The sequence below is a fragment of the Brevibacterium ihuae genome, from assembly GCF_900184225.1.
Lineage (GTDB): Bacteria > Actinomycetota > Actinomycetes > Actinomycetales > Brevibacteriaceae > Brevibacterium > Brevibacterium ihuae.
Genome location: NZ_FXWZ01000002.1, coordinates 230,687 through 288,357 on the forward strand (window position 1 = coordinate 230,687; position 57,671 = coordinate 288,357).

At 71.4% G+C, this 57,671-nt stretch carries 51 protein-coding genes and 4 tRNA genes (2 of these 55 running past the window's edge); 49 read left to right on the forward strand and 6 right to left on the reverse strand.

The window, feature by feature from the left end; genetic code table 11:
- The 8 genes from dnaJ to C1A17_RS01040 all read left to right on the forward strand — a co-directional run.
- Window positions 1-879, forward strand: partial view of a molecular chaperone DnaJ gene (gene dnaJ / locus C1A17_RS01005; RefSeq protein ID WP_101649891.1) — the 3' portion only. It extends 237 nt beyond the left edge of the window; 879 of the gene's 1,116 nt are visible here — the last part of the coding sequence; its start codon lies beyond the left edge, outside the window; its stop codon occupies window positions 877-879.
- Window positions 876-1,655 (forward strand): 16S rRNA (uracil(1498)-N(3))-methyltransferase, encoded by a 780-nt coding sequence (locus C1A17_RS01010; protein WP_101649895.1) that lies wholly within the window; start codon window positions 876-878, stop codon window positions 1,653-1,655. The genes dnaJ and C1A17_RS01010 overlap by 4 nt, the downstream gene beginning before the upstream one ends.
- 10 nt (window positions 1,656-1,665) lie before the next feature.
- On the forward strand, window positions 1,666-2,706 hold the full coding sequence (locus tag C1A17_RS01015) for a PhoH family protein (protein ID WP_245873362.1): 1,041 nt from the start codon (window positions 1,666-1,668) through the stop codon (window positions 2,704-2,706).
- Window positions 2,703-3,185, forward strand: a complete 483-nt coding sequence (gene ybeY / locus C1A17_RS01020) for an rRNA maturation RNase YbeY (protein WP_101649897.1) — start codon at window positions 2,703-2,705, stop codon at window positions 3,183-3,185. Before C1A17_RS01015 ends, ybeY begins: the two co-directional genes overlap by 4 nt.
- Window positions 3,186-3,188: 3 nt before the next feature.
- Window positions 3,189-4,448: a hemolysin family protein gene (locus C1A17_RS01025; RefSeq protein WP_101649899.1), complete on the forward strand. Its 1,260-nt coding sequence runs from the start codon at window positions 3,189-3,191 to the stop codon at window positions 4,446-4,448.
- Window positions 4,445-5,386 carry a GTPase Era gene (gene era / locus C1A17_RS01030; protein ID WP_101649901.1) on the forward strand — a complete coding sequence of 314 codons (942 nt, stop codon included), beginning with the start codon at window positions 4,445-4,447 and terminating at the stop codon, window positions 5,384-5,386. The genes C1A17_RS01025 and era overlap by 4 nt, the downstream gene beginning before the upstream one ends.
- A gap of 104 nt (window positions 5,387-5,490) precedes the next feature.
- The gene (gene zapE, locus C1A17_RS01035) at window positions 5,491-6,513 is read left to right on the forward strand and encodes a cell division protein ZapE (protein ID WP_101649902.1); all 1,023 of its coding nucleotides are present in this window, start codon (window positions 5,491-5,493) and stop codon (window positions 6,511-6,513) included.
- A gap of 3 nt (window positions 6,514-6,516) precedes the next feature.
- The gene (locus C1A17_RS01040) at window positions 6,517-7,425 is read left to right on the forward strand and encodes a PPK2 family polyphosphate kinase (RefSeq protein ID WP_101649904.1); all 909 of its coding nucleotides are present in this window, start codon (window positions 6,517-6,519) and stop codon (window positions 7,423-7,425) included.
- Between the two features lie 5 nt (window positions 7,426-7,430).
- Here the strand turns inward: C1A17_RS01040 and C1A17_RS01045 are convergent, their stop codons facing one another.
- Entirely contained in the window at window positions 7,431-7,901 is a 471-nt protein-coding gene (locus C1A17_RS01045; RefSeq protein WP_245873364.1) for a TIGR02611 family protein, read from the reverse strand.
- A gap of 229 nt (window positions 7,902-8,130) precedes the next feature.
- Here C1A17_RS01045 and C1A17_RS01050 point away from each other — a divergent pair.
- The 4 genes from C1A17_RS01050 (at window position 8,131) to C1A17_RS01065 (ending at window position 8,530) form a co-directional block, all read left to right on the forward strand.
- A tRNA-Gly gene (locus C1A17_RS01050) sits at window positions 8,131-8,203 on the forward strand.
- A gap of 24 nt (window positions 8,204-8,227) precedes the next feature.
- A tRNA-Cys gene (locus C1A17_RS01055) sits at window positions 8,228-8,298 on the forward strand.
- 29 nt (window positions 8,299-8,327) lie between these two features.
- Window positions 8,328-8,399, forward strand: a tRNA-Val gene (locus C1A17_RS01060).
- 59 nt (window positions 8,400-8,458) lie between these two features.
- Window positions 8,459-8,530 (forward strand) — tRNA-Val (locus C1A17_RS01065).
- A gap of 480 nt (window positions 8,531-9,010) precedes the next feature.
- Here C1A17_RS01065 and C1A17_RS01070 read toward each other — a convergent pair.
- Window positions 9,011-10,264 (reverse strand): IS256 family transposase, encoded by a 1,254-nt coding sequence (locus C1A17_RS01070; protein ID WP_101649906.1) that lies wholly within the window; start codon window positions 10,262-10,264, stop codon window positions 9,011-9,013.
- A gap of 1,041 nt (window positions 10,265-11,305) precedes the next feature.
- Here C1A17_RS01070 and C1A17_RS01080 point away from each other — a divergent pair.
- From C1A17_RS01080 to C1A17_RS01145, 14 genes are all read left to right on the forward strand, one after another.
- A complete protein-coding gene (locus C1A17_RS01080; protein ID WP_101649908.1) occupies window positions 11,306-12,478 on the forward strand; it encodes a hypothetical protein in 1,173 nt (390 codons plus the stop codon).
- Window positions 12,479-12,767: 289 nt separating this feature from the next.
- Entirely contained in the window at window positions 12,768-14,717 is a 1,950-nt protein-coding gene (thrS, locus tag C1A17_RS01085) for a threonine--tRNA ligase (RefSeq protein WP_425427270.1), read from the forward strand.
- Between the two features lies 1 nt (window position 14,718).
- Window positions 14,719-15,282: an HIT family protein gene (locus tag C1A17_RS01090; protein ID WP_101649912.1), complete on the forward strand. Its 564-nt coding sequence runs from the start codon at window positions 14,719-14,721 to the stop codon at window positions 15,280-15,282.
- Window positions 15,279-17,345 (forward strand): S9 family peptidase, encoded by a 2,067-nt coding sequence (locus C1A17_RS01095; protein ID WP_101649914.1) that lies wholly within the window; start codon window positions 15,279-15,281, stop codon window positions 17,343-17,345. Before C1A17_RS01090 ends, C1A17_RS01095 begins: the two co-directional genes overlap by 4 nt.
- Before the next feature lie 4 nt (window positions 17,346-17,349).
- Window positions 17,350-17,967: a phosphatidylinositol phosphate synthase gene (gene pgsA / locus C1A17_RS01100; RefSeq protein ID WP_101651457.1), complete on the forward strand. Its 618-nt coding sequence runs from the start codon at window positions 17,350-17,352 to the stop codon at window positions 17,965-17,967.
- The gene (locus C1A17_RS01105) at window positions 17,964-18,473 is read left to right on the forward strand and encodes an NUDIX hydrolase (RefSeq protein ID WP_101649916.1); all 510 of its coding nucleotides are present in this window, start codon (window positions 17,964-17,966) and stop codon (window positions 18,471-18,473) included. The genes pgsA and C1A17_RS01105 overlap by 4 nt, the downstream gene beginning before the upstream one ends.
- Window positions 18,474-18,509: 36 nt before the next feature.
- The gene (locus C1A17_RS01110) at window positions 18,510-19,265 is read left to right on the forward strand and encodes a YebC/PmpR family DNA-binding transcriptional regulator (protein WP_101649919.1); all 756 of its coding nucleotides are present in this window, start codon (window positions 18,510-18,512) and stop codon (window positions 19,263-19,265) included.
- The gene (gene ruvC, locus C1A17_RS01115) at window positions 19,265-19,864 is read left to right on the forward strand and encodes a crossover junction endodeoxyribonuclease RuvC (RefSeq protein ID WP_101649921.1); all 600 of its coding nucleotides are present in this window, start codon (window positions 19,265-19,267) and stop codon (window positions 19,862-19,864) included. The genes C1A17_RS01110 and ruvC overlap by 1 nt, the downstream gene beginning before the upstream one ends.
- Before the next feature lie 109 nt (window positions 19,865-19,973).
- Window positions 19,974-20,573 carry a Holliday junction branch migration protein RuvA gene (ruvA, locus tag C1A17_RS01120; protein WP_101649922.1) on the forward strand — a complete coding sequence of 200 codons (600 nt, stop codon included), beginning with the start codon at window positions 19,974-19,976 and terminating at the stop codon, window positions 20,571-20,573.
- Window positions 20,570-21,643 (forward strand): Holliday junction branch migration DNA helicase RuvB, encoded by a 1,074-nt coding sequence (ruvB, locus tag C1A17_RS01125; RefSeq protein ID WP_101649924.1) that lies wholly within the window; start codon window positions 20,570-20,572, stop codon window positions 21,641-21,643. Before ruvA ends, ruvB begins: the two co-directional genes overlap by 4 nt.
- A gap of 170 nt (window positions 21,644-21,813) precedes the next feature.
- Complete coding sequence (gene yajC / locus C1A17_RS01130; protein ID WP_245873366.1) at window positions 21,814-22,329, forward strand: preprotein translocase subunit YajC; 516 nt, start codon at window positions 21,814-21,816, stop codon at window positions 22,327-22,329.
- Window positions 22,330-22,381: 52 nt separating this feature from the next.
- Window positions 22,382-24,505 carry a protein translocase subunit SecD gene (gene secD / locus C1A17_RS01135; protein ID WP_245873368.1) on the forward strand — a complete coding sequence of 708 codons (2,124 nt, stop codon included), beginning with the start codon at window positions 22,382-22,384 and terminating at the stop codon, window positions 24,503-24,505.
- Complete coding sequence (secF, locus tag C1A17_RS01140) at window positions 24,505-25,560, forward strand: protein translocase subunit SecF (RefSeq protein WP_101651461.1); 1,056 nt, start codon at window positions 24,505-24,507, stop codon at window positions 25,558-25,560. Before secD ends, secF begins: the two co-directional genes overlap by 1 nt.
- Window positions 25,561-25,676: 116 nt before the next feature.
- Complete coding sequence (locus C1A17_RS01145) at window positions 25,677-27,926, forward strand: RelA/SpoT family protein (RefSeq protein WP_101651463.1); 2,250 nt, start codon at window positions 25,677-25,679, stop codon at window positions 27,924-27,926.
- Here the strand turns inward: C1A17_RS01145 and C1A17_RS01150 are convergent.
- Together C1A17_RS01150 and C1A17_RS01155 are read right to left on the reverse strand one after the other, a co-directional pair.
- The gene (locus C1A17_RS01150; protein WP_101649928.1) at window positions 27,913-28,494 is read right to left on the reverse strand and encodes a hypothetical protein; all 582 of its coding nucleotides are present in this window, start codon (window positions 28,492-28,494) and stop codon (window positions 27,913-27,915) included. The genes C1A17_RS01145 and C1A17_RS01150 overlap by 14 nt on opposite strands.
- Window positions 28,495-28,618: 124 nt before the next feature.
- A complete protein-coding gene (locus C1A17_RS01155; RefSeq protein WP_101649930.1) occupies window positions 28,619-30,019 on the reverse strand; it encodes a DUF349 domain-containing protein in 1,401 nt (466 codons plus the stop codon).
- A gap of 113 nt (window positions 30,020-30,132) precedes the next feature.
- Here C1A17_RS01155 and C1A17_RS01160 point away from each other — a divergent pair, with 113 nt between their 5' ends.
- Entirely contained in the window at window positions 30,133-30,804 is a 672-nt protein-coding gene (locus tag C1A17_RS01160) for an MBL fold metallo-hydrolase (protein WP_101649932.1), read from the forward strand.
- A gap of 16 nt (window positions 30,805-30,820) precedes the next feature.
- On the forward strand, window positions 30,821-32,170 hold the full coding sequence (hisS, locus tag C1A17_RS01165; protein ID WP_101649934.1) for a histidine--tRNA ligase: 1,350 nt from the start codon (window positions 30,821-30,823) through the stop codon (window positions 32,168-32,170).
- Here hisS and C1A17_RS01170 read toward each other — a convergent pair.
- Window positions 32,154-32,621 carry a metalloregulator ArsR/SmtB family transcription factor gene (locus C1A17_RS01170; RefSeq protein ID WP_101649936.1) on the reverse strand — a complete coding sequence of 156 codons (468 nt, stop codon included), beginning with the start codon at window positions 32,619-32,621 and terminating at the stop codon, window positions 32,154-32,156. The genes hisS and C1A17_RS01170 overlap by 17 nt on opposite strands.
- A 149-nt stretch (window positions 32,622-32,770) precedes the next feature.
- Here C1A17_RS01170 and aspS point away from each other — a divergent pair, with 149 nt between their 5' ends.
- From aspS to nusB, 14 genes are all read left to right on the forward strand, one after another.
- Entirely contained in the window at window positions 32,771-34,549 is a 1,779-nt protein-coding gene (aspS, locus tag C1A17_RS01175) for an aspartate--tRNA ligase (RefSeq protein WP_101649938.1), read from the forward strand.
- The gene (locus C1A17_RS01180; RefSeq protein ID WP_101649940.1) at window positions 34,546-35,928 is read left to right on the forward strand and encodes a replication-associated recombination protein A; all 1,383 of its coding nucleotides are present in this window, start codon (window positions 34,546-34,548) and stop codon (window positions 35,926-35,928) included. The genes aspS and C1A17_RS01180 overlap by 4 nt, the downstream gene beginning before the upstream one ends.
- A 61-nt stretch (window positions 35,929-35,989) precedes the next feature.
- Window positions 35,990-37,405, forward strand: a complete 1,416-nt coding sequence (locus C1A17_RS01185; RefSeq protein ID WP_101649942.1) for a dihydrolipoyl dehydrogenase family protein — start codon at window positions 35,990-35,992, stop codon at window positions 37,403-37,405.
- A gap of 203 nt (window positions 37,406-37,608) precedes the next feature.
- Window positions 37,609-38,235 carry a 30S ribosomal protein S4 gene (rpsD, locus tag C1A17_RS01190; protein ID WP_101649944.1) on the forward strand — a complete coding sequence of 209 codons (627 nt, stop codon included), beginning with the start codon at window positions 37,609-37,611 and terminating at the stop codon, window positions 38,233-38,235.
- Between the two features lie 157 nt (window positions 38,236-38,392).
- Window positions 38,393-41,050, forward strand: a complete 2,658-nt coding sequence (alaS, locus tag C1A17_RS01195; protein WP_101649946.1) for an alanine--tRNA ligase — start codon at window positions 38,393-38,395, stop codon at window positions 41,048-41,050.
- Window positions 41,047-41,535, forward strand: a complete 489-nt coding sequence (gene ruvX, locus C1A17_RS01200) for a Holliday junction resolvase RuvX (protein ID WP_101651465.1) — start codon at window positions 41,047-41,049, stop codon at window positions 41,533-41,535. Before alaS ends, ruvX begins: the two co-directional genes overlap by 4 nt.
- Complete coding sequence (gene mltG / locus C1A17_RS01205; RefSeq protein ID WP_101649948.1) at window positions 41,528-42,655, forward strand: endolytic transglycosylase MltG; 1,128 nt, start codon at window positions 41,528-41,530, stop codon at window positions 42,653-42,655. The genes ruvX and mltG overlap by 8 nt, the downstream gene beginning before the upstream one ends.
- Window positions 42,645-43,541 carry a shikimate dehydrogenase family protein gene (locus tag C1A17_RS01210; protein ID WP_219618230.1) on the forward strand — a complete coding sequence of 299 codons (897 nt, stop codon included), beginning with the start codon at window positions 42,645-42,647 and terminating at the stop codon, window positions 43,539-43,541. The genes mltG and C1A17_RS01210 overlap by 11 nt, the downstream gene beginning before the upstream one ends.
- Window positions 43,542-43,569: 28 nt before the next feature.
- Window positions 43,570-44,340: a prepilin peptidase gene (locus tag C1A17_RS01215; RefSeq protein ID WP_180953179.1), complete on the forward strand. Its 771-nt coding sequence runs from the start codon at window positions 43,570-43,572 to the stop codon at window positions 44,338-44,340.
- 10 nt (window positions 44,341-44,350) lie between these two features.
- Entirely contained in the window at window positions 44,351-45,544 is a 1,194-nt protein-coding gene (aroC, locus tag C1A17_RS01220; RefSeq protein WP_101649952.1) for a chorismate synthase, read from the forward strand.
- Entirely contained in the window at window positions 45,541-46,206 is a 666-nt protein-coding gene (locus C1A17_RS01225; protein WP_101649954.1) for a shikimate kinase, read from the forward strand. The genes aroC and C1A17_RS01225 overlap by 4 nt, the downstream gene beginning before the upstream one ends.
- Window positions 46,203-47,309 (forward strand): 3-dehydroquinate synthase, encoded by a 1,107-nt coding sequence (gene aroB, locus C1A17_RS01230; protein WP_101649956.1) that lies wholly within the window; start codon window positions 46,203-46,205, stop codon window positions 47,307-47,309. The genes C1A17_RS01225 and aroB overlap by 4 nt, the downstream gene beginning before the upstream one ends.
- Window positions 47,310-47,383: 74 nt before the next feature.
- Window positions 47,384-47,947, forward strand: a complete 564-nt coding sequence (efp, locus tag C1A17_RS01235; RefSeq protein WP_101649958.1) for an elongation factor P — start codon at window positions 47,384-47,386, stop codon at window positions 47,945-47,947.
- The gene (gene nusB, locus C1A17_RS01240; RefSeq protein ID WP_101649960.1) at window positions 47,944-48,351 is read left to right on the forward strand and encodes a transcription antitermination factor NusB; all 408 of its coding nucleotides are present in this window, start codon (window positions 47,944-47,946) and stop codon (window positions 48,349-48,351) included. Before efp ends, nusB begins: the two co-directional genes overlap by 4 nt.
- On the opposite strand, the gene C1A17_RS01245 is transcribed toward nusB, so the two are convergent.
- Complete coding sequence (locus tag C1A17_RS01245) at window positions 48,332-49,342, reverse strand: alpha/beta fold hydrolase (protein ID WP_180953180.1); 1,011 nt, start codon at window positions 49,340-49,342, stop codon at window positions 48,332-48,334. The two genes, nusB and C1A17_RS01245, sit on opposite strands and share 20 nt — an antisense overlap.
- A gap of 155 nt (window positions 49,343-49,497) precedes the next feature.
- Here C1A17_RS01245 and pyrR point away from each other — a divergent pair, with 155 nt between their 5' ends.
- The 7 genes in view from pyrR to pyrF are tightly spaced (at most 12 nt apart) and all read left to right on the forward strand, a layout consistent with a single transcriptional unit that may run on beyond the window.
- Entirely contained in the window at window positions 49,498-50,049 is a 552-nt protein-coding gene (gene pyrR / locus C1A17_RS01250) for a bifunctional pyr operon transcriptional regulator/uracil phosphoribosyltransferase PyrR (RefSeq protein WP_101649963.1), read from the forward strand.
- The gene (locus tag C1A17_RS01255) at window positions 50,049-51,029 is read left to right on the forward strand and encodes an aspartate carbamoyltransferase catalytic subunit (RefSeq protein ID WP_101649964.1); all 981 of its coding nucleotides are present in this window, start codon (window positions 50,049-50,051) and stop codon (window positions 51,027-51,029) included. The genes pyrR and C1A17_RS01255 overlap by 1 nt, the downstream gene beginning before the upstream one ends.
- On the forward strand, window positions 51,026-52,333 hold the full coding sequence (locus C1A17_RS01260) for a dihydroorotase (RefSeq protein ID WP_101649965.1): 1,308 nt from the start codon (window positions 51,026-51,028) through the stop codon (window positions 52,331-52,333). Before C1A17_RS01255 ends, C1A17_RS01260 begins: the two co-directional genes overlap by 4 nt.
- Window positions 52,321-52,818, forward strand: a complete 498-nt coding sequence (locus tag C1A17_RS01265) for a PH-like domain-containing protein (protein WP_101649967.1) — start codon at window positions 52,321-52,323, stop codon at window positions 52,816-52,818. Before C1A17_RS01260 ends, C1A17_RS01265 begins: the two co-directional genes overlap by 13 nt.
- The gene (carA, locus tag C1A17_RS01270) at window positions 52,815-53,969 is read left to right on the forward strand and encodes a glutamine-hydrolyzing carbamoyl-phosphate synthase small subunit (RefSeq protein ID WP_101649969.1); all 1,155 of its coding nucleotides are present in this window, start codon (window positions 52,815-52,817) and stop codon (window positions 53,967-53,969) included. The genes C1A17_RS01265 and carA overlap by 4 nt, the downstream gene beginning before the upstream one ends.
- Window positions 53,970-53,981: 12 nt before the next feature.
- Window positions 53,982-57,254 carry a carbamoyl-phosphate synthase large subunit gene (carB, locus tag C1A17_RS01275; protein ID WP_101649971.1) on the forward strand — a complete coding sequence of 1,091 codons (3,273 nt, stop codon included), beginning with the start codon at window positions 53,982-53,984 and terminating at the stop codon, window positions 57,252-57,254.
- A protein-coding gene (gene pyrF / locus C1A17_RS01280; RefSeq protein WP_101649973.1) for an orotidine-5'-phosphate decarboxylase crosses the window boundary here: on the forward strand, window positions 57,251-57,671 show its beginning. Its footprint extends 428 nt past the window's final position; 421 of the gene's 849 nt are visible here — the first part of the coding sequence; it begins with the start codon at window positions 57,251-57,253; its stop codon lies off the right edge, out of view. Before carB ends, pyrF begins: the two co-directional genes overlap by 4 nt.

A 57,671-nucleotide genomic window follows, 5' to 3' on the forward strand; every position in this document is an offset into this window, starting at 1 on the left:
TTCTCCGACCTGTTCGAGACCTTCTTCGGCGGAGGCATGGGCGGCGGCCGTCCGCAGCCGGCCTCCCGCCGCCGCCGCGGCAAGGACGCGCTCATCGAGGTCGAGATCGACCTCGAGACCGCCGTGTTCGGCGGCACCGAGACCATCGAGATCGTCACCGCCGAGGCCTGCGGGACCTGCGACGGTGAGGGCGCCCGGCCGGGCACCTCGGCGGAGACCTGCTCCCTGTGCCACGGCACCGGCAGCATCCAGCAGATGACCCGCACCCTGCTCGGGCAGATGGTGACGAACCAGACCTGCAACAACTGCGGCGGCTACGGCACCCGCATCACCGACCCGTGCACGAACTGCGGCGGCGACGGCCGCGTGCGCGCCGAGCGCTCGCTGCCCGTCCGGGTCCCCGCCGGGGTGTCCGACGGCGTGCGCATCAAGCTCGCCGGCCAGGGTGAGGTGGGTCCCGGCGGCGGTCCGGCCGGCGACCTCTACCTCGAGATCTCCGTCGCCGACCACCCGGTGTTCACCCGCGACGGCGACCACCTCCGCTGCACCCTCACCGTGCCGATGACCGCGGCCGCGCTCGGCTCCGCGGTCCGGCTCGAGACCTTCGACGGCACGCAGACGATCGAGATCGAGGCCGGGCTGCAGTCCGGCACGGTCAAGCGGCTCGCCGGGCTCGGCGCCACCCGCCTGCGGCACGGTTCGCGCGGGGACCTCCTCGTCACCGTCGTCGTCCAGACGCCGGCCAAGCTCGACTCCCGACAGCGCGAGCTGCTCGAGCAGCTCGCCGAGGCCCGCGACGAGGTCGAGCCCGAAGCGCTCGTCGGAGAGCCCTCGAAGAGCCGCTTCAGCAGGATCCGCGAACGGTTCGCCGGCCGGTGACGCTGCCCGTCTACCTCGCGGCGGATCTCGCCGGGGCCGCCCCGGGAGCGCGGCTCGACTGCGGTCCCGAGGTCGCCGGGCACGCGGTGCGGGTGCGCCGGATGCGGGTGGGGGAGTCCCTCCAGCTCGTCGACGGCCGCGGCCTGCGGATCACCGGCACCCTCGTCGAGGCCGCGCCGGATGCCCTCACGCTCGAGGTCGCCGCGGTCGCGCGCGAACCCGAGCCGGATCCCGCTCTCATCCTCATCCAGGCGCTCGCCAAGCAGGACCGCGACCTCCAGGCGATCGAGGCCGCGACCGAGGTCGGCGTCGACGGCGTGGTCCCCTGGGCCGCGCAGCGCTCGATCGCCGACTGGCCGGCGAAGAAGCACGCGAAGATGGCCCAGAAGTGGGAGAACACGCTCCGCGCGGCGACCCTGCAGGCACGCCGCAGCCGCGTGCCCGCACTCGAGGAGCTGCGGCGCGGCACCAGCCTCGTCGAGGCGATTCTGCCCGGCGACCACGTGCTCGTCCTCCACGAGGAGGCCGAGGCGCACCTGCCCACCGGACTCGCACAGGCGCCCCGGGACGCCCGGCGGATCGTCCTCGTCGTCGGACCCGAGGGCGGGATCGCTCCGGAGGAGATCGCCGCCTGCACCGCGACGGGAGCGGTGCCGGTGCGCCTCGGCGACACCGTGCTCCGCGCCTCCTCGGCCGGGCCCGTGGGACTGGCGCTGTGCCAGACCCTGCTCGGCCGCTGGGCCGACCCGCCCGCCGCCCCGGACCCGAACGGATAGACTGACGCCGGTGCACACCGCAGCGAAAGGACACCCTCTGAACGTCGACACCCAGCCCTCCCGGGTCCGCCTGTCCGTCCCGGACGGCATCGATCTCGTCTCCCTCTTCGGCCCGGCCGAGGCCAATCTGCGCACGCTCGAGGAGCTCGCGCCGGACGCCTCCATCCACTGCCGCGAGCGCGACCTCACCGTCGAGGGCCCGGCGGCGACCGTCGATGCGCTCGTCGCGACCGTCGGCGAGCTCAAGAAGCTCGTGGCGGCCGGCCACCGGATCGACCCGGAGACCGTCGAGCGGGTGCACCGGATGGAGGTGCCCGGCGCCTCGGCCGCCGACGTGCTCGGGGAGAACATCCTCTCCTCCCGCGGCCGCACCGTGAGGCCCAAGACCTTCGGCCAGCACCAGTACGTGTCGGCGATCCGGAACCACACGGTGACCTTCGGCATCGGACCGGCGGGCACCGGGAAGACCTATCTCGCGATGGCGATGGCGGTCAACGCGCTCCAGCACAAGGACGTGTCGCGGATCATCCTCACCCGGCCCGCGGTCGAGGCCGGTGAGAAGCTCGGCTTCCTCCCGGGCACGCTCAACGAGAAGATCGACCCCTATGTGCGACCGCTCTACGACGCGCTCCACGACATGATCGAACCCGACCGGATCCGGCTCCTCCTCGATTCCGGGACGATCGAGGTCGCGCCGCTGGCGTACATGCGCGGCCGCACCCTCAACGACGCCTTCGTCATCCTCGACGAGGCGCAGAACACGACGCCCGAGCAGATGAAGATGTTCCTCACCCGGCTCGGATTCAACTCGCGCATGGTCGTCACCGGGGATGCGACGCAGATCGACCTCCCGGGCGGCACCCGGAGCGGGCTCAAGGTCGTCCGCGACATCCTCTCCGGCGTCGACGACATCGAGTTCTGCGAGCTCACGAGCAAGGACGTCGTGCGCCACAGCCTCGTGTCCGCGATCGTCGACGCCTACGACCTGTGGGCCGCGGCGGAGGAGTCGGCGCCGGTCCGGAGCCACGGGCGGAAGGGCGGCCGGTCGTGAGCGTCGAGATCGGCAACGAGACCGAGCACGCGGTCGAGCTCATCGAGGTCGAGGCGCTCACCGCGCACGTCCTCGAGCAGATGGGCATCCATCCGGGCGCCGAGGTCTACATCCGCTTCGCCTCGGAGGTGGCGATGAGCGAGCTCCACGTCGAGTGGATGGACCTGGCCGGCCCGACCGATGTCATGTCCTTCCCGATGGACGAGCTGCGCCCGGGGGACACCGACGCCGAGGGGGTGCTCGGGGACATCGTCATCTGCCCGTCCGTCGCGGCCGAGCAGGCGCAGCGGGCCGGCCACACCCTCCACGACGAGATCCTCCTCCTCACCGTCCACGGCCTGCTCCATCTCATGGGGTACGACCACGCCGATCCCGAGCAGAAGGAGGAGATGTTCGGCCTCCAGCGACACCTCCTCCTCACCTGGTTCGCCGACCGGGAGCCGGGGCGCACCTCCGTCCCCGAACCCACGGAGGACTGACCGATGATCCTCACCTTCTTCCTCCTCGCGCTCGTCTGTCTCGCGGCGGCGGCCGTGCTCGCCGCCGCGGACGCCGGACTGTCCGCCGTCTCCCACCACCAGGTCGCCGACGCCGCCGAGGACGGGCGCCGCGGCGCCGGCCAGGTCATGCGGATCCTCGCGGACCTGCCGACCCACATCAACGTCCTCACCTTCGTGCGGCAGGTCTTCGAGGCGATGGCGACGGTGTTCGTCGCGATGGCCTACAACGTCGTCTTCGACGCGAGCTGGCAGATGGTGCTGTGCACCGTGCTCACCGCCTCGATCGCGGTGTTCGTCATCGCCGGCATCTCACCGCGCACCATCGGCCGGCGCCGTTCGCTGTCGGTCTCGCTCGCCCTCGGTTGGCTCATCAGCGGACTGCGCACCGCGCTCGGCCCGTTCGCCCGGGTCCTCGTGTGGATGGGCAACATGCTCACCCCGGCGAAGGTCTACCGCGACGGTCCGCTCGTGTCGGAGGAGCAGCTGCGCGACATCGTCGATCGCGCCGACGTCATCGAGGACGACGAGCGGGACATGATCAGGAGCGTGTTCGACCTCGGCGACACCCGCACCTACCGCGTCATGGTCCCGCGCACCGACCTCGTCACCGTCGATGCCGCGACCCCGCTGACGAAGGCGATGACGCTGTTCCTGCGCTCGGGGTTCTCCCGGGTGCCGGTCATCGACGAGGACGTCGACGACATCATCGGCGTGCTCTACCTCAAGGACGTCGCCCGCCGCCTCCACGCCCACCCGGAGCAGCGGGACCTGTCCGTCCGCGAACTCGCACGGCCGGTGGCGTTCGTGCCCGACACCAAGGCCGTCGACGACCTGCTGCGGCAGATGCAGCGCGAGAGCACCCACGTCGCCGTCGTCATCGACGAGTACGGCGGGACGGCCGGGCTCATCACCATCGAGGACATCGTCGAGGAGATCGTCGGCGAGATCGACGACGAGCACGATGTGTCCGACGAGGACATCGTCGAGACCGCTCCCGGGGAGTACCGCGTGAGCACCCGCACCCAGATCGAGGATCTCGCTGAGCACTTCGACGTGCGGATCGAGGAGGAGGAGGTCACCACCGTGGGCGGCCTCCTCACCAAGGAGATCGGGCGGGTGCCCATCGAGGGCTCGGCCGCCGTCATCGCCGGCCTCCACATCCGGGCGCTGCCCGGCCAGGGGCGCCGCCACCGCATCACCCACGTCGCCGTCACGCAGGAGAAGGAGGCGGTCGCCCCGTGACCTCGCTCATCGATCCGAACGTCCCGGAGGGGCACCGCGCCGGATTCGCGTGCTTCGTCGGCCGGCCGAACACCGGGAAGTCGACCCTGACCAACGCGCTCGTCGGCGCCAAGGTCGCCATCACCTCGGCGAAGCCGCAGACGACCCGCCACACGATCCGCGGGATCGTCCACCGGGAGGACCACCAGCTCGTCCTCGTCGACACCCCCGGGCTCCACCGTCCGCGCACCCTGCTCGGCGCCCGGCTCAACGACCTCGTGATCTCCACCCTGGCGGAGGTCGACGTCATCGGGTTCTGCCTGCCGGCGAACGAGAAGATCGGCCCCGGCGACCGCTACATCGCCGAGCAGCTCCAGCACGTCGCCCGCCGCACCCCGGTCGTCGCCCTCGTCACCAAGGTCGACACCGTCGAGCGGGAACAGGTCGCCCGCGCGCTCATGGCGGTCGGCGAGCTCGGCGAGTTCGCCGACATCGTGCCGGTGTCCGCGCGCGACGACTTCCAGGTCGACACCGTCGACACCGTCCTCGCCGGGCACCTGCCGCTGTCCCCGCGGCTGTACCCCGACGGGGAGCTCACCGACGAGCCCGAGTCGGTCATGGTCGCCGAGCTCGTCCGGGAGGCGCTCCTCGAGGGCGTGCGCGACGAGCTGCCCCACTCGCTCGCCGTCCAGGTCGAGGAGATGGGTCCGCGCGAGGGCCGCGACGAGGACCACCCGCTGTGGGACGTCCACGTCAACATCTATGTCGAGCGCCCGAGCCAGAAGGCCATCGTCATCGGCAAGCGCGGTGCCCGGCTCAAGGAGATCGGCAGCCGCGCCCGCCAGGGCATCCAGGCCCTGCTCGGCACCCCGATCTACCTCGACCTCCATGTCAAGGTCGCGAAGGACTGGCAGCGCGACCCCAAGCAGCTCGGGCGCCTCGGCTTCGACTTCTCCTGAGCGCGGCCGGGATTCGGTGCCGGGCGGGCCGGATCAGTACCGTTCGACCGAGCACGCGGCCCGGACCCGTCCATCACCGACCCGCCTGGGTAGACTGGCACATTGTGAATGCATCGCAGATCGTCGCGCTGACGGACCGGAACCCGCGGGTCGCCCCGGATGAGCTCATCTCCGGGCTGGTCCCGCCGCCGCACTTCGAGTCCGTGTCCTTCGACAGCTACCGTCCCGATCCCGCCCAGCCGTCCCAGGCCGAGGCCCGGGACACGCTGCGGGATTTCGTCACCGCCAAGCCCAAGCAGGGGATGCTCGCCAGGCTGTTCGGCGGCGGGGCGAAGCAGGAGGGCGCGAAGGGCGTCTACCTCGACGGCGGATACGGCGTGGGCAAGACCCACCTCCTCGCCTCGGCCTGGCACGCGCACGAGAAGCCCGCGACGTTCGGCACCTTCGTCGAGTACACGAGCCTCATCGGCGCCCTCGGATTCCAGAAGGCGCGTGAGCAGCTCTCGCAGATGAAGCTCGTGTGCATCGACGAGTTCGAGCTCGACGATCCGGGCGACACGGTGATGATGTCGCGCCTCATGCGCGAGCTCACCGATGCCGGCGTCAAGATCGTCGCCACCTCGAACACGCTGCCCGGCGCTCTCGGCCAGGGGCGCTTCGCCGCCCAGGACTTCCTGCGCGAGATCCAGGCGCTGGCCGACCAGTTCTCCGTCCAGCGGATCGACGGCGACGACTACCGCCACCGGGGTGCGCCCACCCCTCCCGAGGCGCTCTCGGCCGCCGAGCTCGACTCGGTCGCCGGATCCGCCGAGGGGGTCGTCGCCCGCGACGACTTCGGCGCCCTGCTCGATCACCTCTCCACCGTGCATCCCTCGCGCTACGGACGCATGCTCGGCGACATCGACGCGGTCCTCTGGGACGACGTCGAGACCATCGAGAACGAGGGAGTCGCACTGCGCTTCGTCGCGCTCGTCGACCGGATGTACGACCGGAGCGTCGACATCCACAACTCCGGAGCGCGCCTCGACGCCGTCTTCACCGACGACATGCTCGCCGGCGGCTACAAGAAGAAGTACATGCGCTGCCTGTCGCGCCTCACGGCTCTCGCCGGCGACGAGGAGCGCTGACCGATGAAGATCATTCCCGCCGAGGTCCCGCCGCTCGCTGACAACGTCGACCAGGCCGCGCCCGGCGAGGTCGCCGATCTGCTCCGGTTCGCCCCGGGCAATCGGTTCGCCGCCGTCGACCCGTCCGCGACCCCCGGGTTCAGCGGAGGGAAGGCCGACGGGAAGATCGCCCAGGCCTTCGATTCCGCGGTTCTCGCCGACCTGCAGGAGCGGCTCTTCGCCAATGCGGCGGTCAACGGTCTGCACAACGCGGTGCTCCTCGTCATCCAGGGTCGGGACAGCGCCGGCAAGGGCGGGCTCGTCAAGCATGTCGTCAGCGCTCTCAGCCCGCACGGCGTCGAGGTCGCCGCGTTCGGCGTCCCCACGGCCGAAGAGGCCGCCCATCACTTCCTCTGGCGCGTCTACAAGCGGCTGCCGCGGTGGGGCAACATCGCGGTGTTCGACCGCTCCCACTACGAGGACATCCTCGCGACCCGGATGCACGACCTCGCGCCGGAATCGGTGTGGAAGGACCGCTATGACGTCATCAACGAGTTCGAGGAGGGGCTGCACGAGAGCGGGATCCGCATCGTCAAGATCATGCTGACGATCTCGCCCGAGGAGCAGGCGGAGCGGCTGCGCGATCGGCTCGTGCGGATCGACAAGCAGTGGAAGCACTCGGCCTCCGACCTCGACGACCGCGCGCTGTGGGACGAGTACACGACGGCTTTCCAGGATGTGCTCGACCGGACCTCACGGGCCGGAGCGCCGTGGTTCGTCGTGCCCGCCGATCGCAAGTGGTACTCGCGCTGGGCGGTCACCCGGATCCTCATCCACGAGCTCGAGCAGCTCGACCTGGAATGGCCGCGCGGGAACTTCGACCCGGCCGCCGAGCTCGCCCGTCTCGAGGCCGGCGGGCCGCAGGGGTCCTGACCGCGTCACTCGAAGCCGAGCCAGCCGGGGACGAACTGATCGGGCACCCAGTCGGGGAGGCCGATGAGGCGCAGCACGCCCCAGACGACCATGAGGACGAAGGCGCAGGTCGCCCCGGCGACGAGGACCCGCACGATCCAGTGGCTGCGCCCGAGCCATTGGGTCCAGCGGTGGAGGAGCGCCCGACCCCACAGCAGCAGATCGCGCGCCCACGTGAACTCCGAGGCGATGATCGCGACGCCGAGGAACACGATGAGCCACCCCGGGCCCGGCAGGGGCACGAGGAGGAGCCCGCCGGCGATGACGATGCCTCCGACCGTCCCCACGCACCACTTGTAGACGAACGATGCCTGCGGATTGCGGTGGATCGCAGCTCTCCAGCGGAGGAAGCGCAGACGCACCTGCCGGAGCCACGACGGCCCGTGCTTGTGGGACTTCGACAGCCATCCCGGTGGTCGTGTCTGCTGGGTGCTCACGGCACCGATTCTAGGGAGCCAGAGTGGGAGGAACCTGAACCGGGGACCGCTCCCGAGGCGCCGCATCAGCGGTCGTGCGCCCCACGTTCCCGCCTGTTCCTGCTGGTGAGGCGTCTCGGTCTGCAGTGAGTGTGAGGAGGGTCACGGCGAAGGGCCCGCCGTGGGATTTGGCATCGGGGGAGTGAGCGTATAGAGTGGTTTTTCGTTGCCGGGAAGCCCCGGTGGACATGCGGACGTGGCTCAGCTGGTAGAGCATCACCTTGCCAAGGTGAGGGTCGCGGGTTCGAATCCCGTCGTCCGCTCGGAGACAGGCCTGGCCGTCTCACGGTGGAGTGGCCGAGAGGCGAGGCAGCGGCCTGCAAAGCCGTATACGGGGGTTCGAATCCCCTCTCCACCTCAGGTTCGGTCCGAAGTGCTTCGGACAGAGCGCGATTGGCGCAGCGGTAGCGCGCTTCCTTCACACGGAAGAGGTCACTGGTTCGATCCCAGTATCGCGCACGGCAGGCCCTCACGGGTCTCCAGTGCACAGCCCTTCGGCATCTTGTCGGAGCGGATGAGCGCGATTGGCGCAGCGGTAGCGCGCTTCCCTGACACGGAAGAGGTCACTGGTTCGATCCCAGTATCGCGCACAGCAGGACGAGTGCCGGGTGGACATCCACCCGGCACTCGCCGCATTCACCCCTCAATTTACGAAGGTTCCTGAGAGCGATTCCGCGATTCTTCGCAATGTCGATGGGTGCCGGGAGGCCTCAGAACCCTCCGAACGAACAGGTGCCGAGCTGCCGTGGCGCGGGGTCCCCGTGGCGTCCCGCATCCGCTGCCGAGGTGCTCTTCCCGTTGCTGTGACGCCCGCAGGCGAGGTGACCGCCTGTTCCGGCATCCCTCGGCTGAGGTGGCCGCTCGCTCTCGGCACCGCCATTGCCGCGGTGCCCTCTCGCCTCACCGCTGAGGTGCCCTTCTCGCCACGGCGTGCCTGTGACCGGGGCTGTCGCTGGCGCTGGGGCCCGCGATGCTCCGATCCGGCATATCGATCACGCGAGACCGCATCGTGACGGGGGCGGGTCAAGTCCCTTGGAGTGGTGTAGCGGTTGGATCCTTCGTTAGGGGTCTCAGGCGCTGAGTTCGAGTGGGATGTCGGTGTCGGTGCTCACCTCGTCTCCGGTGTTCTCGACGGCCGTGAGTCGGCAACGGGCCAGGACCTCGAGCCCGAGGTAGCGGCGCCCTTCGGCCCATTCATCGGTCTGCTCAGCCAGCACCGCCCCGACCAGCCGCACGATCGCGGACCGATTAGGGAAGATCCCCACGGCGTCGGTCCGGCGACGGATCTCACGGTTGAGCCTCTCGGCAGGGTTGTTCGACCAGATCTGGGCCCAGACATCCTTCGGGAACGTGGTAAAGGCCAGGATGTCCGCCCGCGCCACGTCGAGATGCTCGCCGACCTGCGGCAGCTTCTCAGTCACGTAGTCCAAGAGCCGATCGAACTGGGCATCCACGGCCGCGGCGTCGGGCTGGTCGTACACGCTGTGCATCATCGCCTTCACCGCCGGCCACATGGACTTCGGGGTGATGCCCATCAGGTTCGCCGCGTAGTGAGTCCGGCAGCGCTGCCACACCGCGCCGGGCAGATTCGCAGCGATCGCGTCCTTCAACCCGGCGTGGGCGTCGGACGTGACCAGACGGACCCCAGCCAGCCCACGGGCGACGAGGTCAGCGAAGAACTCGTTCCACGCCGCCCCTGTCTCACTGGTGGCCACCCGCAGTCCGAGGACCTCTCGGTGACCATCACCGTTGACGCCAGTGGCCAGCAGGGCGACGGCGTTGACCACCCGTCCGTTCTCGCGGACCTTCATCGTCAGCGCGTCGGCGGCGACGAACGTGAACGGGCCGGACTCATCGAGGGGCCGGTGGCGGAAAGCCTCGACCTGCTCATCGAGATCCGCTGCCATCCGGGAGACCTGGGACTTCGACAACGCGTTGATGCCCAGGGTCTTGACGAGCTTGTCCATCCGTCTCGTGGAGACTCCGGCGAGGTAGCAGTCCGCGATGACCGTGATCAGAGCCGACTCTGCACGCTTGCGGCGCTCGAGCAGCCATTCCGGGAAGTACGTGCCTTGTCGCAGCTTCGGGATGGCCACGTCGAGCGTCCCGACCCGGGTGTCGAGCTCCCGGTGGCGGTAGCCGTTACGCCTGGCCGTCCGGTCCGGGGAGGACTTGCCCCACTCGGCACCAACAACGGCATCGGCGTCCGCGGACAGCAGGGTATTGATCATGGTCTGCAGCAGGGTACGCATCATGTCCGGGGAGGCTTCGGACAGGGCTTCACCCAGCAGGCCGGCAGGGTCGATAATGTGAGGAGCGGTCATCGTTGTGACTCCGTTCGAGGATTCTTGGAAGGTTGACTCGAAGGATCACACGGTGGCCGCGTCCACATCAGGAGCGATGTGCCCGGGCCTCCGTGCGTTACACCACTCTATGGGGCACTACCCGGGGGCGACAGATTTCAGGAATGCTTCGGGGTTGTGCGCGGCGTGCAATGACGTGAAGGAGAACCCGGGGTGGACGCACGAGGCGGACCCCGGCCGGCTCATCGTCACGACCCCGACCGGTGCGCGCTATGAGGCGGCCACGCCGCCGTCGATCGGACGAGCGTACTGGCAACCAGCACACTCGCCTCCCAGCCGTGGTGCACCCCCACCACAGGGCGCACCGGCGGCTTCCGACCAGGGCGATCTGCTGCCCGATGGGGCGGGCGGCAGCGCCCGTGCCCCAGTTGTGCGGCTCATCCGACTGCGGCCGCCGGTCGCCGGACCGGGAGCCGGGTACCGGCGGGGGAGTGCGCAGGAGAAATGGTTCCGTGCGTACCTCAGCGCCCACCGTGCCGGATGAACGGGCCTGAACCTCGAGGAGACGGTGTGCTTTCCGCGGGTCGGCTCGTGGCCGACGGTCGACTACGACCCGCGAGCTCGACCCGGGCCAGGGGCTCAAGGGTACCCACACCCACCGCGAGATCACCGACGAGCAGATCGTCGAAGAGCTGGAACTGATGTTCCACGACCACGATGTCCTGACCGCACAGCTGGAGCGCGCCGGTTTCGAGCTCACCGCTGTGGGTGGCGACTGGCGCCGGACGCCCTTCGACGGCACCCAGCCGATCACGGTTCTCGAGGCGCGCGCAGCAGCACCCCACGGCTGTGAGCACGGACAGCGCACAGAGTGTGGAGATGGCACGCTCCGGCGCCGACGACCGGTCACCTGCCGGTTCGGAACGGTCGCGTGCCGATTCGGAATGCATGTTGTTCTCGAATTGGAACGGACGGTGGCACGGATTCCCCGGGACTGCCGCTAACCTGGATCTGTCACGACCACGAATCATCCCTGCGAGCGCAGAAAGTGCAGGCGCAACGATGTCCTCTCCCCAGAACCCGTACGGATCCGATCCGAACAACCCGTACGGCAACCAGTACGATCCGCAGAATCCCGGCCAGTACGGGTCCGACCAGAGCTACCAGGCGCCGCAGTACGGCTCCCAGCCCGGCGGCTACGGCGACCAGCAGGCCGACCCCTACGGCGGGCAGACCGGCGGGTACGGCGATCAGTACGGAAGCCAGCCGGAGTACCAGGCGGCCGGCGCCTACGATCAGCAGGGATATGACCAGCAGGGATACGGCAGCGGTCCGCAGGGATACGGTTCGAACGATCAGTTCTCCCCGGCCTACGGGGGCAGCGATCCCTACAACTCGGGCTACGGCTATGGCGGCGGCGATTCGAAGTCGAAGAACATCTGGGGCATCCTCGCCCTCGTCGCCGGCATCATCGCGCTGCTGACCTCGTTCGGCGCCATCATCCCCGTCGCCGGCATCTTCATCGGCATCGTCGGGCTCGTCATCGGCATCCTCGCCGTGATCTTCGGCTTCGTCGGGATGGGCGCGGCCAAGAAGGGCACCGCGACGAATCGCGGGCTGAGCCTCACCGGCCTCATCCTCGGCGCGATCGCGATCCTGCTGTCCATCGTGCTCGCGATCGTCAGCACGGTCTGGCTCGTCGATCAGGTCGGGCAGACGAGCAGCGCCATCACCACCCCGACCAGCGCGCCGTCGAATCCCGGTGGAGACCCGACCCAGGAGCCGAGCGAGCCGGTCGAGGAGACCACGGCGCCCGGCTCGGAGGAGAGCGCCGAGGCGCCCCCGGCCGCCTCGGGCGACGGCGTGACGCTCACCGACGGAGTGACGATGGCCGTCTCGGTCGGCCCCGACCAGGTCGAGGACTTCGCCGCACCGAACACCGGCGGCGAGATCGCCCGCGTCGAGTTCACCATCGACAACACCTCGGGCACCGACTTCGACCCCGGGTTCCCCATGGTCGAGTGCACCTACTCGGGAGGCACCTGCGAGGACGTGTTCAACGGCGCGGAGTACGACGGCGGACTCTCCTTCGACGTCGTCCCCGCCGGGGAGTCGAAGACCTTCGTCATGGGCTTCGAGGTCCCCGAGGCGGACATCGACTCGCTCGAGCTCGAGGTCACCATCGCCAACTCGGACCAGGGCTACGACAGCCCGTACACCTTCACCCGCGGCTGATCCGCGCTGCGACCGACGGGGTCGTCCGCTCCCTCCCCGGGACGGGCGGCCCTGTCGGCGTCCCCGGCCCCGCCGCGCGCACGGCGATGTCCGGGGTACGGGATAGACTGCTCTACGCGTTCGCATGACGCCCCACCCAGCGGGCCGCACCGTCCGGCGGACTGTACCGTCCGGCGGGCCGCACATCGCCGGAACACCCACCGACAGACCACCCACCGCCAGAACAAGGAGCTCCACCGTGGCCGACACCATTCATCTCGACGGATCCGCCATCCCGTTCGAGGAGGGGATGACCGGGACCACGGTGTACGGCGACCGGGCGGAGGTCGTCGCGATCCGGCTCAACGGCGAACCGGCCGATCTCCAGCGGACGCTCGCGCCCGGTGACTCCGTCGAGGCGATCACCCTCGCCGACCAGGACGGCCTCGACATCCTGCGGCACTCGACCGCCCACGTCGTGGCGCAGGCGGTCCAGGAGCTCTTCCCCGGCACTCGGCTGGGCATCGGACCGTACATCACCGACGGCTTCTACTACGACTTCCGGGCGGCCGAGCCCTTCACCCCCGAGGACCTCAAGGCGATCGAGAAGAAGGCCCAGCGCATCGTCAAGGAGGGGCAGACGTTCCACCGCGCGGTCGTCACCGACGACGAGGCGCGCGCCCGCCTGGCGGACGAGCCCTACAAGCTCGAGCTCGTCGCCGACAAGGGCCGCGCCGCGCACGACGACGAGGCCTCCGTCGAGGTCGGCGCGGGCGATCTCACGATCTACGAGAACCGGAACCGCAAGGACGAGGTCGTGTGGGAGGACCTGTGCCGCGGGCCCCACCTGCCGAGCACCAAGCTCATCGGCAACGGCTTCGCGGTGACGAAGTCCTCGGCCGCGTACTGGCGCGGCGACCAGGCCAACGACACCCTGCAGCGCGTCTACGGCACCGCGTGGGCGACGAAGGACGACCTCAAGGCGTACCAGCAGCGCATCGCCGAGGCGGAGAAGCGCGACCACCGCAGGCTCGGCATCGAGCTCGACCTCTACTCCTTCCCCGACGAGATCGGCTCCGGACTGCCGGTGTTCCACCCCAAGGGCGGCATCATCAAGCGCGAGATGGAGGACTACGTCCGGCGGCGGCACGTCGAGGAGGGCTTCGAGTACGTCGGCACCCCGCACATCTCCAAGGAGGAGCTCTTCCGCACCTCGGGCCATCTCCCGTACTACGCGGACACGATGTTCCCGCCGATGACCGTCGACGAGGTCGTCGGCGACGACGGCGCCGTCGTCAAACCGGGCATGCCGTACTACCTCAAGGCGATGAACTGCCCGATGCACAACCTCATCTTCCGCGCCCGCGGTCGCTCGTACCGCGAGCTGCCCATGCGGCTGTTCGAGTTCGGTCACGTGTACCGCTACGAGAAGTCCGGAGTCATCCACGGCCTCACCCGGGTGCGCGGCTTCGCGCAGGACGACTCGCACTCCTACGTCACCGAGGAGCAGGCGCCCGACGAGATCCGGCATCTCCTCGACTTCATCCTCGGCCTGCTCCGCGACTTCGGCCTCGACGACTTCTACCTCGAGCTCTCCACGCGCGACCCGGAGAGCGACAAATTCATCGGGTCGGACGAGCAGTGGGCGAAGGCCACCGCAGTGCTCGAGGAGGTGTGCTCCGGGACCGGTCTCGAACTCGTCCCCGATCCCGGCGGCGCGGCATACTACGGACCCAAGGTGTCGGTGCAGGCGCGGGATGCGATCGGCCGCACCTGGCAGATGTCGACGATCCAGTACGACTTCAACCAGCCCGAGCGCTTCGGCCTCGAGTACCAGGCCGCCGACGGCACCCGCAAGCAGCCGGTGATGATCCACGCCGCGAAGTTCGGTTCGATCGAGCGCTTCATGGGCGTCCTCGTCGAGCACTACGCCGGGGCGTTCCCGGTGTGGCTGGCCCCCGTCCAGGTCGTCTGCGTCCCCGTCGCCGAACCCTTCGTGCCCTATCTCAAGGAGTTCGCCGACCGGCTGCGCGCCGCCGGGGTGCGGGTCGAGGTCGACGACTCCGACGACCGGATGCCGAAGAAGATCCGCACCGCGACGAAGGAGAAGGTCCCCTTCATCCTCATCGCCGGGGGAGAGGACCAGGCGGCCGGTTCGGTGTCGTTCCGGTTCCGCGACGGCAGCCAGGAGAACGGCGTACCGCTCGATGCGGCTCTCGAGAAGATCACCTCCGCGATCGCATCGAAGGCGCAGGTGTGAGATGAGCGAGCGCCCCGAGATCCCCGAACCCGAGGCGGCCGGCGGCTTCCCCGGGGAGCCGGACGGGCTCCAGCGCCTGTGGACCCCGCACCGCATGGTCTACATCGGCGGGCAGGACAAGCCGGCCGACGGGAGCGAGCAGGCGTGCCCGTTCTGCGCCGCACCGGAGAAGTCCGACGCGGACGGCCTCGTCGTCGCCCGCGGCACCACCGTGTACGCCGTGCTCAACCTCTACCCGTACAACCCCGGTCACCTGCTCGTGTGCCCGTACCGCCACGTCGCCGACTACACCGATCTCACCCCCGAGGAGACGACCGAGCTCGCGGAGTTCACCCAGCGCGCGATGCGGGTCATCCGCTCGGTGTCCGCACCGGCCGGATTCAACATCGGGATGAACCAGGGCCAGCTCGCGGGAGCCGGCATCGCCGCCCACCTCCACCAGCACCTCGTGCCCCGCTGGATGGGCGACGCGAACTTCCTCCCCATCGTCGCGCACACCAAGGCGCTGCCCCAGGTGCACTCCCAGGTGCAGGAGCTCTACGCGGAGGCGTGGAACACCGTATGAGACCTTCCGACATCTCCCTCCTCCACTCCGTGTCCGGACCCGTCGTCGACCCGGCCGCTCCGGAGACCGTGCTCGTCTCGATCGGCCGCCCCGATCCCGACTCCGACAGCACGCTCGCCCAGCTCGCCGCCGTCCGCATCGACGGTCCCGACGCGGACGACGCACCGCCCGTGCGGGTCACCCACGGCTGGCACGATGCGCAGCTGCAGATCGCCGGCGGGGTCCGCGGCCTCCTGCGCTCCGCGCACGGCGAACCCGCACAGCTCCATCTCGCCTCTCCCGGCGCCGAGCTGCGCCCCGTGACGGACGCACCGCTCGGGGTCACCGCGTTCGCGCTGTGCCCCGACGGGGCGGAGGCCGCCTGGGTGGCGCGGGTGCCCGAACCCGGACGCTACGGCTCCGATCCGGTCACCGACCCCGAGGCCGAGGCGCCGCGCCGGATCACCGGTGCCGGTCACCTCGCCAACGGCGTCGGGTACATCCTCGACCGGCCCGCCCGGCTGTTCCGCGCCGCCGTCCCCGCGCCCTCGCCGCTCGAGGGCGGCATCGCCGGGATCATCGGCTCCGGCGCGGTCGTCGAGTCCGCAGCGCTGCCGTGGCCCGGATCCGACGTCAGCGATCCGCAGTACTCGCCCTCGGGCGCGATCCTCAGCTTCGTCGCCGATCGGTCCGGACCGGCACCGCACACGGTCGACACCCGCTCGACCGTCTGGATCGTCGACGCGGACTCCGCCGTTGCGCTCGACCTCGGCGAGGTCGCGGTGAGCCGGCACCGCTGGCTCGACGACGACACCCTGGTCTTCACCGCCTCCAGCCGGGAGGGCGGACCGGTCGACTTCGTCGCCCGCACCACCGGCCTCTACCGCCATGAGCGGAGCACCGGCACCACCGAGCGGCTCACCGACGAGGAATCGGTCGAGCTCGCCGCCGATGTCGCACCCGTCCTCTCCGGCGACTCCGTCCTCGCCGTGACCGTGTCCGACGGCGCCCAGCGCATCGTGCGGATCCCGGTCGGGTCCCGGACCGCACCGCTCACCGCGGAGGAGGTCGCGCCGCTCACCCCGGCCGACCACGTCGTCGGCGGACTCGCCGAGCTCCCGGGCGGGGGGCTCGTCTACACCGCCGGGACCCAGCACAGCACGGGCGAGGTGTTCACCGTCGACCGGCCCGGAGCCGCGCCGCGGCAGCGCACCGCGCTGTCCCGCCTCGCGGACCCGGTCGTGCCGCAGCCGCTCACCGCGGACGGCCCCGGCGGCGAGGTGCACGGCTGGGTCGCGATCCCGCGCGGGGACGGGCCGTTCCCCGTGATCCTCAACATCCACGGCGGGCCCTTCGCGCAGTACACCCATGAGCTGTTCGACGAGACCCAGGTGCTCACCGAGGCCGGCTATGCCGTCGTGTACTCCAATCCGCGCGGCTCCGCCGGCCGGGGCCGGGCCTGGGGCCGCGCCGTCCAGGGCGATCTGGCCGACCCCGCCGCCGCCGACGTGCTCGCGGTCCTCGAGGCCGCACTCGCGGCCCATCCGCAGCTCGATCCCGCGCGGCTGGGGATCCAGGGCGGCTCCTACGGCGGCTACCTCACCGCGATGATCATCGGCTCCGACTCCCGGTTCGCGGGTGCGATCGTCGAGCGCGGCTACCTCGTCCCGCAGAGCTTCATCGGCACCTCGGACATCGGGCGCTACTTCTCCGAGGGGTACACCGGCACCGACCCGGAGCAGATCGCCCGGCAGTCGCCGCTCACCCGTGTGGGCTCGGTCGACACCCCGACGCTCGTCATGCACTCCGAGCTCGACTTCCGCTGCCCGCTCGAACAGGCCCTGCAGTACTTCGCGGCGCTCCAGCGCGCCGGCGTCGACAGCGAGCTGCTGATCTTCCCCGGGGAGAACCACGAGCTGTCCCGCTCCGGCCGCCCGGTCCACCGCGTGCAGCGGTTCGACGCGGTCCTCGACTGGTGGGAGCGGGTCTTCTCCGGGAGCGCCGGATCCGCTCCGCGGCGCGGGGTCGGCGGGCATGTCCGCGAAGCCGGCGGGCATGTCCGCGCGACCGGCGGGCTGGTCTGAGCGCATGCTCAACAGCATCGCCAGACGAGCGTTCACCGCGCTCTTCACCCCGGTCGCGCGGCTGCTGCTGCGCCTCGGGCTCAGTCCGGACGCGGTGACGATCATCGGCACGCTGGGCGTGTGCGCCGGCGCGCTCGTCGGGTACCCGGCAGGACACCTGTTCTGGGGCACGGTCGTCATCACCTTCTTCGTGTTCGGCGACATGCTCGACGGCATCATGGCCCGGCTCGCGGACCGCCGGTCGACCTGGGGCGCATTCCTCGACTCGACCCTCGACCGGTTCGCCGACTCCGCCGTGTTCGTCGGCATCGCCCTGTGGTACTTCCTCGGTGCGGACGACCCGCTCACCGCGCTGCTGGCGCTCGGCGTGCTCGTCACCGGCTCGATCGTGTCCTACGTCCGGGCCAAGGCCGAAGGACTCGGAGTGACCGCCGCCGGCGGCATCGCAGAACGGGCCGACCGGCTGCTCGTCACCCTCGTCGTCACCGGCCTCGTCGGCCTCGGCCTGCCCGACGTCGTCCTCACCGTCGCGCTCGCGATCCTCATGCTCCTGTGCTCGATCACCATCGGCCAGCGGATCGTCGCCGTCCATCGCCAGCTCGCCCCGGAGGAGGGCCGATGAGGGGAGTGCGGAGGGCCTCGCGCGTGGTCCTGCTCAACGGCGCCGGAGAGGTGTTCCTGCTCCACGCCCGCGACCTCCATGACGACTCCCGCCGCTGGTGGCTCACGTGCGGCGGGGGAGCGGAGATGGGGGAGACCCCGGAGCAGACTGCGGCGCGCGAGCTCGCCGAGGAGACCGGTCTCGTGTGCGAACCCGGCGAGCTCCTCGGCCCCCTCGCCACCCGGCGGGCGGTCATGGAGTTCTCCGAGCGCACGCTCCATCAGGACGAGGTGTTCTACGGTCTCCAGTGCGAGGACGAGATCGACCTCGCCGACGCGGTGTGGACCGAGGTGGAGAAGGCGTCGATCGTCGGAGCCCGCTGGTGGACCCGGGACGAGCTCCGGGCGACGAGCGCGACCGTGCACCCGCCGCGGCTCATCGAGCTCATGGATCTCGTGCTCGCGGGCACCGCGCCTGACACGCCGCTCGACCTCGACCGCGGCCCCGACGCTAGAATGATCCCCTGACCCCATCCCGCTCGACGAATCAACGGAGGCACATCCGTGGCAGGACACTCCAAATGGGCCACGACGAAGCACAAGAAGGCGGCCATCGACGCCAAGCGCGGCAAGCTGTTCGCGAAGCTCGTCAAGAACATCGAGGTCGCGGCCCGCAACGGCGGACCCGACCCCGAGGGCAACCCGACGCTGTACGACGCGATCCAGAAGGCCAAGAAGTCCTCCGTCCCCGGTGACAACATCGATCGGGCGGTCAAGCGCGGCGGCGGCCTCGACGGCGGCGGTGTCGACTACCAGACGATCATGTACGAGGGCTACGGCGCCGGCGGCGTCGCCCTCCTCATCGAGTGCCTCACCGACAACCGCAACCGTGCGGCCTCCGAGGTGCGCGTCGCCGTCACCCGCAACGGCGGCTCGATGGCCGACCCGGGATCGGTGGCCTACAACTTCAACCGCAAGGGCGTCGTCACGGTGCCCGCCGCGGGGACGGACGAGGACGCGATCCTCGAAGCGACCCTCGACGCCGGTGCGGAGGAGGTCAAGGACCAGGGCGAGACGTTCGACATCATCAGCGAGGCGACCGACCTCGTCGCGGTGCGCACCGCGCTCCAGGAGGCCGGCATCGACTACGACAGCGCCGATGCCGCGTTCGTCCCCACCGTCGAGGTGCCCCTCGACGCGGATACCGCGCGCAAGGTGTTCTCGCTCATCGACGTCCTCGACGACCTCGATGACGTGCAGAACGTCTACACCAACGCCGATGTCTCCGACGAGGTCCTCGCAGCCCTCGACGCGGGCTGATGCGCATCCTCGGCGTCGACCCCGGGCTCACCCGGTGCGGGCTCGGGGTCATCGACTCCGGACCGGCCCGCACTGCGCGCCTCGTGGCGGTCGACGTCGTGCGCACCCCGGCCGACGACTCCGTGGACGTCCGTCTCGGCACCCTCGCCGAGGCGTTCGACGGCTGGCTCGACACGCACCGGCCCGACGTCGTGAGCATCGAGCGGGTGTTCGCGCGCAACGACGTGTCGACGATCATCGGCACCGCGCAGGTGTCCGGACTCACCATGGGGCTCGCCGCCCGCCGCGGCATCCCCGTCGCGATGCACACCCCGTCCGAGGTGAAGGCCGCGATCACCGGCAGCGGACGGGCCGACAAGAAGCAGATGACCCGCATGGTCACGCGGATCCTCCGGCTCGACGAGCCGCCGAGGCCCGCGGACGCCGCCGACGCCCTCGCGCTTGCGATCTGCCACCTGTGGCGCGGGGCGACCGCCGCCACCTCGACCCCCGGTCCGACGAAGGACCTCCTCGCCCGCCGCGCCGCGACCCGGCAGGGCGCCGGCCTCACCCGCGCACAGGAGCAGTGGGCGGCGGCGCTGCGGAGCACCCGGCGCTGAAGCGGCGGTCCCCGGCGGGCGGACGCGCCGAGCGGAGCGGGCCTGCCGGGTCGGAGCACGGTCCACCGGATAGACTCGTATTCGTACATCCGTTCCCACAGGAGTCCGCGTGATCACCCTTCTCTCCGGCCGCGTCCACTCCGTGCGCGCCGACAGCCTCACCGTCGTCACCGCCGGCATCGGGCGCCGCGTCCACGTCACCCCGCAGACTGCCGCCGACGTCCGCCACGGACAGGAGGTCGACCTCCACGCGGTGCTCGTCGTGCGCGAGGACTCGCTCACGCTGTACGGCTTCGCCGTCGAGGACGAGCGCGATCTCTTCGAGACCCTGCAGACGATCTCCGGGATCGGGCCGCGCCTCGCCCTCGCGGTACTCAGCGTGCTCAGCCCGGACGAGCTCCGCGCGGCGATCGCCGCCGGTGATCAGGCCCCGCTGACGAAGGTCCCGGGGGTCGGCAAGAAGGTCGCCGCCCGTCTCATGCTCGAGCTCGCCGGGAAGATCGACACGAGCGTCGCCGCGCCCGCACCGGGCCGCGCCTCGGCCGCCCCGCCGGCGGTCGCCGCGCAGGTGGTCGACGCCCTCGTCGGCCTCGGCTGGCGCCCGGCCCAGGCCGAGTCCGCGGTCGAGGACACCGCCGCCGGGCTCGACGACCCGACCGTCTCAGAACTCCTCAAGGCCGCGCTCCGCGCGCTCGGAGCACGCGCATGAGCGACCGCAGCTACGAGGTGGACTTCGGCGCGGACGAGCCGACCGGGGCCGAGCTCGAGCGGCTGACCCGGGCCGGGGCCGGCGAGGTCGAGCGCGCCGCGGAGGCCGCGCTCCGCCCCAAGGGCATGGCGGACTTCATCGGGCAGCCGCAGGTGCGCGAGCAGCTCTCCCTCGTCCTCGATGCCGCCGCCGCGCGCGGGCGTGCCCCCGACCACGTCCTGCTGTCCGGTCCGCCAGGGCTCGGCAAGACGACGCTGGCGATGATCATCGCCCACGAGATGCGCTCCCAGATCCGCATCACCTCCGGTCCGGCGGTGCAGCACGCCGGCGATCTCGCCGCCATCCTGTCCTCGCTCGAGGAAGGCGAGGTGCTCTTCATCGACGAGATCCACCGGATGGCCCGCGCGGCCGAGGAGATGCTCTACGTCGCGATGGAGGACTTCCGCGTCGACGTCATCGTCGGCAAGGGTCCCGGGGCGACCGCGATCCCGCTCGACCTCCCGCCCTTCACCCTCGTCGGCGCCACGACCCGCTCGGGACTCCTGCCGGCGCCCCTGCGCGATCGCTTCGGCTTCACCGGGCACCTCGACTTCTACACCGCCGCGGACCTGCAGACCGTGCTCGTCCGCTCCGCCGGCATGCTCGGCATGGAGTCCACCGAATCCGGACTCGCGGAGATCGCCTCGCGTTCCCGCGGCACGCCCCGCATCGCCAACCGGCTGCTGCGCCGGGTCCGGGACTGGGCGCAGGTGCGCGGCACCGGGGTCGTCGACCGGGAGGCCGCGCGCGCGGCGCTCGAGGTCTACGAGGTCGACGACCGCGGTCTCGACCGCCTCGACCGCGCGGTCCTCACCATCCTGTGCACCCGGTTCGCCGGCGGGCCGGTGGGCCTGAGCACGCTCGCGGTGTCCGTCGCGGAGGAGCCGGAGACCGTCGAGGAGGTCGCTGAGCCGTTCCTCGTGCGCGAGGGCCTGATCTCGCGCACACCGCGCGGACGCATCGTCACCGCCGAGGGGTGGCGGCACCTCGGGCTCGAGCCCGGCGACCCCGCGCTCGACCTCGGCGTCTGAACCCGACAGCACCGCCGGAAGGGGACCGCGACGGCCGCCCCGTCCGGCGGCCCGGCGATTGGGACTGAGACAGCCGCCCCAGTACACTGGAGCACTGGTCCGCACACTGCGGGCTCTCGCGCGGATCGCGTGCGAGCCCACACACCCTCAGCGAAAGGCTGGTCCTCTCCGTGGACATCCTCCTTCTCGTCGCGCTCGGCGCGCTGCTGATCTTCTTCATGTTCAACTCGCGCAAGAAGCAGCAGGCCCGGATGCAGCAGATCTCCGACAACCTCGTCCCCGGCGTCGAGGTGATGACGACCTTCGGCGTCTTCGGCACCGTCGTCGCCGTCGACAGCGAGAAGATGGAGGTCACTCTCGAGAGCGGGCCCGGAACCGTGATCCGCGTCCACCGGCAGGCGATCGGTCAGATCCAGACCCCCGTCGAGGCCGCCGACGCGCCCCCGGCCGTCGACGCCGAGCCCGGTGAACCGGGTGCTGCGAGTGATCCGGTGGTCGACACCACGGAGCCTGCGAGCTCCGACGCTGCGGTCGAGGAGACCGCCGAGGAGGCCGAGCGCCGTCGCATCACCGACGCCGAGCTCGACGCGATCAACGAGGCGCGCCGCCGGGAGCAGGCCGCCGGAGCGGGTTCGACTGCGGACGACGTCGACCCCGACGACACCCCGGGCGAGTCCCGCCGCTGATCACGCAAGGCCCCACCACTGACGAACGGAAAGCCGATCTGTGTCCGCACCTGTGAATAAGCCCCGTCCGGGACTGCGCTTCACCTGGCTGGGAATCCTCACAGCAGGTCTCATCGCGCTCATCGTCGGCGGTTCGATCTGGTCGAACGCCTCGTGGAATCCCAACCTCGCACTCGACCTCGAGGGCGGCACCTCGATCATCCTCGAGCCCCAGGTCGAGGACGCGGACGTGACGACCGAGCAGCTCGAGCAGGCGGTCTCGATCATCCGCCAGCGCGTCGACGCGACCGGCGTCTCCGAGGCCGAGATCACCACCCAGGGCGACCGCAACATCGTCGTCAACCTCCCGGGCAACCCGGACGAGGAGACCCGCGATCTCGTGCGCTCCTCCGCGCAGCTCGCCTTCCGCCGCGTCGCCGTCGTCGCGGCCCCCGAACCGCAGACCGAGGAGGCCCCCGCCGAGGAGGAGGACCCGGCCGGTCCCGAGCTCACCGACGAGGAGCAGCAGCGCCTCGACGAGCTGCTCGGCGGCGGAGGGGACGCCGCGCCCGAGGACCAGCCCGCCGGCGGCGGCGAGGTGACCGGCCCGGCCCCCGCGACCGCCGAGGACCGCGGAGTCGCCGACGAACCCGCCCACGCCGGGGGAGCGGTGCCCGGCCCCGCCGGCTCGAACGAGGACGCCCCCGCCGAGGATGCACCGGCGGAGGAGGCTCCCGCAGAGGGTGCCGCCGAGACCTTCCCGCGCTTCGATCCGCTCACGGACACGACGTGGATGAACGAGGAGATCCTCGCCCGGTTCGCCGAGCTCGACTGCACCGATCCCGCCAACCGCACCGGCGGCGACAGCGGCGCCGCCGACGAGCCGATCGTGTCCTGCGCCCAGGACGGCTCGGCGAAGTTCGTCCTCGGCCCCGTCGAGCTCGATGGCTCCCACGTCACCGATGCGAGCTTCGGCTACGAGGTCTCCTCGGCCGGCACGCAGACGAACAACCTCGCTGTCACCCTCGAGTTCGACGACTACGGCACCGAGGTGTTCGGCCAGATCACCGGAGCGATCACCGGCCAGCAGCCGCCGTACAACCAGTTCGCGATCGTCCTCGACGGCCTCGTGCTGTCGGCACCCGAATCCCGCACCCCGGTCCTCGACGGCCGGGCGCAGATCACCGGCACCTTCTCCCAGGAGGAGGCGGAGACGCTCGCCAACCAGCTCAAGAACGGCGCGCTGCCGATCAGCTTCCAGGTGCAGAGCGAGCAGCAGATCTCGCCGACGCTCGGCGCCGATTACCTCGCCAAGGGCGTGCTCGCCGGCGTCATCGGTCTGCTCCTCGTCGTCGTGTACTCGCTGTTCCAGTACCGCGCACTCGGCCTCGTCACCGTCTCCAGCCTCGTCGTGGCGGGAGTGCTGACGTACCTCCTGCTCCTCCTCGTGTCGTGGCGCTACGGGTACCGGCTGTCGCTCGCAGGCGTCGCCGGCATCATCGTCGGCATCGGCATGACGGCGGACTCCTTCATCGTGTACTTCGAGCGCGTGCGCGACGAGATCCGCTCCGGCCGTCGGCTGCTGTCGGCGGTGGAGATCGGCTGGGACCGCGCGAAGCGCACGATCTACGCCTCGAAGGCCGTGAATATGCTCGCCGCGGTCATCCTCTACATCCTCGCCGTCGGCAACGTCCGCGGCTTCGCCTTCACCCTCGGCCTCACCGTCATCGTCGACATCCTCGTCGTCGTCCTCTTCACCCACCCGATGCTCCAGGTGCTCGCCCGCACCCGGTTCTTCGGAGAGGGGCACCGGATGTCCGGCATGGACCCCCGCCAGCTCGGCGTGTCCCAGGCCGCCTACCGCGGCGCGATGGGGCTCGACCTCGAGAAGGCACGGGCGAAGTCGACGAAGCGCGGCTCCGGCCGCGAGGCCGAGCGTCGCCAGGCGGCCGCCGAGAGGAAGCGCGCCGGCACCGCCGGCCGCAGCCTCGCCGAGCGCAAGTCGGGGAGGACCCTGGCCGGACGCTCGGGCGGCACCGCGCTGCTCGACTCCGACGCGCCGGAGTCGACCGACGCAGCCGTTGACGAGACCTCGGCCAGCGCCGAGGACACGGGGCTCTCGCTCGCCGAGCGCAAGGCACGCGCCCGCCGGCAGGGCGCCGGGGATGCCGATCCGGACGGAGAAGGGAACCGATGATGAAGAAGTTCTTCGCCTGGGGCAACGACCTTCACAGCGGTCGCACCTCGATCCCGTTCGTCGGGCGGACGAAGCTCTGGCTGACGATCGCCGGCGCCCTCGTCATCGCCTCGATGATCGTGCCGCTGGTGGGCGGCTTCAACTTCGGCATCGCCTTCACCGGCGGCTCGGAGTTCCACGTGGCCAACACGAGCGAGACGGACGAGAGCGTCGGCACCGAGGCGATCACCGCGGTCGTGCCCGGCGCGGAGCCGAACGTCGTCCCGACCTCCGACACCGCTCTGCGGATCACGACGAACCAGCTCTCCGACGCGGAGATGCAGGAGGTGCGCGAAGCGCTCGTGTCCGCCTACGGCGTGGACAACGAGGACGTCACCTCGACGTTCGTGGGCCCCACGTGGGGCCAGGACGTCACCGAGAAGATGCTCCGCGCGCTCGTGATCTTCGTCGCCATCGCGATGGTCGTCATGGCCCTGTACTTCCGCACGTGGAAGATGTCGCTCGCGGCGATCGTCGGCCTCTTCGTCGTGATGATCGTCACCATGGGGATCTATGCGACGCTCGGCTTCGAGGTCACCCCCGAGGCGATGATCGGATTCCTCACCGTGCTGAGCTTCGCGCTCTACGACACCGTGGTGGTGTTCGACAAGATCCGGGAGAACACCGAGGACTTCGAGTCGAACCGGCGCATGAAGTTCTCCGAGCTCGTCAACCTCGGCATCAACCAGACGACCGTGCGATCGATCAACACCTCGGTGATCTCCGTCCTGCCGATCGGCGCGATCCTCTTCATCGGCGTCGCGCTGCTCGGCGCGGGAACCCTCACCGACATCTCGCTCTCGCTGTTCGTCGGCACGATCGTCGCCGCGCTGTCGACCCTGTTCGTCGCCTCCCCGTTCTACGCGTGGCTCCGCAGCCGCGAGGAGGCGGTCCGCGAGCAGGAGGAGCTCGTCGAGGAGACCCGCGAGCGCCTCGGTCTGCCCGACCGCGCCCCGGTGCTCTTCGAGGACCTCGACGAGGCCAGGTCGGAGCGCGCGGCGACCGCTGGGTCCTGAGCCCCCGGAGTACCAGTACCATGGGGTGAGCAGCGGGCACGAGGAGAGGGGCTGCGGTGGCACAGTCGATCGATGACTCCGCCGGATCGGCGCGACGATCGCGCGGATTCTCGCGCCTGGCCTGGTGGACCGCCCGGAGTCAGCAGACCCCGCAGCATCCCAAGGCGCTCGCACCCCTGCTCCAGGCCGTCGCGCACAACCACCCCAAGGCCGACGTCGACATCGTGCTGCGCGCCTACCGGGTGGCGGAGAAGGCCCACGAGGGCCAGATGCGCAAGAGCGGCGTCCCGTACATCACCCACCCCGTGGCCGTCGCGACGATCCTCGCGGAGATCGGCCTGACCCCGACCACGCTCGCGGCCGCCCTCCTCCACGACACCGTCGAGGACACCGACTACGGGCTCGAGCAGCTGCGCGCCGACTTCGGCGACGAGATCGCGGTCATGGTCGACGGGGTGACCAAGCTCGACAAGATCGAGTACGGACAGGCCGCGCAGTCGGAGACCGTGCGCAAGATGATCGTCGCGATGTCGCGCGACATCCGGGTCCTCGTCATCAAGCTCGCCGACCGCCTCCACAACGCCCGCACGTGGAAGCACGTGCCGGCGGCGTCGAGCCGGAAGAAGGCGACCGAGACCCTCGAGATCTTCGCCCCGCTCGCCCACCGGCTCGGCATGAACACCATCAAGTGGGAGCTCGAGGACCTGTCGTTCCAGGTGCTCTACCCCAAGGTGTACTCCGAGATCGTCCGGCTCGTCGCCGAGCGGGCCCCCGAGCGCGAGAAGTACCTCGGCATCGTCTCCCGCGAGCTCGGGTCCGAGCTGCGCGAGTCGCACATCGACTTCACGATCTCCGGCCGGCCCAAGCACTACTACTCGATCTATCAGAAGATGGTGGTCCGCGGCCACGACTTCGCCGAGATCTACGATCTCGTGGGCGTCCGGGTGCTCGTCGAGACGGTGCGCGAGTGCTACACCGTGCTCGGCCTCGTCCATGCGCGGTGGTCCCCGGTGGCCGGGCGCTTCAAGGACTACATCGCGATGCCGAAGTTCAACATGTACCAGAGCCTCCACACCACGGTGATCGGACCCTACGGCAAGCCGGTGGAGATCCAGATCCGGACCCGCGAGATGGACCGGCGCGCCGAGTTCGGCGTCGCCGCCCACTGGAAGTACAAGGACCGCCGGCGCGTCGACCCCGTGACGCTCACCGGCTCCGTGGACCGCACCGCGAAGGTCGGCGACTCCGGCGAGGTCGACCAGGTCGCGTGGCTGCGCCAGCTCCTCGACTGGCAGCGCGAGACGAGCGATCCCGACGAGTTCCTCGACAACCTCCGCTTCGAGGTGAATTCGAAGGAGGTCTACGTCTTCACTCCCAAGGGGGACATCGTGTCGCTCCCGGCGGAGTCGACGCCGGTCGACTTCGCCTACGCGGTCCATACCGAGGTCGGCCACAAGACGATGGGAGCGCGCGTCAACGGACGGCTCATCGCGCTCGACACCGCACTGTCCAACGGCGACGTCGTCGAGGTCTTCACCTCGAAGGACGAGAACGCCGGGCCGAGCCGCGACTGGCTCGCCTTCGTCAAGAGCCCGCGCGCCCGGAACAAGATCCGGCAGTGGTTCTCCAAGGAGCGCCGCGAAGAGGCCATCGAGTCCGGCCGCGACCAGCTCGCCCGTGCGATGCGCCGGCACCGGCTGAGCGCGGAGAAGCTCATGAGCCAGGAAGCGCTCGTCGTCGTCGCCAACGAGCAGCGGCTCGGCGACGTGGCCGGGCTCTATGCCGCGATCGGCAACGGCACGATGTCAGCCGCACACGTCGTCGACCTGCTCGCCAAGGAGGTCGCGGGCGAGGAGACCGAGGAGTACCGCGCGCCGACGAATCCCCGGGGCCGGTCGAGCGGCCACCACTCCTCGACGACGGGCGTGCTCGTCAAGGGCGCCGACGACATCCTCGTCAAGCTCGCCCGCTGCTGCACCCCCGTGCCCGGCGACGACATCGTCGGCTTCGTCACCCGGGGGGCCGGGGTGTCGGTGCACCGGGCGGACTGCTCGAACGTCGCGAGCCTCACCCGCGAGCCGGACCGGATCGTCGAGGTCGAATGGTCCGGGCACTCCTCGGGGGTGTACCTCGTGCAGATCCAGGTCGAGGCGCTCGACCGGGCCGGCCTGCTGTCCGACATCACCAAGGTCCTCACCGACAACCACGTCAACATCCTCTCCGCCTCGGTCGCCACCTCGAAGGCCCGCGTCGCGCAGTCGCGGTTCGTGTTCGAGATGGGCGACGCGAACCACCTCGACACCGTGCTCGCCGCCGCCCGGCGCGTCGACGGGGTGTTCGACGTCTACCGCATCACCGGCGGCTGAGACCCGCGCCGCCCGGCGGTCCGAACGCGCGGGCGGCGATCCGCCGCACCGCCCGCAGGTGCGGTCTGCGGTACTGCAGCCCGAGGTAGGCGAGGAAGTCCCGGCGCTCCGCCGCGGACACCTGCGCCGCGGTGCGGCGCAGCCGGGCGACCGCCGCGTCCTCGTCCTGCGCGTCCTCCCGGGCGAGGAGCACGAGGTCGTAGAGCGTCCGGTTCGGCGCGGTCACCGGGATGCCCGCGACGCGGGCGAGATCATCGCCGGTCACCCACCGCTCATAGGTGATCCACGGGTCGTCCGCGCGCCGCACCCGGCGACGGCTGCGGGTCGTGTACTCGAGCGTCGTCGGGCCGGTGCCCACGCCCCACCAGACCCAGTGGGCCGAGTGGTGGGACAGCACGAGGCCGCGCGGACCGGGCCGGTCGAGCGCCCGCGCGCGGAGCTCTGCGTCGACCCGGGTCCCGACCGGCACCCAGCAGGCGTCGGTGAGGCGGAACACGAGGCCGTCGAGGGTGAGGTCCATGAGCTCGGCGTAGTCGAGGGGCTCGCCGACCCGGAGCAGATCGTCCATTCCGCCATCCTCATCGGGCGGCCGGCCCGGGGCAACGGTCGGCCGCGCGCTGTGGACGACACGGCGACGCCCGCTCCGTCCGGGTGTGGACGGAGCGGGCGTCAGGAGCCGTGCGCGCCGGGTGTCAGCCGAGCTGCTCCGCGGTCCGCGACACCTGGTCGTACCAGGCGCGCCGGGCCTCGAGCGCGGTGCGGGCCTCGGCGATGCGCTTCTCGTCGCCGCTCGCCTCGGCCCGGGCGAGGTCGTCCTCGAGACCGGCGATCGCGGCCTCGAGCTGGGCGAGCATGCCCGAGGTGCGGTTCCGGGTCTCCGGATCGGTGCGCTTCCACTCGGCGTCCTCGGCGGCGGCGAGGGCCCGCTCGACCTCGCGCAGGCCGCCCTCCATCCGCGACACGTCGGCCCGCGGGACCTTCCCCGCGTCCTCCCACGCCTCCTGGATGGTGCGCAGCTCGCGCTTCGCGGCCGCCGGGTCGGTGATCGGCAGGAGCGCTCGCGCTCGGGCGAGGAGCTCCTCCTTGACGACGAGGTTCTCGCCGTAGGCGGCGTCGATCGCCTCGTTCTCCTTCTCCCGGGCGGCGAAGAACACGTCCTGCGCCCCGCGGAACCGGGCCCACAGCGCGTCGTCGTCCTTGCGGCCGGCGCGCGGAGCGGCCTTCCATCGGTCCATGAGCGCGCGGTACTGCTGGGCGGTGCCGCGCCAGTCGGTCGAGTGCGACAGCGCCTCGGCCTCCTCGACGAGCTTCGCCTTGATCCGCTTGCCTTCCGCATTGCGCTTGTCGAGATCGGAGAAGAACTCGCGGCGATGCCGGTCGAAGGTGTTGCGGGCCTTCGAGAAGCGACCCCACAGCTCCTGGTCCTGCGCCCGCGGCAGCCGCGGGGAGTTCGCCTGGATCGACTTCCACTCGTCGAAGAGCGCGGCCATCCGGGCCCCGGAGCTCTTCCACTGCACGCGGGCCGGATCCGTGCCCGCGATCGACTCCGCCTCCTCGACCACCGCGGTGCGGCGGGCCAGCCCCTCGGCGCGCGCGGACTCCCGCTCCTTCGCCTGGGCGGCGGCGGTGCGGGCGGCGGACTCCTGGATCCCCTCGAGCCGAGCGGCGAGCGCGGCGAGGTCGCCGACCACCGCGGCCTCGGCGAGGGCGGCCTGCTGATTCCTCGCCGAGGCGCGGATCGAATCCCCGGAGGCGCCCGCCGCGAGCCGCTCCTCGAGGAGCGCGGCGGCGTCGACGAGATCGAGGTACTTGTGCGCGTAGTACTCGAGCGCCTGCGCCTCGCTCGCGTCGGGGTACTGTCCGACGGCCCGCTCGCCGTCCGCGGTGCGGACGTAGACGGTGGTGTCCCCGCCGACGCGACCGTGCTCGACCGCCGCGGCGACGGCCGCCGTCCGATCGGCCTGGGGTGCTGCCGCCGCCGGGGTCCGCGGGGCCGCCGGGCGGCGGCCGGCGAGGGCGGACGGGCTCGGCGCCGGGCGCGGGCCGGGACGGGGTGCAGGTGCGGGCGGGTGCTGGGCGGAGCCGTCGGTCATCTCGGTACCTTGTCTTCGCGTCGGTCGAATCACGGGTGATCACTCGACGATGGGCAGAACACCCCCAGCATATCCACGCTGGGCCCGGGGAGGGGCGCGTTAGACTGGCATCCATGGAGATCACCGCCGTGAGCGCCGAGCTGCTCGACGTCAACTGCTATGCCGTGGCCGCTGACGGCGACGCCGGTCCGCGCGAATGCATCCTCGTCGATGCAGGGTTCGACTGCGCCCCCGACCTGGCGCGCGTGCTCGCGGAGTTCGAGTGGACGCCGGTCGCCGTGCTCCTCACCCACGGCCATCCGGATCACATCCTCGGGCTGCCCGGCCTGCTCGCGGCGTTCCCCGGGATCGAGGTCCTCATCGGGGAGCCGGACCACTACCGGCTCGTCGATCCCGCCTCGACGGTGTCGGCGCAGCTCGCCGCCGTCGTCGCCCCGCTCGTCGGCAGGTGGACCGCTCCCGAGGCGCGCACCGTGACCGGCACGGAGCCGTTCACCCGCGCCGGGCTCACCATCACCCCGGACCCCGCCCCCGGCCACACCGAGGGCTCGACCCTGTGGCGGGTCACGGACCCCGGGGGAGAGGGGGACGCCGCCGAGGTGCTGTTCACCGGGGACGTCCTGTTCGCCGGATCGATCGGCCGGACGGACCTCGCCGGGGGCGACCCGCAGGCGATGGAGCGCACCCTGGCGCACATCTCCGGACTCCCCGACACCCCGGTGCTGCCCGGTCACGGCCCCGTGACCCGGCTGTCGCACGAGCTGCGCACCAATCCGTACCTGTAGAAGGAGACCCCCGCACATGGCCCAGGCCGCACGACTCTCGGGATTCCCGGAATGGCTGCCCGCCGACCGGATCGTCGAGGAGCGCGTCATCGACCTGCTCAAGCACACCTTCGAGCTCAACGGCTTCGCCGCGATCCACACCCGCGCGGTCGAGCCGATCACCGCGCTCGCCAAGGACGGCGAGATCGACAAGGAGGTGTTCGCCGTCTCGCGCCTCCACGCCGAGCCCGGCGATGCGAAGACCCCGCTCGGGCTCCACTTCGACCTCACCGTGCCCTTCGCCCGGTACGTCGTGGAGAACGCCGGCCATCTGCCGTTCCCGTTCAAGCGCTATCAGATCCAGCCGGTGTGGCGCGGGGAGCGCCCCCAGGACGGGCGCTACCGCGAGTTCCTCCAGGCCGACATCGACATCGTCGCCGAGGACACCCTCGCCGAGCACTTCGAGGTCGAGGTGCCGCTCGTCATGGCCCAGGCGTTCGGGGAGCTCGCGGAGCTCGGCGTGCCCGGCGTGCGCATCCTCGCGAACAACCGCAAGCTCATCGAGGGCTTCATCCGCGGGATCGGGCTCACCGACATCACCGCGGTGCTCCGATGCATCGACAAGCTCGACAAGATCGGCCCGGCCAAGGTGGCCGCGCTCCTCGCCGAGCAGGCCGGGGCGGACGAGGGCCAGCAGCGCCGGCTCCTCGAGTTCGCCGCGATCGAGAGCACGACGAGCGCCTTCGCCGACGAGGTCACCGCGCTCGGCGTGAGCGATCCGCTCCTCGACGAGGGACTCGAATCGCTCGCCCGGCTGCTCGACGCCGCCCACCGCCGACAGCCCGGTACCGTCGTCGCCCAGCTCAAGATCGTGCGCGGCCTCGACTACTACACCGGCTCGGTCTACGAGACGCAGCTCATCGGCCACGAGGCGCTCGGCTCCGTGGCGTCCGGCGGACGCTACGACTCGCTCGCGACGAACGGGAAGCGGACCTTCCCCGGCGTCGGGATGTCGCTCGGCGTGTCCCGCCTGATGTCCCGACTCGTCGGGCGCGACCGGATGGTCGAGGCGACCCGGGGCGTGCCGACCGCGGTGCTCGTCGCCGTCACCGAGGAGGAGGGCCGGGAGGCCGCCGTCGACATCGCCTCGCGGCTCCGGTCCCGGGGCATCCCGGTCGACGTGGCGCCTGCGGCGAGCCGCTTCGGCAAGCAGATCCGGTTCGCCGAGCGCCGGGGGATCCCCTACGTGTGGTTCCTCGACGGGGAGACCGGGCACGAGGTCAAGGACATCCGCTCGGGGGAGCAGGTGAGCGCCGATCCGGCGCTGTGGACCCCGCCGGCCGAGGACCTCTGGCCGACCGTGCGCACCGTCACCGCCGGGCGCTGAGCGGACCGGCCGGGCGCGGCTCCGGATCGGGCGCGAGCGAGCCGTCCGGGGCGATGTGGTCGAAGATCTCGCTCACCATCGTCACCACGTGCGGGTCGTCGACGACGTAGACGATCCGGCGGCCCTCGCGGCGCGAGGACACGAGTCCCGCGAGCCGGAGCTTCGCGAGATGCTGCGACACCGCCTGGACGCTCGCACCGGAGGCGTCGGCGAGCCCGGTGACGTCCGACTCGCGCTGCACGAGGAACCACATGATGAGCAGGCGGGTCGAGGAGGACAGCATGCGGAAGGTCTCGGCGGCGACGTCGATCTGCGCGCTCGTCGGCGGCTCGTGCCCGCCGGCGGTGCCCCCCGGTGCATCGCGCGGGGCCTGCTNCGCCTGCTCATCATGTGGTTCCTCGTGCAGCGCGAGTCGGCGGCTCGTGCCCGCCGGCGGTGCCCGCCGGTGCATCGTGCGGGGCCTGCTCCGACCCGGTGCCCCGGTGCCCGATCGCCATCTGTCCTCCTCCTGTCGGCCCGTCCGCGTCGTCCGGGCGGGACGCCTCAGCGTCTATCATGGGTCTCTGGCGCACACCCATTCAATCCTAAGGAGCTACCGCAGTGCTGAGAACCCACGAGGCGGGCACGCTGAGTGCCTCGGACGTCGATTCCACCGTCACCCTCACCGGCTGGGTCGACCGGCGCCGGGATCACGGAGGCGTCGCCTTCATCGATCTGCGCGACGCCTCGGGCATCGTGCAGGTGGTCGTGCGCGAACAGGACGCGGATCTGCTCCGCAACGAGACCGTGATCAGGGCGACCGGCACGGTCTCCGCACGGCCGGAGGGCAACGCCAACCCCAACCTGCCGACCGGTGAGATCGAGATCGTCGACACCGAGGTCGAGGTGCTCGCCGCGGCTGCGGCGCTCCCGTTCCAGGTGTCCGACCACGCCGAGGACTCCGGACACGTGGGGGAGGAGACGCGCCTGCGGTACCGCTACCTCGACCTGCGCCGGTCGGGTCCCGCCGCCGCGCTCCGACTCCGCTCCGCGGCCAACCGCGCCGCCCGGGCGGTGCTCGACGAGCACCGCTTCCTCGAGGTCGAGACGCCCACGCTCACCCGCTCCACCCCGGAGGGCGCGCGCGACTTCGTCGTGCCGGCCCGCCTGCGCCCGGGCAGCTGGTACGCCCTCCCGCAGTCCCCGCAGCTCTTCAAGCAGCTCCTCCAGGTCGCCGGCCTCGAGCGCTACTACCAGATCGCGCGGTGCTACCGCGATGAGGACTTCCGGGCCGACCGGCAGCCGGAGTTCACCCAGCTCGACATCGAGGCCTCGTTCGTCGAGCAGGACGACGTCATCGCGCTCGCCGAGGAGATCCTCGGCGCGCTGTGGAAGCTCATCGGCCACGAGATCACCACCCCGATCCCGCGGATCACCTACCACGAGGCGATGGCGCGCTACGGCACCGACAAGCCCGACCTCCGCTTCGCACTCGAGCTCACCGAGCTCACCGAGTTCTTCGCCGACACCCCGTTCCGCGTGTTCCAGGCCCCCTACGTCGGCGCCGTGGTGTACCCCGGCGGCGGCTCGCTGCCGCGCCGCCAGCTCGACGGCTGGCAGGACTGGGCCAAGCAGCGCGGGGCCAAGGGCCTCGCCTACGTGCTCATCCAGGAGGACGGCACGCTCACCGGCCCGGTCGCCAAGAACATCTCCGAGGAGGAGAAGGCAGGGCTCGCCGCGGCCGTCGGCGCGAACCCCGGCGACGCGGTGTTCTTCGCCGCCGACACCCCCGGTGCGGCGCGCGCGCTGCTCGGCGCGGCGCGGCGCGAGATCGCAGCGCGCACCGGCCTCATCGACGCGGACGCCTGGTCGTTCGTGTGGGTCGTCGACGCACCGCTCTTCGAGTCCGCCGACGACGCAGAGGCGGCCGGCGACGTCGCGGTGGGCTCCGGCAGCTGGACCGCCGTGCACCACGCGTTCACCGCGCCCAAGCTGGAGTTCATGGACACCTTCGACACCGATCCCGGGTCCGCCCTCGCCTACGCCTACGACATCGTGTGCAACGGCAACGAGATCGGCGGCGGATCGATCCGCATCCACCGCCCGGACGTGCAGGCGCGCGTCTTCGACGTCATGGGCATCGGCGCGGAGGAGGCCCGAGAGAAGTTCGGCTTCCTGCTCGACGCGTTCAGCTTCGGCGCCCCGCCCCACGGCGGCATCGCCTTCGGCTGGGACCGGATCGTCAGCCTGCTCGCCGGGGCCGACTCCATCCGCGAGGTCATCGCCTTCCCCAAGTCCGGGGGCGGCTACGACCCGCTCACCGACGCCCCGGCGCCGATCACCCCCGAGCAGCGCGCAGAGGCGGGCGTCGACTTCGACCCCGAGGCCGAGGACGGATGACCGACCTCTTCAGCCAGGCGGGCGTCCCGGACTCCTCCGGGGCGCCCGCCTCGTCGGTCCTCGATCCGCTCGCGGTGCGCATGCGGCCGCGCACGATCGAGGAGATCGTCGGGCAGGACCACCTGACGTTCCCCGGCTCGCCGCTCCGGCAGCTCGTCGGCGCCCGCGCCGGCGACAAGGCCGGGGCGAGCTCACTGCTCCTCTGGGGTCCTCCCGGGGTCGGCAAGACGACGATCGCCCACGTCGTCTCCCACTCCTCGGACCGGCGGTTCGTCGAGCTCTCGGCGATCACCGCCGGGGTCAAGGACGTGCGCCGCGTCATCGAGCAGGCCCGGAACGACCGCGACCTCCACGGCCGCACGACGGTCCTCTTCCTCGACGAGATCCATCGCTTCTCCAAGGCCCAGCAGGACGCGCTGCTCCCCGCGGTGGAGAACCGGCTCGTCGTCCTCATCGCCGCGACGACGGAGAACCCGTCGTTCTCCGTCATCGCCCCGCTCGTCTCGCGCTCCCTCGTCCTCACCCTGCGCCCGCTCACCGACGAGGGGATCGGCGTGCTCGTCGACCGGGCGCTCGACCACGAGCGCGGACTCGCCGGCACGTACCGGGTCGACCCCGCGGCGCGCCGGGCGATCATCGCGCTCGCCTCCGGCGACGGCCGCCGCTCGCTCACCGTGCTCGAGGCCGCCGCCGCGATCGCCGGCGCCACCGCTCGGGAGGACGACGAGGAGTCCGTCCCGCTCATCACCGCCGATCACGTCGGCGACGCCGCGGATCGCGCCCTCGTCCGCTATGACCGGGCCGGCGACCAGCACTACGACGTGATCTCCGCCTTCATCAAGTCGATCCGCGGCTCCGATCCCGACGCCGCCCTCCACTACCTCGCCCGGATGATCGCCGCGGGGGAGGACCCGCGCTTCATCAGCCGCCGGGTGGTGATCGCCGCCGCCGAGGACATCGGCATGGCCGATCCGCAGGCGCTGCCGATCGCGGTGGCCGCGCAGACCGCCGTCGAGCGGATCGGGATGCCCGAGGGGCGGATCCCGCTCGCGGAGGCCGTCGTCTATCTCGCCTGCGCGCCGAAGTCGAACGCCGCCTACCTCGGGATCGACCGGGCGCTCGCCGACATCCGGGCCGGGAAGGCCGGCGAGGTCCCCCTCCATCTGCGCGATGCGCACTACCCCGGGGCCGAGGCGCTCGGCCACGGCGCGGGATACCGCTACGCCCACGACTACCCGCACGGCGTCGCCCCGCAGGAGTACCTGCCGGAATCGCTCGCCGGAACGCGCTACTACGAGCCGACGACGAACGGCGCCGAGTCGCGGATGGGCGAACGGCTCACCGCGCTGCGGCGGATCCTCGGCCGCCCCGAGGACTGACGCCCGCGGGACCGGTGCCCGGCGTTTGGCCGCACCCGTGCCGCGGTGAGGGTGTGGAGACATGGATTCCGCACAGCAGACCTCCGCACCCACCACCGACTCCCGGACCCTCGAGGTCGACGTCCTCGTCATCGGCTGGGGCAAGGGCGGCAAGACCCTCGCCCGGAGCCTCGGGAGCAGCGGCACCCGGGTCGCGCTCGTCGAGCAGTCGGAGTCGATGATCGGCGGCACGTGCATCAACGTCGCCTGCGTTCCGACGAAGACGCTCATCCACCAGGCGGCCATGAGGCCCGAGGACGCCGCGCCCGCCGACTGGTTCACCACCTCCGTCGAGGCCCGCGATGCGCTCATCGGGAAGCTCAACGCGCGGAACCGCGAACTCGTCGAGGAGGCCCCCGACGCGGTGATCGTCATGGGGACGGCCGCGTTCGTCGATCCGCACACCGTCGAGGTGACGCAGGGGGAGGACCGGATGCGCATCGTCGCGGGGACGATCGTCGTCAACACCGGCACCGTGCCGGCCTCCCCGCCGATCCCCGGCGCCGACTCTGCCCGGGTGTACGACTCGACGACACTCCAGCACGCCGATCCCTTCCCCGAGCGGCTGGTCATCGTCGGCGGCGGGTACATCGGGCTCGAGTTCGCCGGGATGTTCGCCGGATTCGGCGCCGAGGTCACCGTCGTCGACCCGGGGGAGAGGATCCTGCCCCGGGAGGACGAGGACGTCGCGGCCGGCGTCGCCGAGCACCTCGGGTCCGCCGGCGTGACCTTCCGCCTCGGGTCGGGCGTGAGCGCGATCGAGGAGACCGCCGACGGGGTCGACGTGCGCACCGAGGACGGCGGGACCGTCGCCGCCGACGCCGTCCTGCTCGCCGTGGGACGCAGCGCCACGACCGCGGACCTCGGACTCGACCGGGCCGGCATCGAGGTCGACGACCGCGGCTTCATCCGCGTCGACGACACCCTGCGCAGCGTGTCGGCCGACCATGTCTTCGCCGTCGGCGACATCAACGGCGGGCCGCAGTTCACCTACGTCTCCCTCGACGACAACCGGATCGTCGCCGATCAGCTCAGCGGGTCCGGCGAACGGCGCCGCAGCGACCGGGTCGCGGTGCCGAACACGATGTTCCTCACCCCGCCGCTGTCGCGGGTCGGCATCAACGAGCAGCAGGCGCGCGAGGAGGGCCGGCGCGTCCTCGTCGCTGCGAAGCCCGTCGCCGCGATCGCGGCGATGCCGCGCCCCAAGATCCTCGGCAACCCGACCGGGATGATCAAGGTCGTCGACGACCCGGACACCCGCGAGCTGCTCGGTGCGACGGTGTGGTGCGTCGACTCCCAGGAGGTCATCAACCTCCTCGCGCTCGCGATGCGGGCCGGGGTCACCGTCGACGCCCTGCGCGACGGGATCTGGACGCATCCGTCGAGCACCGAGGCGCTCAACGAGGTGCTCGGGGAGCTCGCGCCGCTCGCGGACTGACCGGATTGGACGGCGCCCCGGCACCGCACTAGAATGGTCGATTGCTGTGCCTGCACCCAGAAGGCGGTCGGCACCGGAGCGCTCGCTCCGGTCGCCCTCTTTCCCAGCCCGGGAAACAGCCGTTCCGGACCCGGTCGAGCACCGCCCGCACCCGCGGCGGATCCGCCCGGAGCACACACTGCGAACCGAAAGGTCACCCATCCATGTCCGCACCCGCACGTGATCGCCGCCAGGTCCGCCTGTCGCGCGCCCTCGGCCTGCCCCTGACCCCGAAGGCCGAGAAGTACTTCGAGCGCCGCCCCTACCCGCCCGGCGAGCACGGCCGTGCCCGCCGTCGGAACGACAGCGACTACTCGGTCCGCCTCAAGGAGAAGCAGCGCCTGCGCGCCCAGTACGGCATCCGCGAGGCCCAGATGCTCAAGACCTACAAGGAGGCCAAGCGCCTCCCGGGTCTGACCGGTGAGAACATCGTCGAGCTCCTCGAGATGCGCCTCGACGCCCTCGTGCTCCGCGCCGGCTTCGCGCGCACCATCGCGCAGGCCCGCCAGTTCGTCGTGCACCGTCACATCTGCGTCGACGGCCAGCGCGTCGACCGTCCGTCTTTCCGCGTCAAGGAGGGCCAGATGGTCCACGTCCACGAGAAGTCCGCTCAGATGGATCCCTTCCAGGTGTCCGCCGCCGGTGCCCACCGCGATGTCCTGCCGGCCGTCCCGGGCTACCTCAAGGTCGATCTCGAGTCGCTCCAGGCCACCCTGCTCCGTCGCCCCAAGCGCGACGAGGTCCCCGTGACCTGCGACGTGCAGCTCGTGGTCGAGCACTACTCGCGCTGATCGCGCACACCGCCCAGGCGACTGCCCGGCCCCCTGCGGGGAGCCGGGCAGTCGCCATTCAGGCGGTGTCCTTTCCACTAGACTTGCCCAGGATGTGCACCGCCCGCCCGGCGCGGGCCCCGACCCCCTGCGGACACCGCGGGACGAAAGGCCAGGAATGAAGACAGCAGAGATCCGACGGCGCTGGCTCGCCTACTTCGAGGGCAAGGACCACGCGGTGGTGCCCTCGGCGTCGGTCATCAGCTCGGACCCGTCGATCCTGTTCAACATCGCGGGCATGGTCCAGTTCATCCCCTACCTCACCGGCCGCGAACCCGCCCCGTGGAAGCGTGCGACGAGCGTGCAGAAGTGCGTGCGCACCCAGGACATCGAGGAGGTCGGCCAGACCACCCGCCACGGCACGTTCTTCCAGATGAACGGCAACTTCTCCTTCGGCGACTACTTCAAGGAGGGGGCCATCCGGTTCGCGTGGGAGTTGCTCACCGCACCCGAGGACGCCGGCGGCCTCGGCTTCGACCCCGATCGCCTGTGGGCGACGGTGCACCGCGACGACGCGGAGACCATCGACCTGTGGCTCGCGAACACCTCGATCCCCGCCGAGCGGATCCAGACCCGCGGCAGCGAGGACAACTTCTGGCACACCGGGCAGCCGGGACCGGGCGGCTACTGCTCGGAGATCTACTACGACCGCGGCCCGGCCTACGGCGCCGAGGGCGGACCGGTCGCCGACGAGGACCGCTACATCGAGATCTGGAACCTCGTGTTCATGGAGTTCGCGCTGTCCGCCGTCCGGTCGAAGGTCGACTTCGACATCGCCGGCGACCTCCCGGCGAAGAACATCGACACCGGCATGGGACTCGAGCGCGTCGCCTTCCTCAAGCAGGGCGTCGAGAACATGTACGAGATCGACGAGGTCTTCCCCGTCATCGCCGCCGCGAGCGCCCTCGCCGGCAAGGAGTACGGCGCCGACCACGCCGACGACGTCCGGATGCGCGTCGTCGCCGACCACGTGCGCTCCGCCCTCGTCATCATCGGCGACGGGGTGCGCCCCGGCAACGAGGGGCGCGGATACATCCTGCGCCGCCTGCTCCGCCGCGCGGTGCGCGCGATGCACCTGCTCGGCGTGAGCGAGCCGGTGCTGCCGCACCTGCTCCCGGTGTCCAAGGACGTCATGGCCGAGTCGTACCCGGAGCTCGACACCGACTTCGACCGGATCTCGCGCATCGCCTACGCCGAGGAGACCGCCTTCCGCCGCACGCTCGAGTCCGGCACCCAGCTGCTGACGAACGCGGTGGAGAAGGTCGGCTCCGGCGGGACGATCGGCGGCGACGTCGCCTTCGCCCTCCACGACACGCACGGCTTCCCCATCGACATGACGCTCGAGATGGCCGCCGAGCAGGGCGTCGAGGTCGATGCGGAGGGCTTCGCGGCCCTCATGGCCGAGCAGCGCACCCGCGCGAAGGCCGACGCGAAGGCGAAGAAGGGCGGCCTGCAGGCGGACCTGTCCGCATTCTCCGCGCTCCTCGAGTCCGGTCCGACCGAGTTCGTCGGCTACGACAACCTCAGCACCGACTCGCGGATCCGCGGGCTCGTGTCCGGCGGCACCGCGGTCGACACCGCCGGGGTCGGCGACACCGTCGACCTCGTGCTCGACGTCAGCCCGTTCTATGCCGAGTCCGGTGGCCAGAAGGCCGACGTCGGCATCATCCGCGGCGACGGCTTCACCGCGCGCGTCGTCGACGTCCAGAACCCGATCAAGGGCCTGCCCGCCCACCGCGTCGAGGTGCTCGAGGGCGAGATCGCGGTCGGGCGCGACGTCCGCGCCGAGGTCGACGGCGGGCATCGCTTCGCCGCCGCCCAGGCGCACTCCGCCACCCACCTCGTGCACGCCGCGCTCCGCGAGATCCTCGGCTCCAACGCGGTGCAGGCCGGCTCGCTCAACCAGCCCGGCTACATGCGCTTCGACTACTCGTTCCCGGAGGCGCCGAGCCAGGCCGCGCGGGCCGAGATCGAGGACGCGGCGAACATCGCGGTGCGCGACAACCTCGAGGTGAGCTACGAGCACCTGCCGTTCGAGGACGCGAAACGCTCCGGCGCCCTCGCGCTGTTCGGGGAGAAGTACCCGTCCGTCGTGCGCGTCGTCGACATCGGCGGCCCGTTCTCGCGCGAGCTGTGCGGCGGCACCCACGTGTCGCGGACCACGGAGATCGGCCCGATCTCGGTGATCTCCGAGGCCTCTGTCGGCTCCGGCACCCGCCGCATCGAGGCCTCGGTGGGCCTGTCTGCCTTCCGCGAGCTCGCCCGGGAGCGCACCATCCTCCAGTCGCTGTCGGACCTCCTCAAGGTCCCCGGGGCCGACGTCCCCGGGCGCGTCGAGTCGCTGCTCGCCCGGATCAAGGAGGCCGAGCGCACGATCGCCGCCCTCAACCAGGAGAAGGTCCTCGGGGCCGCCCAGGGGGCGCGCGCCGCCGCCCGCCCGATCGGCGGGGTGACCTACTCCGGCACCGCGCTCGGCGACGTGTCCGGGGCCGGGGACGTCCGCTCCTTCGTGCTCGACGTCCGCAGCCGGTTCGGCTCCGAGCCCGCGGTCGTCGCCGCGGTGGGAGTGGCCTCCGGCAAGCCGAGCGTCGTCATCGCCGTCACCGAGGCGGCCCGGGACACCGGGCTGCGGGCCGGCGACCTCGTCAAGGTCGCCTGCGGCGAGCTCGGGGGCGGCGGCGGAGGCAAGCCCGACCTCGCTCAGGGCGGCGGCTCCGACCCGAGCCGCATCGACGCCGCGCTCGACGCGGTGGCCCGGGCGCTCGAGACCGCCTGATGGCCTTCCGCCGCGGACGCCGGCTCGGGATCGACGTCGGCAGCGTGCGCGTCGGGATCGCCCAGTGCGATCCCGACGGCATCCTCGCCACTCCGCTCGACACCGTCTACCGCCGCGACGGGGACCCGGCGGCGCTCGCGCGGATCGCCGCCCTCGTCGCCGAGGTCGACCCGCTCGAGCTCGTCGTCGGGCTGCCGCGGTCGCTCGACGGGACCGAGCGGGCCTCGGCCCGCACCGCCCTCGACTTCACCGCGCAGATCGCCGCGGCCACCGGCCTGCCGGTCCGCCTCGTCGACGAGCGCTTCAGCACCGCCGAGGCCCACACGGTGCTCCAGGCGGTGGGCCGCAGCGCGCGGAAGCGGCGCGAGATCGTCGACGCGGTGGCCGCGGTTGTTATCCTGCAGAGTGCAGTAGACCACGAGAAGCGCACCGGCGAGCCCGCAGGTTCGGTGCTGCGCTCCCAGTCGGAGGATCCGCATGTCTGAGGTGCACGAGATCACGAGCGACGAGGGTCTGAGCCGCGCCGAGCGCCGGGCCAAGGCGCACCGGCGGATGATGCGCAGGCGCCGCACGACGATCTTCGCGATCGTCGCGGTGCTCGTGCTCGGCGTCGGCGGGTTCGCGGCGGTGAGCACCGCCGGGGGAGTGATGAGCGAGCTGTTCGGCGACTCCGGGGACTACGAGGGCGAGGGCGGCGAGACCGTCGTCATCTCGGTGCTCCCGGGATCCTCGGCCACCGAGGTCGCGAACCAGCTCGTGCAGGAGGACGTCATCAAGTCCTCCCGCCCGTTCCTCGACGAGATCGAGCGCCGCGAGGTGACGATTCCGGCCGGCGATCTCGCCCTGCGGAAGCAGATGAGCGCGGCGGCCGCGGTCGAGGCGATCGTCAACCCCGCCGCCCTGCAGACCATCGCGGTGCCCGAGGGATTCCTCGTCGCCGAGATCGAGACGCGGATGATCGAGTCGGGGATGGACGAGGACGCCGTCGTCGCCGCGCTCGAGGACCGCATCCCCGCGGACTACGGCCTCGAGGTCGACGCCCCGAGCCTCGAGGGGTACCTCTACCCGGCCACCTACGAGATCCGCCCCGGCATGACGCCGGAGGAGATGGTGCAGGAGATGGTCGACCGGACGAAGGACGAGATCACCGACCTCGGCATCCCGCTCGAGGACGTCAACGAGGTCTTCACGCTCGCCAGCCTCGTCGAGATCGAGGCGCCCGGCGACGAGGAGGTCCGCCGCCAGGTGGCCCGCGTGTTCCTCAACCGGATCAGCGACCACTCGCAGACCAACGGCCTGCTCCAGTCCGACGCCACCGTCCACTACATCTTCGGCTCCCGGCCCGATGCGAGCACCACCGCCGAGGAGCGCGCGAGCGACGACCCGTACAACACGTACAAGCACCCCGGTCTGCCTCCCGGACCCATCAACTCGCCGAGCCGGGGCGCGGTCGATGCCGCGCAGAACCCCGCCGACGGCGACTGGCAGTACTTCGTCGCGACGAACCCGGACACGGGGGAGACCGCGTTCGCCGAGACGTACTCCGAGCACCAGCGCAACGTCGAGAAGTACCGCGAATGGCTCCGCGGACGCGATGACGGCTGAGCCCGGGAGCGCGATCCGGATGCGCGCCGCGGTCCTCGGCTCGCCCATCGCCCATTCGCTGTCGCCGACCCTCCACCGGGCCGCCTCCGCGGCGCTCGGGCTCGCAGGCTTCGAGTACGGACGGTTCGAGGTCGCCGAGGAGGCGCTCCCCGCGTTCCTCGCCGCGCATCCCGAGCACGTCGGCTTCTCCCTGACCATGCCGCTCAAGCACGCGCTGCTCCGGCTCGCCGCGGAGCATGACTGGGAGATCGACCCCGAGGCGGCGCGGACCGGCGCCGGGAACACCCTCGTGCGCCATGCCGACGGGACCCGCCGCGTGCTCAACACCGATGTGGCCGGGATCGTGCGCGCGCTGTCCGATGCGGGCGTCGCCCCCGCCGCCCCCGGCACCCGCACCGCGGCGGTGCTCGGCGGCGGGGCGACCGCGGCCTCGGCGACGGCCGCCCTCGCCGAGCTCGGCGTCGCCGACATCGCCTTCGCGGTGCGCAGCGCCGCCCGCGCCGCCGACGTGCTCGCCCTCGCCGACTCCCTCGGGATGGGTGCGCGCACCATCGCGCTCGACGCCTGGGAGCCCGGCGCGACCGACCTCGCCGTCTCGACCCTGCCGGCCGGGGCGCTCGCAGGGGTGCCCGTGACCTGGCCGGAGAGCTTCGACCGTCCCGCGGCGCTCCTCGACGTCGCCTACGCCCGTGCCGAACCCGACCTCCTCTCCGCCTTCGCGGCCCGCGGGGGAACCGCGGTCCCCGGAACCCGGATGCTCGTCCACCAGGCCGCCGAGCAGTTCCGCGTGTTCGCGGCCGCCGTCGGCGTCGAGCTCGGCGACCGGCACCGCCGGATCGTCGATGCGATGCTCGCAGCGCTCCCGGAAGCGCCCGCCGCCCGCTGAACCGCCACCCGATCGACCAGGAGGAAGAGTGTCCGAACCGCTGTCGCTCGTCGCGAGCCTGAGCATCACCGTGATCGCCTCGCTGGCGGTGAGCGCCTGGATCTGGCTCCGGTTCCCGCACCTCATCGACGACGAGGCCGGGCTGCGGCTGCTCCGCGGGGTGAACTCGATGGACCGGCCGAGCGGCCTCGTCACCGCGGTGCTCACCTCGGTGGGCGCAGTCATCGCCTGGCTCGCCGCGTTCATCGCCCCGTCGTTCCTCGGCCGCACCGGTGCCGATGCCCCGCTCCTCGCGGCCTTCGGGCTGTTCGCCGGGGCGACCGGCTGGCTGTTCTGGATCGACACCGCGATCCGCCGCCTGCCCAACCGGATCGTGCTGCCGATCACCTTCGCCGCGCTCGTGCTGTTCGTCGTCTCCGTCGTCATCGGCGTCACGCGCGACACCGGCGACGCGCCCGGGATGTGGGCGGCCGGGGCGACGCCGGCGATCCACGGCCTGCTCGGCGGGTTCGCCGCACTTCTCTTCTTCCTCCTCCTCGCCCTCCTCGCCCTGCGAATGCGGCGCACCGGGATGGGCGGCGGCGACGTCAAGCTCGCGGTGATCGTCGGCATGCTGCCGGGTGCGCTGAGCCTCGGCAGTCCGCTCATCGCGCTCCTCGTGATGAATGTGTCCGCGCTCGTCCACGTGCTGTGGGCGGTCGGCACCGGCCGGGCCCGCTGGGGGAGCGCCATCCCCTTCGGTCCGCACATGCTGATCGGCACGTGGACGGCGGTCATCGCGGGACCGCTGCTTTTGTAGACTTGGGAGAATGTTGAGATGGCTTACAGCAGGCGAGTCCCATGGCGAGGCGCTCGTCGGCATCCTCGAGGGGCTCCCCGCCCACGTCCCCGTCACGCGCGCTGACGTCGCCGCTGCGCTCGCCCGCCGCCGGCTCGGTTACGGTCGCGGAGCCCGTATGAAGTTCGAGGCCGACGAGGTGCGGCTGCTCGGCGGCGTGCGCCACGGCGCCACCCTCGGCGGCCCCGTCGCGATCGAGGTCGGCAACACCGAATGGCCCAAGTGGGAGACGGTGATGAGCGCCGACCCCGTCGCCCCCGAGCTGCTCGCCGAGCAGGCCCGCAACGCCCCGCTCACCCGGCCCCGGCCGGGACACGCCGATCTCGTCGGGATGCAGAAGTACGCCTGGGACGAGGCGCGTCCGATCCTCGAGCGGGCCTCGGCCCGCGAGACCGCGATGCGGGTGGCGCTCGGCGCGGTCGCCGTGAACTTCCTCCGCGAGCTCGGCATCGAGCTCGTCTCGCACACCGTCTCGATCGGCCCGGTGTCCGGCACCGGCGACGAGGCGCTGCCGACCCCGCGCGACGTCGAGGCCCTCGACACGGACCCGCTGCGCTGCTTCGACGCCGATCTCTCCGCCCGGATGATCGCCGAGGTCGACGACGCGAAGAAGTCCGGCGACACCCTCGGCGGCGTCGTCGAGGTCATCGTCGAGAACGTGCCGCCCGGCCTCGGCTCCCACGTCCACTGGGACCGGCGCCTCGACAGCCGCCTGGCGGCCGCGCTCATGGGCATCCAGGCGATCAAGGGCGTCGAGGTGGGCGACGGCTTCGCCACCGCCGCCCGGCGCGGGTCAGCCGCCCACGACGAGATCGTCTCCCACGACGGTGCGGTGACGCGCGCGACCAACCGCGCCGGCGGCACCGAGGGCGGGATGTCCACCGGCGAGCAGCTGCGGGTGCGGGCCGCGATGAAGCCCATCGCCACCGTGCCGCGCGCGCTCGCGACGATCGACGTGAGCACCGGCGAGGCGGCCAAGGCCCACCACCAGCGCTCGGACGTGTGCGCGGTGCCGGCGGCCGGCGTGGTCGCCGAGGCGATGGTCGCGCTCGTCGTCGCGGAGGCGGTCGTCGAGAAGTTCGGCGGCGACTCGGTCGCCGAGACCCGGCGCAATCTGGAGTCCTACCTCGAGGCGATCCCGGCGGCGCTGCGCTCCGGACGATGACCGCCGAGCAGCCGCTGCCCCGCCCCGCGCCCCCGCTGCGGCCGAGGCCCGCGGCCCAGTCGCGGATCGCACTCATCGGTCCGCCCGCAGCGGGCAAGTCGACGATCGGTCGGCTGCTCGCCGACCGGCTCGGGCTGCCGATGACCGACACCGACGCGGAGATCGTCGCGCGCTACGGTCCGATCCCCGCGATCTTCGCCGAGCGCGGCGAGGCGCGGTTCCGCGAGATCGAGCGCGAGGTCGTCCGGCGCAGTCTGCGCCGCCTCCTCGACCGGCCCGGCGTGGTCTCGCTCGGCGGGGGAGCGATCCTCAACTCCGGGACCCGCGCCCAGCTCCTCCACCCCGCGATCCGCGTGGTGAGCATCGAGATCGATGCCCGCACGGCGGCCGCTCGGATCCATGGCTCCCAGCGGCCGCTGCTCGCCGGGGACGAGGACCCGCTCGAGCGCTGGCAGACGCTGCTCGCCGAGCGGCAGCCGCTCTACCGCGCGGTGGCGACCGTCACCGTGCCCGCCACCAATGGACCGCCCTCGACGATCGTCAACCGGATCGTCGACCTCCTCACCGGGCTCGAGCGGGCCGAGGCCTATGCCCGGTTCGCCGACGCCGAGCGCGACGGCGGACCCCCATCCACGACGACCGACGAAAGCAGGAGAGCATGACACCGACCACCCGCATCGACGTGAGCGCCGGAGGGGACTACCCGGTCCTCGTCGGGTCCGGACTGCTCGGCGAGCTCCCGGGCCTCATCGGCCCGCGCGCCCGCAAGGTGCTCGTGGTCCACCCGCGCGCGCTGCGCTCGACCGGCGAGGCGGTCCGCGAGGACCTCGCCGCGGCGGGGTACGAGGCGCTCTCGGCGGAGATCCCCGACGCCGAGGAGGCCAAGCACGTCCAGGTCGCGGCGTTCTGCTGGCAGATCCTCGGACAGAGCGACTTCACCCGCTCCGATGCGATCGTCGGCGTGGGCGGGGGAGCGGTGACCGACCTCGCCGGCTTCGTCGCCGCCACCTGGCTGCGCGGCATCCGGTTCGTCACCATCCCCACCACCGTGCTCGGCATGGTCGACGCCGCGATCGGCGGCAAGACCGGCATCAACACCGCCGAGGGGAAGAACCTCGTCGGTGCCTTCCACGCCCCGGCCGGCGTCCTCGTCGACACCGACACCCTCGCCACCCTGCCGGACAACGAGCTATTCACCGGACTCGCGGAAGCGGTGAAGTGCGGCTTCATCGCCGACGAACGGATCATCGAGCTCGTCGAGGAGACGCCCAAGGAGGCGATCGCCGACCACACCTCCGCGGTGCTGCGCGAGATCATCGAGCGCTCGATCCGCGTCAAGGCCGCGGTCGTGAGCGAGGATTTCGGCGAGGCGGGGCGCCGGGAGATCCTCAACTACGGGCATACGCTCGGCCACGCGATCGAGCTCACCGAGCGCTACCGGTGGCGGCACGGCGCCGCGGTGAGCGTCGGGATGATGTTCGCCGCCGAGCTCTCCGCGCTGACGAAGAACCTCCCGCAGGAGGTCGTCGACCGGCAGCGCGCGGTGCTCACCCGCCTCGGCCTGCCCGTGGGGTACCGCGGCGACAAGTGGCCGCAGCTGCTCGACGCGATGCGCCGGGACAAGAAGGCGCGGGGCTCGCTCATGCGCTTCATCGTCCTCGAGGGCATCGGCCGCCCGACCGTCCTCGAGGGGCCCGACACGAGCCTCCTCCATACGGCGTACCAGGAGATCGGCGAGCAGTCGCCGACGACGACGCTGCTCTGAGCCCGCCGCTTGCTAGAATCTGTCCCCGGTGCGTCGGATCGGCGCTCGCAACTCCCAATGGTGAAGGAGACCATGTGGCAACGACCAACGACCTCAAGAACGGCATGGTGCTGTCGATCGACAGCCAGCTGTGGCAGGTGCTCGAGTTCCAGCACGTCAAGCCGGGCAAGGGCCCCGCGTTCGTGCGGACGAAGATGAAGAACGTCCTCAGCGGGAAGATCATCGACAAGACCTTCAACGCCGGCACCAAGGTGGAGACCGCGACCGTCGACCGCCGCGACATGGAGTACCTCTACCACGACGGCACCGACTACGTGTTCATGGACTCGAAGGACTACGACCAGGTCTCGATCGATCCTGCGCTCGTCGGCGACGCCGCGAACTTCATGCTCGAGAACCAGAAGCTCCAGATCGCGTTCCACGACGGCACCCCGCTCTACGTCGAGCTGCCCGCGAGCGTCGAGCTCACCATCGCCCGCACCGAGCCCGGTCTCCAGGGGGACCGCTCGACCGGCGGCTCGAAGCCCGCGACCCTCGAGACCGGCTACGAGATCCAGGTGCCGCTGTTCCTCGAGGAGGGCGTCAAGGTCAAGGTCGACACCCGCTCCGGCGACTACCTCGGCCGCGTCAAGGAGTGAGTGCCCGCACGCGCGCCCGGCGGCGCGCTCTCGAGCTCCTCTTCGAGGCCGAGCAGCGCGAGCTGCCGGTCGCGGAGGTCGTTCGCATGCGCTCGAACGATCCGGACTACCCGATGAAGCCCTACGCCGTCGAGATCGTCGACGGCGTGGTCGCCCACCGGGACGAGATCGATGAGCTCGTCGAGACATACTCCCGCGGCTGGTCGCTCGAGCGGATGCCCGCCGTCGACCGGGCGCTGCTGCGGATCGCGGTGTGGGAGATGCTCTTCAACGACGAGGTCGACGACCCCGTCGCGATCAGCGAGGTCGTCGACCTCGCGCGGACGTTCTCCACCGACGACTCCCCGAAGTTCGTCAACGGGGTCCTCGACCGGATCCGCTCGGTCAAGCCGACACTCGGCTGAGCCAGCCCGTGAGCGCCCGGGTGAGGGCCTCCGGCTGCTCCTGCGCGACCCAGTGGCCGGCGTCGACGATCTCCTCGGTGAGATCGTCGCACGCCGCGCGCATCGGCTCGGCCGCGGTCGTCGTCAGCGTCGCGCACACCGCGTCCCAGCGCGCGTGGACGAACAGCGCGGGAACGGTGATCCGCCCGCCGGTCGGAGCGGCGGCGGCATAGGCCTCGTTCGCGCGGTTGTTGCGGTACCACGCGTTCGCGGCGGTGAAACCGGTGCGCTCGAGGGATTCCACGAGGGCCGCGAACTCCTCGGCGTCGAGCACCCGCGGGTCCGGCTCGCGGCGCGGCGGCCCGTCGGGGAACCAGCCGCCCCGGGCCTGCACGCTCGCGTTCGGCACCGGGCGCTCGAGGGCGCGCGGGCTGCCCGCCCGCATGATCGAGGCGAGGAGTCCGGGGACGTCGCGGTCGAACTCCGCCGCGAGCGCCTCGGGTATCCGGGCGTGTGCGACGAGATAGTCCCACTGCCCCAAGGGGTACTCCGCGGCCGGGTAGAGCCGGCGGTCGACGTGGTCGGCGAGCGAGGTGCCCGGCGGCACGTGCGGCACGCACACCCCGGCAACCCCGGCGAGCCGCTCCGGGTGATGGGTCGCGAGGTTCCAGGCGACGGGGGCGCCGTAGTCGTGGCCGACGACGAATGCCGGCCGCTGTGCCCCGTCAGTGACATGGTCGAGGAGCTCGATCATGTCCGCCACCGCCTCCTCGATCCGGTAGTCGGAGGGGTCCGGGTGGACGGTGGAACCCCCGTAGCCGCGCATGTCCGGCGCGATGACCCGGAAGCCCGCGGCGGCCAGCGGCTCCATCACCCGGATCCAGCTCCGTGCGTGCTCCGGCCAGCCGTGGACGAGCAGCACGACCGGGTCCGCGCTGCTTCCCGCCGCGAGGTAGGCCGTCGTGTGCCGGTCGGTGGTGTGCCGGTGGGCGGTGATGCCGGACGCGTCCATCGTGAGCTCCTTCGCCGTCGATGCGCCCAGCATAACCGGACTTGAGCCAGGTCACACGGGTCCGCGAAGCGGTGCGCGCAGCGGAGCGAGTATGCTGGACCGCGGACACCATCCCTCCTTTAACGACCGTCCCGTGAGGCGGAGAAGGGGAACCCGTGAAGAACCGCACCGTGCTCGACGCGGACGAGATCTCCCGGGCGATCACGCGCATCGCCCACGAGGTCCTCGAGAGCAACAAGGGAGCCCGCGACCTCGTCGTCCTCGGCATCCCGTCCCGCGGCGTCCCGCTCGCCGAGCGCCTCGCCGCCCGCATCGCCGACATCGAACCCGGCACCGACGCCCGCGCGATCAGCGGCAGCCTCGACATCACGATGTACCGCGACGACCTGCGCACCACCCGGCTCCGCTCGCCGGCCCCCACCCGCATCCCGCCGGCCGGCATCGACGGCCGGACCGTCGTCCTCGTCGACGACGTCCTGTTCTCCGGGCGCACCATCCGCGCCGCCCTCGACGCGCTCGCCGACATCGGCCGACCGGCCGCCGTGCGGCTCGCCGTGCTCGTCGACCGCGGCCACCGGAGCCTGCCGATCCGCGCCGACCACGTCGGCAAGAACCTCCCGACCGCCGTCGACGAGCGCGTCTCCGTCACGGTCGCGGAGATCGACGGCACCGACGCGGTGACGATCTCGTCGTCCGAGGAGGCCTGATGCGCCACCTGCTCTCCACCGCCGAGCTCGCCCACGCCGAGGCGGCCGACCTGCTCGACGTCGCCGAGGAGATGACCCAGGTCGCCGAGCGCGAGATCAAGAAGCTCCCGGCGCTCCGCGGCCGCACGGTCGTCAACCTCTTCTTCGAGGACTCGACCCGCACCCGGCTGTCCTTCGAGGCCGCCGCCAAGCGGCTCTCCGCGGACGTCATCAACTTCTCCGCCAAGGGTTCGAGCGTGTCGAAGGGCGAGAGCCTGCAGGACACCATCCAGACGCTGTCGGCGATGGGCGCCGACGCGGTCGTCGTGCGCCACGGCGGCTCCGGCACCCCGCAGCGGATGGCGACCTCGGGCTGGATCAACGTGCCGATCCTCAACGCCGGCGACGGCACGCACGAGCACCCCACGCAGGCGCTCCTCGACGCGTTCACGCTGCGCCGCGTGCTCGCCGGGGCGCCGGCCTCGGGTGCGGCGGAGGGGGCGCGCGGACGCGACCTCGCCGGAGCCACGGTCGCCGTGGTCGGCGACGTCCTCCATTCGCGGGTCGCCCGCTCGAACGTCCACCTGCTCACCACGCTCGGGGCCCGCGTCGTCCTCATCGGCCCGCCCACGCTCATGCCCTGGGGCGTCGACGCGTGGCCGGCCGAGGTGTTCTACGACTTCGACGAGGCGCTCGCCGCGCACCGCTTCGACGCGGTGATGATGCTGCGCGTCCAGCTCGAGCGGATGCACCAGTCGTTCTTCCCCAACCCCCGCGAATACACGCGGCTCTGGGGCCTCACCGAGCAGCGCTGGCGCGCGCTGCCCGAGCACACCGCGATCATGCACCCGGGCCCGATGAACCGGGGCTTCGAGATCAGCGCCGCCGCCGCGGACTCGCCGCGCGCCGTCATCCTCGACCAGGTCGAGAACGGCGTCGCGGTGCGGATGGCGGCCCTCTACCGACTCCTCATCGGCACCGATTCGGAAGGACGACCATGACCGCGTACCTCATCCAGGGCGCCTCGGTCCAGGGCACCGGGACGCGCGACATCGCGATCGAGAACGGACGCTTCGTCGACGCGGTGACCGATCCGGACGTCGTCGTCGACGCCGCGGGGCTCGTCGCGCTGCCGGGCCTCGTCGACCTCCACACCCACCTCCGCGAGCCCGGGCGGGAGGACGCGGAGACCGTCCTCACCGGCTCGCAGTCCGCCGCCCGCGGCGGGTACACCGCCGTCCACGCGATGGCGAACACCGCGCCCGTCGCCGACACCGCCGGCGTCGTCGAGCAGGTGTGGAACCTCGGCCGGGAGGCCGGGTGGACCGAGGTCGTGCCGATCGGCGCGGTGACCATCGGCCAGCAGGGCACGCAGCTTGCCGAGCTCGGGGCGATGGCCCGCAGCGCCGCGGGCGTGCGGATCTTCTCCGACGACGGCCTGTGCGTCGCCGACCCGCTCCTCATGCGCCGTGCGCTCGAGTACGTCAAGACCTTCGACGGGATCATCGCCCAGCACTCGCAGGAGCCCCGGCTCACCGAGGGTGCGCAGATGAACGAGGGCACGGTGTCCGCCGAGCTCGGCCTGCCGGGGTGGCCGGCCGTCGCCGAGGAGGCGATCATCGCCCGCGACATCCTGCTCGCCGAGCACGTCGGCTCCCGCCTCCACGTGTGCCACCTGTCGACCGCCGGCAGCGTCGAGCTCGTGCGCTGGGCGAAGTCGCGCGGCGTGCAGGTGACCGCCGAGGTCACCCCGCACCACCTCATGCTCACCGACGAGCTCGTCCGCACCTACGACCCGCTCTACAAGGTCAATCCGCCGCTGCGCACGCAGGCCGACGTCGACGCGGTGCGCGCCGGGCTCGCCGACGGCACGATCGACGTCGTCGGCACCGACCACGCCCCCCACACCTCCGAGCACAAGTGCTGCGAGTGGACGGCGGCGGCGATGGGCATGGTCGGGATGGAGACCGCGCTCGCGATCGTCGTGGAGGCGATGCGCGACCACGACTTCGACTTCTCCGACGTCGCCCGGGTGATGAGCACCCGGCCCGCGGAGATCTCCGGGCTCGACGAGCAGGGTCGGATCGAGACCGGCCGGGGCGCCAACCTCGTCCTCGTCGATCCGAACGCGAGCGTGCGGATCGACCCGGCCGAGCACGCCACCCTCGGGCGCAACAACCCCTTCACCGGGTTCACCGTGTCGACCCGGATCGTCCACACCTTCCTCTACGGCCACCAGGTCGTCGCCGACTCCGCGCTCACCGCACCGCATCCCGTCTCCGGAGGCGGATCGTGGATCGGCTGATCCCCGCGCTCATCGTCGTCGGCGTCATCGTCGCCCTGTTCGCCCTCGTGGCGTGGGGCTGGACCGCGCGCCGCCGCGCCCAGACCGCGCAGTTCCCCGCTCCCGCCCGGCCCGTCGAGGGCATGCCCGTGCGCGGCGAGCCGGTCGCAGGGATGTACGTCGCGACGACGCTCGCCGACCAGCCGCTCGAGCGCGTCGCCGCCCACGGCCTCGGGCTGCGCACCTCAGCGTTCCTCGCGATCGCCGACGACGGCGTCATCATCGACCGCGACGGGGTCGACGACCTCCTCATCCCGGTGCACGACATCAGCGGGGTGAGCACCGCGAGCGGGATGATCGGGAAGTTCGTCGAGAAGGACGGCCTCATCGTCATCTCGTGGCGCCTCGGCGACACCGCGGTCGACACCGGATTCCGCACCCGCGCGGCCGCCGACCGCACCCCCACCATCGACCACATCCGCCAGCTCATCGGGGAGAACTCGTGAACCTGCTGTCCACCACACCCGCCGTCCTCGTGCTCGAAGACGGCCGCACGCTCACCGGCCGGGCCTACGGGGCCGTCGGCGAGACGATCGGCGAGGCGGTGTTCGTCACCGGCATGACCGGCTACCAGGAGACGCTCACGGACCCCTCCTACCACCGGCAGGTCGTCATCCAGACCGCCCCGCACATCGGCAACACCGGGGTCAACGACGCCGACGACGAGTCGCTGCGCTACTGGGTCGCCGGCTACGTCGTGCGCGACGCCGCCCGGATTTCCTCGAACTGGCGGGCCACCGAGGACCTCGAGGCGCGCCTGGAGCGGCTCGGCATCGTCGGCATCTCCGGCGTCGACACCCGCGCCCTCACCCTCCACCTGCGCGAGCGCGGGGCGATGCGGGTGGGGATCTTCTCCGGCGCGGCCGCGGAGCGGCCGGAGTCCGAGCTGCTCGCCGCCGTCACCGCCGCTCCCCGGATGACCGGGGCGGAGCTCGCCGGAGAGGTCTCGCGCGAGGACGAGCACGTCGTCGAGGCGGTGGGGGAGAAGCGCTTCACCGTCGTCGCCTACGACCTCGGGATCAAGTCCGAGACCCCCGCGCAGCTCGCCTCCCGGGGGATCGAGGTCCACGTCGTCCCGGCCTCGACCCCGTACGAGCGGATCGCCGAGATCGGCGTCGACGGCGTGTTCTTCTCCAACGGCCCCGGCGACCCGGCGACGGCCGACCACCAGGTCGACGTGCTCCGCCGGCTGCTCGCCGCGCGCACCCCGGTGTTCGGCATCTGCTTCGGCAATCAGCTCCTCGGCCGCGCGCTCGGCTTCGACACGTACAAGCTCAAGTTCGGCCACCGCGGGATGAACCAGCCGGTGCTCGACCGCTCGACCGGCCGGGTGGAGATCACCGCCCAGAACCACGGCTTCGCCGTCGACGCCCCCCTCGAGGGCGCCGTCACGGCCCCGGCCGACCCGGAGTTCGGCCGCGTCGAGGTCAGCCACGTGTGCCTCAACGACGACGTCGTCGAGGGCCTCCGGTGCCTCGACGTGCCGGCCTTCTCGGTGCAGTTCCACCCGGAGTCCGCCGCCGGCCCCCACGACTCCCGCGGCCTGTTCGACCGCTTCGTCGACCTCATGACCGAATCCCGCGCAGCCGCGCTCTAAGGAGAACCCGAAGTGCCCATCAGAGAAGACCTGTCGTCCGTTCTCGTCATCGGCTCCGGCCCCATCGTCATCGGGCAGGCCTGCGAGTTCGACTACTCCGGGACCCAGGCGTGCCGCGTGCTCAAGCAGGAGGGCCTGCGGGTCATCCTCGTCAACTCCAACCCGGCGACGATCATGACCGATCCGGAGATCGCCGACGCGACCTACGTCGAGCCGATCGACCCGGGGGTCATCGAGACGATCATCGCGAAGGAGAAGCCGGACGCGATCCTGCCCACTCTCGGCGGGCAGACCGCGCTCAACGCCGCGATCAACCTCCACGAGGCCGGGATCCTCGAGAAGTACGGCGTCGAGCTCATCGGCGCCGACGTCGCCGCGATCCAGCGCGGCGAGGACCGCCAGCAGTTCAAGGAGGTCGTCCAGCGATGCGGCGCCGACGTCGCGCGCTCGGTCATCGCCCACACCATGGACGAGTGCCTCGCCGCCGCCGACGAGCTCGGCTACCCGATGGTCGTGCGCCCCTCGTTCACCATGGGCGGCCTGGGCTCCGGCATGGCCTACGACGAGACCGATCTCCGGCGCATCGCCGGCGACGGGCTGAGCGACTCGCTCACCCACGAGGTGCTCCTCGAGGAGAGCATCCTCGGGTGGAAGGAGTACGAGCTCGAGCTCATGCGCGACCGCAACGACAACGTCGTGGTCATCTGCTCGATCGAGAACGTCGACCCGGTGGGCGTCCACACCGGCGACTCGATCACCGTCGCGCCGTCGATGACGCTCACCGACGTCGAGTACCAGAAGCTCCGCGACATCGGGATCGACGTCATCCGCGAGGTCGGCGTCGACACCGGCGGCTGCAACATCCAGTACGCGATCGACCCCGACACCGGGCGCATCGTCGTCATCGAGATGAACCCGCGGGTCTCGCGCTCCTCGGCGCTCGCCTCGAAGGCGACCGGCTTCCCGATCGCCAAGATCGCCGCGAAGCTCGCGGTGGGCTACACGCTCGACGAGATCCCCAACGACATCACCGAGGTCACCCCGGCCTCGTTCGAGCCGGCGCTCGACTACGTCGTCGTCAAGATCCCGCGCTTCGCGTTCGAGAAGTTCCCCGCCGCGGATCCCACGCTCACCACGACGATGAAGTCCGTCGGCGAGGCCATGGCGCTCGGCCGGAACTTCACCACCGCGCTCCAGAAGGCCATGCGGTCGCTCGAGCAGAAGGGCTCGGCCTTCGACTTCGCCGAGCGCTACGACCTCGCCGATCCGGAGGTCCGCAGCGAGGTCGTCGCCGCGCTCGGGCACCCGACGAGCGAGCGGCTGCACACCGTGCAGAGGGCGCTGCTCTCGGGGATGACCGTGGACGAGGTCCACGAGGCGTGCGACATCGATCCGTGGTTCCTCGACCAGATCGCGCTCATCAACGAGGTCGCCGAGGTCATCGCCGACGCTCCCGAGCTCTCCCGCGAGGTCATCCGGCTCGCCAAGGACCACGGCTTCTCCGATGCGCAGATCGGGCGGCTGCGCCACCTCGACGAGCAGGTCGTCACCGGCGTGCGCCACGCGCTGGGCCTGCGCCCGGTGTTCAAGACCGTGGACACGTGCGCCGGCGAGTTCGCCGCCCGCACCCCGTACCACTACTCGAGCTACGACCTCGAGACCGAGGTCATGCCGCGCGAGCGCGAGGCCGTCATCATCCTCGGCTCCGGTCCCAACCGGATCGGGCAGGGAATCGAGTTCGACTACTCGTGCGTCCACGCGACGATGGCGCTGTCCGAGGCCGGGTACGAGACCGTCATGGTCAACTGCAACCCGGAGACGGTGTCGACCGACTACGACACCGCCGACCGCCTGTACTTCGAGCCGCTGACCTTCGAGGACGTCATGGAGGTCTACCACGCGGAGCTCGCCGCCGGGCCCGTGGCCGGCGTCGTGTGCACGCTCGGCGGCCAGACCCCGCTCGGCCTCGCCGACCGCCTCAAGCAGGCCGGGGTGCCGGTCCTCGGCACCCAGCCCGAGGCGATCGACCTCGCCGAGGACCGCGGCGAGTTCGGCCAGGTGCTCGCCGAGGCGGGACTCATCGCGCCCAAGCACGGCACCGCGACGACCTACGACGAGGCGCAGCGGATCGCGACCGAGATCGGGTACCCGGTGCTCGTCCGCCCGTCCTATGTGCTCGGCGGCCGCGGCATGCAGATCGTCTACGACACCGAGCAGCTCTTCGGCTACATGGAGACCGCGACCGAGGTCTCGATCGACCGCCCCGTGCTCGTCGACCGGTTCCTCGAGGACGCCGTGGAGATCGACGTCGACGCGCTGTACGACGGCACGGAGACGTACATCGGCGGGATCATGGAGCACATCGAGGAGGCCGGCATCCATTCCGGCGACTCGGCGTGCGTGCTCCCCTCGATCACCCTCGGCGAGGACGTCCTCGAGCGGGTCCGCGAGGCCACCGCCGCGATCGCCCGCGGCACCGGCGTGCGCGGGCTGCTCAACATCCAGTTCGCGATCGCCGCGGACGTCCTCCACGTCATCGAGGCCAATCCGCGCGCCTCGCGCACGGTGCCGTTCGTGTCGAAGGCCACCGGCCACCCGCTCGCCAAGGCCGCCGCGCTCATCGCGGTCGGCCGGTCGATCGAGAGCCTGCGCGGGACCGTGCTCGCGGAGTCCGGGGACGGCTCGCGGCTCGGACTCGACCACCCGATCGCGGTCAAGGAGGCCGTGCTCCCGTTCCGCCGGTTCCGCACCGTCGACGGGGCGATCGTCGACTCGATCCTCGGCCCGGAGATGCGCTCGACCGGCGAGGTCATGGGCATCGACGTCACCTTCCCCGTCGCCTTCGCGAAGGCCGAGCTCGCGGCGGACTCCGGTCTGCCGACCGGGGGCACTGTCTTCGTCTCCGTGGCCGACCGCGAGAAGCGCGCGATCGTGCTGCCGGTCAAGCAGCTCGTCGATCTCGGCTTCACCGTCGTCGCGACCGGCGGCACCGCAGCGGTGCTTGCCCGCTACGGCATCGCCGCGACCCGGCTCCCGAAGTACTTCGAGGCGGCCGAGGGGGAGCGCACGATCCTCGACGACATCACCGAGCGCCGCATCGATCTCGTCATCAACGTCCCCTCGGGCCGCCAGGAGCGGGCCGACGGGTACGAGATCCGCGCGGCCGCCGTCGCCGCCTCGATCCCGCTCATGACGACGGTCGCGGAGTTCACCGCCGCGGTCACCGCGATCGAGTCGACCCAGCAGCGCGCCTTCGACGTCCGCTCGCTCCAGGACTGGGCATGAGGGACTTCGGCGTCGCCTGGCAGGAGGCGGTGCGCACTTCGCCGCTGTGCGTCGGGATCGACCCGCACGCCGGGGTGCTCGCCGACTGGGGGCTGCCCGACACCGCGGCCGGCGCGCGGGAGCTCTCGCTCGCCGTCGTCGAGGCCGCGGCCGGGCGGGTCGCGCTCGTCAAGCCGCAGTCGGCCTTCTACGAGCGCTTCGGCTCCGCCGGGGTCGCGGTCCTCGAGGAGGTCCTCGCCGCGGCCCGCGCGGCCGGTCTGCTCACCGTGCTCGACGTCAAGCGCGGCGACATCGGATCGACGATGGCCGGGTACGCCCAGGCCTACATGGATCCCGCCTCGCCGCTGTGCGCCGATGCGGTGACCCTCTCGCCGTACCTCGGCTTCGGGTCGCTCGCTCCCGCGCTCGAGGCCTCGC

Coding starts and splice junctions, on each gene's coding strand:
- C1A17_RS01025 (WP_101649899.1), top strand. CDS start 3,189: ATGATCCTCACCTTCTTCCTCCTCGCGCTCGTCTGTCTCGCGGCGGCG.
- C1A17_RS01040 (WP_101649904.1), top strand. CDS start 6,517: ATGAAGATCATTCCCGCCGAGGTCCCGCCGCTCGCTGACAACGTCGAC.
- C1A17_RS01070 (WP_101649906.1), bottom strand. CDS start 10,264: ATGACCGCTCCTCACATTATCGACCCTGCCGGCCTGCTGGGTGAAGCC.
- C1A17_RS01080 (WP_101649908.1), top strand. CDS start 11,306: ATGTCCTCTCCCCAGAACCCGTACGGATCCGATCCGAACAACCCGTAC.
- thrS (WP_425427270.1), top strand. CDS start 12,768: ATGACCGGGACCACGGTGTACGGCGACCGGGCGGAGGTCGTCGCGATC.
- C1A17_RS01090 (WP_101649912.1), top strand. CDS start 14,719: ATGAGCGAGCGCCCCGAGATCCCCGAACCCGAGGCGGCCGGCGGCTTC.
- C1A17_RS01095 (WP_101649914.1), top strand. CDS start 15,279: ATGAGACCTTCCGACATCTCCCTCCTCCACTCCGTGTCCGGACCCGTC.
- pgsA (WP_101651457.1), top strand. CDS start 17,350: ATGCTCAACAGCATCGCCAGACGAGCGTTCACCGCGCTCTTCACCCCG.
- C1A17_RS01105 (WP_101649916.1), top strand. CDS start 17,964: ATGAGGGGAGTGCGGAGGGCCTCGCGCGTGGTCCTGCTCAACGGCGCC.
- ruvC (WP_101649921.1), top strand. CDS start 19,265: ATGCGCATCCTCGGCGTCGACCCCGGGCTCACCCGGTGCGGGCTCGGG.
- ruvB (WP_101649924.1), top strand. CDS start 20,570: ATGAGCGACCGCAGCTACGAGGTGGACTTCGGCGCGGACGAGCCGACC.
- secF (WP_101651461.1), top strand. CDS start 24,505: ATGAAGAAGTTCTTCGCCTGGGGCAACGACCTTCACAGCGGTCGCACC.
- C1A17_RS01150 (WP_101649928.1), bottom strand. CDS start 28,494: ATGGACGATCTGCTCCGGGTCGGCGAGCCCCTCGACTACGCCGAGCTC.
- C1A17_RS01155 (WP_101649930.1), bottom strand. CDS start 30,019: ATGACCGACGGCTCCGCCCAGCACCCGCCCGCACCTGCACCCCGTCCC.
- C1A17_RS01160 (WP_101649932.1), top strand. CDS start 30,133: ATGGAGATCACCGCCGTGAGCGCCGAGCTGCTCGACGTCAACTGCTAT.
- hisS (WP_101649934.1), top strand. CDS start 30,821: ATGGCCCAGGCCGCACGACTCTCGGGATTCCCGGAATGGCTGCCCGCC.
- C1A17_RS01180 (WP_101649940.1), top strand. CDS start 34,546: ATGACCGACCTCTTCAGCCAGGCGGGCGTCCCGGACTCCTCCGGGGCG.
- C1A17_RS01185 (WP_101649942.1), top strand. CDS start 35,990: ATGGATTCCGCACAGCAGACCTCCGCACCCACCACCGACTCCCGGACC.
- rpsD (WP_101649944.1), top strand. CDS start 37,609: ATGTCCGCACCCGCACGTGATCGCCGCCAGGTCCGCCTGTCGCGCGCC.
- alaS (WP_101649946.1), top strand. CDS start 38,393: ATGAAGACAGCAGAGATCCGACGGCGCTGGCTCGCCTACTTCGAGGGC.
- mltG (WP_101649948.1), top strand. CDS start 41,528: ATGTCTGAGGTGCACGAGATCACGAGCGACGAGGGTCTGAGCCGCGCC.
- C1A17_RS01210 (WP_219618230.1), top strand. CDS start 42,645: ATGACGGCTGAGCCCGGGAGCGCGATCCGGATGCGCGCCGCGGTCCTC.
- aroC (WP_101649952.1), top strand. CDS start 44,351: ATGTTGAGATGGCTTACAGCAGGCGAGTCCCATGGCGAGGCGCTCGTC.
- C1A17_RS01225 (WP_101649954.1), top strand. CDS start 45,541: ATGACCGCCGAGCAGCCGCTGCCCCGCCCCGCGCCCCCGCTGCGGCCG.
- aroB (WP_101649956.1), top strand. CDS start 46,203: ATGACACCGACCACCCGCATCGACGTGAGCGCCGGAGGGGACTACCCG.
- C1A17_RS01245 (WP_180953180.1), bottom strand. CDS start 49,342: ATGGACGCGTCCGGCATCACCGCCCACCGGCACACCACCGACCGGCAC.
- C1A17_RS01255 (WP_101649964.1), top strand. CDS start 50,049: ATGCGCCACCTGCTCTCCACCGCCGAGCTCGCCCACGCCGAGGCGGCC.
- C1A17_RS01260 (WP_101649965.1), top strand. CDS start 51,026: ATGACCGCGTACCTCATCCAGGGCGCCTCGGTCCAGGGCACCGGGACG.